General features: G+C 71.5%; 53 protein-coding genes, 1 tRNA gene and 1 pseudogene. 23 read left to right on the forward strand and 32 right to left on the reverse strand.

Translation table 11 applies throughout. The features are described from left to right. Together RBJ77_RS29515 and RBJ77_RS29520 are read right to left on the reverse strand one after the other, a co-directional pair. Positions 1-745, reverse strand: a pseudogene (locus tag RBJ77_RS29515) (hypothetical protein); the annotation flags it as partial. Positions 746-752: 7 nt separating this feature from the next. Then, complete coding sequence (locus RBJ77_RS29520; RefSeq protein WP_255983564.1) at positions 753-1,745, reverse strand: SMI1/KNR4 family protein; 993 nt, start codon at positions 1,743-1,745, stop codon at positions 753-755. Between the two features lie 262 nt (positions 1,746-2,007). Here RBJ77_RS29520 and RBJ77_RS29525 point away from each other — a divergent pair, with 262 nt between their 5' ends. After that, the gene (locus RBJ77_RS29525) at positions 2,008-2,556 is read left to right on the forward strand and encodes a YwqJ-related putative deaminase (RefSeq protein WP_372347791.1); all 549 of its coding nucleotides are present in this window, start codon (positions 2,008-2,010) and stop codon (positions 2,554-2,556) included. Continuing rightward, positions 2,553-3,068 (forward strand): SUKH-3 domain-containing protein, encoded by a 516-nt coding sequence (locus tag RBJ77_RS29530; RefSeq protein ID WP_372347792.1) that lies wholly within the window; start codon positions 2,553-2,555, stop codon positions 3,066-3,068. The genes RBJ77_RS29525 and RBJ77_RS29530 overlap by 4 nt, the downstream gene beginning before the upstream one ends. A 290-nt stretch (positions 3,069-3,358) precedes the next feature. Here the strand turns inward: RBJ77_RS29530 and RBJ77_RS29535 are convergent, their stop codons facing one another. Next, positions 3,359-4,669, reverse strand: coding sequence for a sensor histidine kinase (locus RBJ77_RS29535; RefSeq protein WP_372347793.1), 1,311 nt, complete (start codon positions 4,667-4,669; stop codon positions 3,359-3,361). 284 nt (positions 4,670-4,953) lie between these two features. Between RBJ77_RS29535 and RBJ77_RS29540 the strand changes: the two genes are divergently transcribed. The 6 genes from RBJ77_RS29540 (at position 4,954) to RBJ77_RS29565 (ending at position 9,697) form a co-directional block, all read left to right on the forward strand. After that, positions 4,954-5,025, forward strand: a tRNA-Gln gene (locus tag RBJ77_RS29540). Between the two features lie 121 nt (positions 5,026-5,146). Next, entirely contained in the window at positions 5,147-6,604 is a 1,458-nt protein-coding gene (gene glmU, locus RBJ77_RS29545; protein ID WP_372347853.1) for a bifunctional UDP-N-acetylglucosamine diphosphorylase/glucosamine-1-phosphate N-acetyltransferase GlmU, read from the forward strand. Between the two features lie 120 nt (positions 6,605-6,724). Beyond that, the gene (locus tag RBJ77_RS29550) at positions 6,725-7,702 is read left to right on the forward strand and encodes a ribose-phosphate diphosphokinase (protein WP_255977564.1); all 978 of its coding nucleotides are present in this window, start codon (positions 6,725-6,727) and stop codon (positions 7,700-7,702) included. Positions 7,703-7,901: 199 nt separating this feature from the next. Then, positions 7,902-8,492, forward strand: coding sequence for a 50S ribosomal protein L25/general stress protein Ctc (locus tag RBJ77_RS29555; protein ID WP_372347794.1), 591 nt, complete (start codon positions 7,902-7,904; stop codon positions 8,490-8,492). A 92-nt stretch (positions 8,493-8,584) separates the two neighbouring features. Continuing rightward, the gene (pth, locus tag RBJ77_RS29560; protein WP_372347795.1) at positions 8,585-9,178 is read left to right on the forward strand and encodes an aminoacyl-tRNA hydrolase; all 594 of its coding nucleotides are present in this window, start codon (positions 8,585-8,587) and stop codon (positions 9,176-9,178) included. A gap of 63 nt (positions 9,179-9,241) precedes the next feature. After that, the gene (locus tag RBJ77_RS29565; RefSeq protein ID WP_372347796.1) at positions 9,242-9,697 is read left to right on the forward strand and encodes a hypothetical protein; all 456 of its coding nucleotides are present in this window, start codon (positions 9,242-9,244) and stop codon (positions 9,695-9,697) included. A gap of 1 nt (position 9,698) precedes the next feature. Here the strand turns inward: RBJ77_RS29565 and ppc are convergent, their stop codons facing one another. Continuing rightward, positions 9,699-12,431: a phosphoenolpyruvate carboxylase gene (ppc, locus tag RBJ77_RS29570; protein ID WP_372347797.1), complete on the reverse strand. Its 2,733-nt coding sequence runs from the start codon at positions 12,429-12,431 to the stop codon at positions 9,699-9,701. A gap of 304 nt (positions 12,432-12,735) precedes the next feature. Here ppc and RBJ77_RS29575 point away from each other — a divergent pair, with 304 nt between their 5' ends. Beyond that, positions 12,736-13,728: an acyl-CoA desaturase gene (locus RBJ77_RS29575; protein WP_372347798.1), complete on the forward strand. Its 993-nt coding sequence runs from the start codon at positions 12,736-12,738 to the stop codon at positions 13,726-13,728. Positions 13,729-13,740: 12 nt separating this feature from the next. Then, positions 13,741-14,433 (forward strand): TetR/AcrR family transcriptional regulator, encoded by a 693-nt coding sequence (locus RBJ77_RS29580; RefSeq protein ID WP_255977552.1) that lies wholly within the window; start codon positions 13,741-13,743, stop codon positions 14,431-14,433. 7 nt (positions 14,434-14,440) lie between these two features. Here RBJ77_RS29580 and RBJ77_RS29585 read toward each other — a convergent pair whose 3' ends face one another. Both RBJ77_RS29585 and RBJ77_RS29590 read right to left on the reverse strand, forming a co-directional pair. Further along, entirely contained in the window at positions 14,441-14,815 is a 375-nt protein-coding gene (locus RBJ77_RS29585; RefSeq protein ID WP_372347799.1) for a VOC family protein, read from the reverse strand. After that, the gene (locus RBJ77_RS29590; RefSeq protein ID WP_372347800.1) at positions 14,812-15,609 is read right to left on the reverse strand and encodes a trans-aconitate 2-methyltransferase; all 798 of its coding nucleotides are present in this window, start codon (positions 15,607-15,609) and stop codon (positions 14,812-14,814) included. Before RBJ77_RS29590 ends, RBJ77_RS29585 begins: the two co-directional genes overlap by 4 nt. Before the next feature lie 88 nt (positions 15,610-15,697). Between RBJ77_RS29590 and RBJ77_RS29595 the strand changes: the two genes are divergently transcribed. Then, positions 15,698-16,195, forward strand: a complete 498-nt coding sequence (locus RBJ77_RS29595) for a MarR family winged helix-turn-helix transcriptional regulator (RefSeq protein WP_372347801.1) — start codon at positions 15,698-15,700, stop codon at positions 16,193-16,195. Between the two features lie 307 nt (positions 16,196-16,502). Here RBJ77_RS29595 and RBJ77_RS29600 read toward each other — a convergent pair whose 3' ends face one another. Next, positions 16,503-17,252, reverse strand: a complete 750-nt coding sequence (locus RBJ77_RS29600; RefSeq protein ID WP_372347802.1) for a LuxR C-terminal-related transcriptional regulator — start codon at positions 17,250-17,252, stop codon at positions 16,503-16,505. A 253-nt stretch (positions 17,253-17,505) separates the two neighbouring features. Here RBJ77_RS29600 and RBJ77_RS29605 point away from each other — a divergent pair, with 253 nt between their 5' ends. Then, positions 17,506-17,961, forward strand: coding sequence for a GNAT family N-acetyltransferase (locus tag RBJ77_RS29605; RefSeq protein ID WP_372347803.1), 456 nt, complete (start codon positions 17,506-17,508; stop codon positions 17,959-17,961). Between the two features lie 25 nt (positions 17,962-17,986). Here RBJ77_RS29605 and galK read toward each other — a convergent pair whose 3' ends face one another. From galK to galT, 3 genes are all read right to left on the reverse strand, one after another. Next, entirely contained in the window at positions 17,987-19,150 is a 1,164-nt protein-coding gene (gene galK / locus RBJ77_RS29610) for a galactokinase (RefSeq protein ID WP_372347804.1), read from the reverse strand. Between the two features lie 61 nt (positions 19,151-19,211). Further along, a complete protein-coding gene (gene galE / locus RBJ77_RS29615; RefSeq protein WP_372347805.1) occupies positions 19,212-20,171 on the reverse strand; it encodes a UDP-glucose 4-epimerase GalE in 960 nt (319 codons plus the stop codon). Next, a complete protein-coding gene (gene galT / locus RBJ77_RS29620) occupies positions 20,171-21,235 on the reverse strand; it encodes a galactose-1-phosphate uridylyltransferase (protein WP_372347806.1) in 1,065 nt (354 codons plus the stop codon). Before galT ends, galE begins: the two co-directional genes overlap by 1 nt. A 235-nt stretch (positions 21,236-21,470) precedes the next feature. Between galT and RBJ77_RS29625 the strand changes: the two genes are divergently transcribed. Together RBJ77_RS29625 and RBJ77_RS29630 are read left to right on the forward strand one after the other, a co-directional pair. Then, positions 21,471-23,153 (forward strand): sodium:solute symporter family protein, encoded by a 1,683-nt coding sequence (locus RBJ77_RS29625; protein ID WP_255977535.1) that lies wholly within the window; start codon positions 21,471-21,473, stop codon positions 23,151-23,153. An 18-nt stretch (positions 23,154-23,171) separates the two neighbouring features. Further along, entirely contained in the window at positions 23,172-23,444 is a 273-nt protein-coding gene (locus tag RBJ77_RS29630) for a hypothetical protein (RefSeq protein WP_372347807.1), read from the forward strand. 69 nt (positions 23,445-23,513) lie between these two features. Here the strand turns inward: RBJ77_RS29630 and RBJ77_RS29635 are convergent, their stop codons facing one another. Further along, entirely contained in the window at positions 23,514-23,846 is a 333-nt protein-coding gene (locus RBJ77_RS29635; RefSeq protein ID WP_372347808.1) for a hypothetical protein, read from the reverse strand. After that, the gene (locus RBJ77_RS29640; protein ID WP_372347809.1) at positions 23,846-24,259 is read right to left on the reverse strand and encodes an ATP-binding protein; all 414 of its coding nucleotides are present in this window, start codon (positions 24,257-24,259) and stop codon (positions 23,846-23,848) included. Before RBJ77_RS29640 ends, RBJ77_RS29635 begins: the two co-directional genes overlap by 1 nt. A 220-nt stretch (positions 24,260-24,479) precedes the next feature. On the opposite strand from RBJ77_RS29640, the gene RBJ77_RS29645 reads away from it, so the two are divergent. Together RBJ77_RS29645 and RBJ77_RS29650 are read left to right on the forward strand one after the other, a co-directional pair. Further along, complete coding sequence (locus tag RBJ77_RS29645; protein WP_372347810.1) at positions 24,480-25,331, forward strand: DUF5753 domain-containing protein; 852 nt, start codon at positions 24,480-24,482, stop codon at positions 25,329-25,331. Between the two features lie 8 nt (positions 25,332-25,339). Beyond that, positions 25,340-25,702, forward strand: a complete 363-nt coding sequence (locus RBJ77_RS29650) for a DUF397 domain-containing protein (RefSeq protein ID WP_372347811.1) — start codon at positions 25,340-25,342, stop codon at positions 25,700-25,702. On the opposite strand, the gene RBJ77_RS29655 is transcribed toward RBJ77_RS29650, so the two are convergent. The 13 genes from RBJ77_RS29655 to rsmI form a co-directional block, all read right to left on the reverse strand. Continuing rightward, a complete protein-coding gene (locus RBJ77_RS29655; protein WP_372347812.1) occupies positions 25,699-26,463 on the reverse strand; it encodes a maleylpyruvate isomerase family mycothiol-dependent enzyme in 765 nt (254 codons plus the stop codon). The genes RBJ77_RS29650 and RBJ77_RS29655 overlap by 4 nt on opposite strands. Before the next feature lie 221 nt (positions 26,464-26,684). Beyond that, positions 26,685-27,404, reverse strand: coding sequence for a LuxR C-terminal-related transcriptional regulator (locus tag RBJ77_RS29660; protein ID WP_372347813.1), 720 nt, complete (start codon positions 27,402-27,404; stop codon positions 26,685-26,687). Between the two features lie 265 nt (positions 27,405-27,669). Beyond that, positions 27,670-29,592: a PQQ-binding-like beta-propeller repeat protein gene (locus RBJ77_RS29665; protein ID WP_372347814.1), complete on the reverse strand. Its 1,923-nt coding sequence runs from the start codon at positions 29,590-29,592 to the stop codon at positions 27,670-27,672. A gap of 54 nt (positions 29,593-29,646) precedes the next feature. Next, the gene (locus RBJ77_RS29670; protein ID WP_372347815.1) at positions 29,647-31,476 is read right to left on the reverse strand and encodes a PQQ-binding-like beta-propeller repeat protein; all 1,830 of its coding nucleotides are present in this window, start codon (positions 31,474-31,476) and stop codon (positions 29,647-29,649) included. Between the two features lie 203 nt (positions 31,477-31,679). After that, entirely contained in the window at positions 31,680-33,488 is a 1,809-nt protein-coding gene (locus RBJ77_RS29675; protein ID WP_372347816.1) for an ABC-F family ATP-binding cassette domain-containing protein, read from the reverse strand. Between the two features lie 118 nt (positions 33,489-33,606). After that, entirely contained in the window at positions 33,607-34,515 is a 909-nt protein-coding gene (locus RBJ77_RS29680) for a DUF4328 domain-containing protein (RefSeq protein ID WP_372347817.1), read from the reverse strand. Positions 34,516-34,547: 32 nt separating this feature from the next. Continuing rightward, positions 34,548-34,856, reverse strand: coding sequence for a hypothetical protein (locus RBJ77_RS29685; RefSeq protein WP_372347818.1), 309 nt, complete (start codon positions 34,854-34,856; stop codon positions 34,548-34,550). Positions 34,857-34,985: 129 nt separating this feature from the next. Continuing rightward, entirely contained in the window at positions 34,986-35,888 is a 903-nt protein-coding gene (locus RBJ77_RS29690) for a 4-(cytidine 5'-diphospho)-2-C-methyl-D-erythritol kinase (RefSeq protein ID WP_372347819.1), read from the reverse strand. Further along, positions 35,885-36,769 carry a 16S rRNA (adenine(1518)-N(6)/adenine(1519)-N(6))-dimethyltransferase RsmA gene (gene rsmA / locus RBJ77_RS29695; RefSeq protein ID WP_372347820.1) on the reverse strand — a complete coding sequence of 295 codons (885 nt, stop codon included), beginning with the start codon at positions 36,767-36,769 and terminating at the stop codon, positions 35,885-35,887. The genes RBJ77_RS29690 and rsmA overlap by 4 nt, the downstream gene beginning before the upstream one ends. A 242-nt stretch (positions 36,770-37,011) precedes the next feature. After that, positions 37,012-38,361, reverse strand: coding sequence for a ubiquitin-like domain-containing protein (locus tag RBJ77_RS29700; RefSeq protein ID WP_372347821.1), 1,350 nt, complete (start codon positions 38,359-38,361; stop codon positions 37,012-37,014). 151 nt (positions 38,362-38,512) lie between these two features. Then, positions 38,513-39,391, reverse strand: a complete 879-nt coding sequence (locus RBJ77_RS29705) for a TatD family hydrolase (RefSeq protein ID WP_372347822.1) — start codon at positions 39,389-39,391, stop codon at positions 38,513-38,515. A 42-nt stretch (positions 39,392-39,433) separates the two neighbouring features. After that, complete coding sequence (locus RBJ77_RS29710; RefSeq protein WP_372347823.1) at positions 39,434-39,892, reverse strand: hypothetical protein; 459 nt, start codon at positions 39,890-39,892, stop codon at positions 39,434-39,436. A 197-nt stretch (positions 39,893-40,089) separates the two neighbouring features. Then, positions 40,090-40,974 (reverse strand): 16S rRNA (cytidine(1402)-2'-O)-methyltransferase, encoded by an 885-nt coding sequence (rsmI, locus tag RBJ77_RS29715; RefSeq protein ID WP_372347824.1) that lies wholly within the window; start codon positions 40,972-40,974, stop codon positions 40,090-40,092. 108 nt (positions 40,975-41,082) lie between these two features. On the opposite strand from rsmI, the gene RBJ77_RS29720 reads away from it, so the two are divergent. The 5 genes from RBJ77_RS29720 (at position 41,083) to RBJ77_RS29740 (ending at position 47,776) form a co-directional block, all read left to right on the forward strand. Further along, entirely contained in the window at positions 41,083-42,846 is a 1,764-nt protein-coding gene (locus tag RBJ77_RS29720) for a dolichyl-phosphate-mannose--protein mannosyltransferase (protein WP_372347825.1), read from the forward strand. A gap of 123 nt (positions 42,847-42,969) precedes the next feature. Then, on the forward strand, positions 42,970-44,604 hold the full coding sequence (locus RBJ77_RS29725; RefSeq protein ID WP_372347826.1) for a penicillin-binding transpeptidase domain-containing protein: 1,635 nt from the start codon (positions 42,970-42,972) through the stop codon (positions 44,602-44,604). A 111-nt stretch (positions 44,605-44,715) separates the two neighbouring features. Next, positions 44,716-46,389: a penicillin-binding transpeptidase domain-containing protein gene (locus RBJ77_RS29730; protein ID WP_372347827.1), complete on the forward strand. Its 1,674-nt coding sequence runs from the start codon at positions 44,716-44,718 to the stop codon at positions 46,387-46,389. A gap of 50 nt (positions 46,390-46,439) precedes the next feature. Beyond that, positions 46,440-46,928: a YbaK/EbsC family protein gene (locus tag RBJ77_RS29735; protein ID WP_372347828.1), complete on the forward strand. Its 489-nt coding sequence runs from the start codon at positions 46,440-46,442 to the stop codon at positions 46,926-46,928. After that, positions 46,925-47,776, forward strand: coding sequence for an EamA family transporter (locus RBJ77_RS29740; protein ID WP_372347829.1), 852 nt, complete (start codon positions 46,925-46,927; stop codon positions 47,774-47,776). The genes RBJ77_RS29735 and RBJ77_RS29740 overlap by 4 nt, the downstream gene beginning before the upstream one ends. Positions 47,777-47,810: 34 nt before the next feature. Here RBJ77_RS29740 and RBJ77_RS29745 read toward each other — a convergent pair whose 3' ends face one another. Continuing rightward, complete coding sequence (locus tag RBJ77_RS29745; RefSeq protein ID WP_372347830.1) at positions 47,811-48,587, reverse strand: SDR family NAD(P)-dependent oxidoreductase; 777 nt, start codon at positions 48,585-48,587, stop codon at positions 47,811-47,813. Positions 48,588-48,629: 42 nt separating this feature from the next. On the opposite strand from RBJ77_RS29745, the gene RBJ77_RS29750 reads away from it, so the two are divergent. Then, on the forward strand, positions 48,630-48,845 hold the full coding sequence (locus tag RBJ77_RS29750; RefSeq protein WP_372347831.1) for a hypothetical protein: 216 nt from the start codon (positions 48,630-48,632) through the stop codon (positions 48,843-48,845). On the opposite strand, the gene RBJ77_RS29755 is transcribed toward RBJ77_RS29750, so the two are convergent. From RBJ77_RS29755 to RBJ77_RS29770, 4 genes are read right to left on the reverse strand one after another with little or no spacing between them, the layout of a single operon-like run. Then, entirely contained in the window at positions 48,788-49,981 is a 1,194-nt protein-coding gene (locus RBJ77_RS29755; RefSeq protein WP_372347832.1) for a serine hydrolase domain-containing protein, read from the reverse strand. The genes RBJ77_RS29750 and RBJ77_RS29755 overlap by 58 nt on opposite strands. A 54-nt stretch (positions 49,982-50,035) precedes the next feature. Then, positions 50,036-50,788, reverse strand: coding sequence for an energy-coupling factor ABC transporter ATP-binding protein (locus RBJ77_RS29760; RefSeq protein WP_372347833.1), 753 nt, complete (start codon positions 50,786-50,788; stop codon positions 50,036-50,038). Then, positions 50,776-51,537, reverse strand: coding sequence for a cobalt ECF transporter T component CbiQ (gene cbiQ, locus RBJ77_RS29765; RefSeq protein WP_372347834.1), 762 nt, complete (start codon positions 51,535-51,537; stop codon positions 50,776-50,778). Before cbiQ ends, RBJ77_RS29760 begins: the two co-directional genes overlap by 13 nt. Position 51,538: 1 nt before the next feature. Further along, positions 51,539-52,600: an energy-coupling factor ABC transporter permease gene (locus RBJ77_RS29770; RefSeq protein ID WP_372347835.1), complete on the reverse strand. Its 1,062-nt coding sequence runs from the start codon at positions 52,598-52,600 to the stop codon at positions 51,539-51,541. A gap of 151 nt (positions 52,601-52,751) precedes the next feature. Between RBJ77_RS29770 and RBJ77_RS29775 the strand changes: the two genes are divergently transcribed. Beyond that, a complete protein-coding gene (locus tag RBJ77_RS29775) occupies positions 52,752-53,111 on the forward strand; it encodes an SsgA family sporulation/cell division regulator (protein WP_372347836.1) in 360 nt (119 codons plus the stop codon). Here the strand turns inward: RBJ77_RS29775 and RBJ77_RS29780 are convergent. Together RBJ77_RS29780 and RBJ77_RS29785 are read right to left on the reverse strand one after the other, a co-directional pair. Beyond that, on the reverse strand, positions 53,101-55,311 hold the full coding sequence (locus RBJ77_RS29780) for an MMPL family transporter (protein WP_372347837.1): 2,211 nt from the start codon (positions 55,309-55,311) through the stop codon (positions 53,101-53,103). The genes RBJ77_RS29775 and RBJ77_RS29780 overlap by 11 nt on opposite strands. Before the next feature lie 104 nt (positions 55,312-55,415). Beyond that, positions 55,416-56,003: a TetR/AcrR family transcriptional regulator gene (locus RBJ77_RS29785; protein ID WP_372347838.1), complete on the reverse strand. Its 588-nt coding sequence runs from the start codon at positions 56,001-56,003 to the stop codon at positions 55,416-55,418. Positions 56,004-56,256 lie beyond the last annotated feature (253 nt).

The following is a 56,256-nucleotide window of genomic DNA, read 5'->3' on the forward strand; positions in this document are numbered from 1 at the left end:
TGGGCGCACCGGCCGGACCGCCCTGCGGGTAGCCGTACGTGGGAGCCGGCGGGTCCTCGCCCAGGGCCGGGGAGACCGCCGTCGGCGGCAGCTGGCTGCCGCCCGCGATCAGGGCGGTCTTGGCCTCGGCCGTCACCCCGGGCGGCGGCGTGTCCTCGGCCAGCGGCGGCGAGAACACCGTCTCGGGCAGCGGGACGGAGCGGTCCTCCTCGTCCCCCGCGCCGTTCGTGTCCGTTCCGGCCCACGGGGTCGCGCCCACCGGGGCGGCGGGGCCGGGCGCGGGCGCCGGAGGCGGGGCGGGAGCCGGTTCCGGTTCGGCAGCGGCCGGCTCCGGGGCGGGCGACGACTGCGCCGAACGCCGGTCGGGGATGCCGAGCTTGTCCGCCGCCTCCTGCAGCCACTCCGGCGGGCTCAGCAGGAACGACGTCTGGTTCAGGTCGACCCGCTCGGGCGGCTGCGGCGCCGCGGGCCCTGCCGGCGCCTCCGGCAGCCCGTACTCCTCCTCGTACCGCCGGATCACCTCGCCCACGGGCAGCGAAGGCCACAGGGTCGCCTCGCCGCTGTCCCGCGCGATCACGAGGCGCTGCCGGCCGCCGTCGGACACCGGACCGTTCTCCCGGTCCTCCGCCCACACCACGAAGCCCAGCTCGAACTCGCGGACCCGCACCTCACGGTGCTGGTACGCGGGCACCTCGCCGTTGATCCATTCCTCGGCGCGCTCCTGCGCCTGCGCGAACGTCACCATCGCAGCGTCACTCCCCACCCGCGACCGGGACCGCGGTCGCGAAGCCGCCGTCCACCATCAGATTCGCCACCGTCTCCAACTCCGGCGGATTTCCGGCCAGTCGGGACAGGAACACGTCGAAGTCGTCACCGCACGGCAGCAGCAGCCGCTCCACCCGCTCGGCCACGGACAGGCCGGAGGTCTCGCCGCCGTCCCGCGCGTCGTCGTACGCGCAGAACCACACGGACCCGATGGCCGCACCCCGCACCTTCACGGCGAGGATGCCGCCCTGCACGAACCCGACGGCGAGGTAGTCCTTCGTCAGGTGATCGCGCAGACACTTGTTGACGTAGACCACGTCGTTGACGGCGGCCTCGTCCCGGACGGTGAAGAACGGCTGGTCGACCAGGAGCCCCAACTCGGCGTCCAGCGCGGCCCCGACGGGCGCGCAGCCGCCACCGGCCTTCAGGAACGAGCGGTACGCGCCGGGCAGCCGGTACCCCAAGTCCTCCTCGGCGGAGAGCACTTGCTGCTCGGTCACCGCCACCGCCGACTTCGGCAGCCCGAAGTGCGCGGGCCTGGTGTCCTGCAGCGGGCGGGTGCCGCGCTTGTGCTGGTCCACCGCCGCCGTCGCGAGCCCGCCGTGATGGCGCAGCAACGCCTTCACCTCCACGGGCACCAACTCCAGGCGCCGCGAACCGCGTACGTGGTGCCAGGTCCAGCCGTGCGGGGTCGCCACGGGCGGGATCGTGTCCCACAGCTCGTGCCCGGAGGCGGCGAGGGCGGCATTGGCCGACACGTAGTCCGTGAGCCGCAACTCGTCGACGCCGAAGCCCTCCGGCGGCTCCGCGATCTCGGCGGCGGCACGCGCGTACGCCGAGAAATCGGGATAGCCTTCGCCGTCCATCCGCACACCTCTGGGGTGCCGGGCGGCGCGTACCGGATCCGGGAAGTGCACTACCTGCCCGGCGTAGGCCGCGTTCGGCGGCGCGGCTTGCTGCCCGAGCCGACCTGTCGTCATGGCGGTTGCCCCCTGCGGCGCTGTTTGACGGTTCCTGATCCGTACTGAAACTTGATCTTGATCCGTATCGATCGCGGACAACGACAGCCTATGCGGTTGTACGACACCGGTCACCGGGCCTCCGGTTCCATGACCAGCAGTCACCCCGCCGTCACCGTGCCGTGACGATCGGGCGTGTCGGCGGGTACCGGCTTCCGCACCAGCCGCCCCATTTGGCACTCTGTGCAGGCAACCTGGGGGATTGCAGGAGGGGAAGCACCACATGAACAGCGGCACCGCACCGCCATCCGAAGCCACGGACACCCGGTCCGGCAACGACCCGCGCGTCGGCTGGAGCGCCACCGACGCCGAGGCCGTGCCCGTGCTGCGCGGACGCCGTGACGGCATCCTGCCGACCGTCGCCGCGGCCCTCTCGGTCCGCGGCACCACCCTCACGTCCACGGCGGCCCGGGGTGAACAGCCGCCCGCCCTGCACCCGTTGGTCCAGGACTTCCTGGATACGCTGACGAGTACGCAGCGGGACCGTTTCACCGGGCGCTGCGCCGAGGCCATCCTCATCTCGCGCCACCTCACGGCCTCCGACGCGGAGCGGACGGAGAAGTCCAAACGCGCGAGACGCAAACCGATGACGGCGAGCGAGGCCCGCAAGGCCCTCAAGCACGCCAAGCTCACGACCCGCCGCATCCGCGAGGACGGCGATCCGCTGCACGGCGGGTTCGCGCGCCCGTGCCGCGCCTGCACCGCGCTGACCGCGCACTTCGGCGTCCACGTCGTCGACCCCACCGCCGATGCCAGCGAGGCCGCCCAGTGACCCCCGACTCCCCTTCCGCTTCCCCTTCCGTTTCCACCACCCGCTTCACCGTCGCCGTCGACGCGACGCTGCGGGCCGCCGGCTGGCAGCCCGGGCGCTGGGACATCAAGCAGGCCGAGTTCTGGGCCGACGCGCTGCGCACCCACGTCTCACCGGCGGGCCACCGGCACTCCGTCTTTCCGGCGGCGGTCGAGGCGTGGGCCGAGTTCGGCGGCCTCCACCTCACGCCCACCGGTCCGGGCCGGCACGTCGCGCCGTCCCAGCCGCACCTCGATCCGCTGCACGGTCTGCACATGGCGCGCACCCTCGGCGACCTGGGGCGCGCGCTCGACACCGAGGTGTGTCCGCTGGGGGCGGAGTCCGGTTCCGAGGCGCTGCTGGCCATCGACACGGAGGGGCGGGTCTACGCGCTCGACCACAGCGGTGACTGGTATCTCGGGCCGGACATCGACCAGGCCCTGGACACCCTGATCACGGGCACCCGGCCGCCACGCCTGCAACCGGTGACCTGACGCCTTCTCCTCAATCGCCGGAGGGGCTCGATGGATCGCGTCTGCCACCTGACGCCGTCTCTCCACGCGCGACTCCGCCGTGGCCGCTCGCGCAGTTCCCCGCGCCCCTGACGGGGCCCGTACTCCACACAAGTCGCCCCGCCCCGCCTTGGGCAATCTGCCGCCTGGGGCGGCAGGGTGGGCAAGGCGGCACCACGGTGCGGCGCAACGGGAAACGAGGGGTCGGCCCCGGTTCGGCAAAAAGCCACGGCGCCGCGCAACAGAAACCCCGGCCACCGCCCCGGCACGGCTCACCCCGCGGGCAGCACCGCCGACACCCGGAAACCCCCCGCATCCGTGGGCCCGGACACGAACACTCCCCCGAGCCCGGCCACCCGCTCCTTCATCCCCACCAACCCGTTCCCCCCGGAGGGCAACCCCACCGACGAAGCCGCCGCAGGCACCGGCGGCGGCTCGTTCTCCACCTGCATCGCCACCTCGGCCCCCCGATGAGCGAGCCGCACGTACGTCTTCGCCCCGCCCGCATGCTTGTGCACGTTCGTCAGCGCCTCCTGCACCACCCGGTACGCCGTCTGCTCCACCACGGCGCCGTACACCCGCACCTCACCCTCCACCGTCATCTCCACCACCATCCCGGCGGCCCGCGACTGCCCCACCAGCTCCTCCAGCTCGGCGAGGCACGGCCCCCCGTCCCCCGACTCGGCCTCCGCCCGGGACGCCGCGGCGGCCGCCGCCGCCCCGACCGCGGCCAACGGCACCGCCGTACGCTCCGGCACCGCGTCCCCCGACCGCAGCACGCCCAGCATCTCGCGCAGCTCCGTGAGCGCCTGCCGCCCCATGTCCCCGACGAGCGCCGCGTTCTTCACGGCCTTCTCCGGGTCCTTGCGCGCCACCGCCTGCAACGCCGCCGCGTGCACCACCATCAACGACACCCGGTGCGCCACCACGTCGTGCATCTCGCGGGCGATCCGGGTCCGCTCCTCGCCGCGCGCCCACTCGGCCCGCTCCTCGGCCCGCTCCGCGAGCAGCGACAGCTCCCGCTCCAGCGAATCGTTCCGCTCCGTCAGTGACTCCATCAGCCGCCGGCGCGCGCCCACGTACATACCGAGCAGCAGCGGCGGAGCCGTGACCCCCAGCGCCGTGGTGATGGCGACGAAGGGGACGAACCAGCTGCCCACCTGGAAGACGTCGCCGCGCGCCACGTCCTGCTGGGCGCGCACCACCGCGACGATCAGCGCCCCGACGAACGACATCCCGGCGAGCGCCCCGATGATCCTTCGCGGCATCTCGGAGGCGGCCAGCGAGTACAGGCCGACGACCGTCAGCATCACGCCCATCTGGGCCGGCGTGATCGCCACCGACACCAGCACCACCGCGATCGGCCAGCGCCGCCGCAGCACGAGCGTGGACCCGGCGAGCACCCCGAACACGACCCCGACCGCGAACGGCAGTCCCGCGTTGCGCGCGAAGGGGATCCCCTCGACCGCGCATTCCGCGGCGGACACCCCCGCGAGCCCGATATCGAACAGCGCGCTGCGCCGCCGCTCCCACCACCACGGCCCCCCGGCCGTGGCTCGGTGAACTTCCCCCGTCGTGGTCATGCCTCCAGCCTACGGGCGGCCCCCGCCCGATTTCCGGCGAGTTTTGCTTACTGGCCTACACCACCCCCCGCAATCGAACGGAAGCGAAACGGGCCGGTATCCCTCGAACTGCCGAGCCCCAAGGGTTTCCACCCGGAATGCCACGTTCCGCGATCTCCCCGGCTATGACACACGCCACAGGCGAGCGCGCCCACCTGTACCGTCGCACGCAAGGCGCTTGGTACGGCATAGTGTTGGGTGCCCACTCGGCGACCTGGGACCACGTCCAGTCCCGTCGAGTTCCGTCCCCCGTGGTGTAATTGGCAGCACCGTGGCTTTTGGTGCCATTTGTCCGGGTTCGAGTCCTGGCGGGGGAGCTCAGCACTTTCAGGGTCCTGACCACACAGGTCGGGACCCGCCCTTATTTCCACCCCCAAACCCCCCGGTATCCTGCGGATGTCCACCCCACAAGACATCCCGAAGCCGAAGGGCACACCCGTGAGCGCCACTAGTCCGGCCGCCGTCGTCGTTCTCGCAGCGGGTGAGGGCACCCGTATGAAGTCGGCCACGCCCAAAGTCCTGCACGATCTCTGCGGCCGCTCGCTGGTCGGCCATGTGCTGGCCGCCGCACGGGAGTTGACCCCCGAGCAGCTCGTCGTGGTCGTGGGCCACGAGCGCGAGAAGGTCGCCGCGCACGTGAGCGCCGTCGACACCACCGCCCGCACCGCCGTCCAGGCCGAGCAGAACGGCACGGGGCACGCCGTGCGGATGGGCCTCGAAGGGCTCGACGGCAGCGTGGACGGCACGGTCGTCGTGGTCTGCGGCGACACCCCGCTGCTCACCGGCGCGACCCTGGAGCGCCTGGCCGCCACGCACGCCGCCGACGGCAACGCGGTCACCGTGCTGACCGCCGAGATGCCGGACGCGACGGGCTACGGCCGCATCGTGCGCGACACCGTCTCGGGCGCGGTCACCGCGATCGTCGAGCACAAGGACGCGACCGAGGCGCAGCGCGCGATCAGGGAGATCAACTCGGGCGTCTTCGCGTTCGACGGCCGCCTGCTGACCGACGCCCTGGGCAAGGTGCGCACGGACAACAGCCAGGGCGAGGAGTACCTGACCGACGTCCTCGGCATCCTGCGCGAGGCGGGGCACCGGGTCGGCGCCTCCGTGGCCGGGGACCACCGGGAGATCGCGGGCATCAACAACCGCGTGCAGCTGTCCGAGGCCCGCCGCATCCTCAACGACCGCCTCCTCGAGAAGGCGATGCTCGACGGCGTCACCGTCGTCGACCCGGCCAGCACCTTCGTCGACGTGACCGTCACCTTCGAGCGCGACGCCACCGTCCTGCCGGGCACCCAGCTGCACGGCACCACGCACATCGCCGAGGGCGCCGTGGTCGGCCCCAACACGCGCCTCACGAACACCAGGGTCGGCGCGGGTGCCCGCGTGGACAACACGGTGGCCGACAGCGCCGAGATCGGCCCCGAGGCGAGCGTGGGCCCCTTCGCCTACCTCCGCCCCGGCACCCGCCTCGGCGTGAAGTCCAAGATCGGCACGTACGTCGAGACCAAGAACGCGACGATCGGCGAGGGCACCAAGGTGCCGCACCTGTCGTACGTGGGCGACGCGACGATCGGCGACTTCACCAACATCGGCGCCGCCAGCGTCTTCGTGAACTACGACGGCCAGCACAAGCACCACTCGACGATCGGGTCGCACTGCCGCACCGGTGCGGACAACATGATTGTGGCGCCTGTCACGGTCGGGGACGGTGCGTACACCGCCGCGGGCTCCGTGATCACGAAGGACGTACCGGCCGGTTCACTGGCCGTCGCCCGGGGCCAGCAAAGGAATATCGAGGGTTGGGTGGCCCGGAAGCGTCCGGGGAGCGCGGCCGCGAAGGCGGCCGAGGCGAGCTCCCGGGACCCCGAGGACACGGTCGGCGAGGGCTGACCGGAAACAGGTGCGTCCGACACGGCGTACCGTGATAGGTGCTCACGATTCGCCTGGCTCGCTGCTAATGGGACGCGCGGGCAGCTGCGGCGGACGAACTCGTCTGAGGAGACTAGTGCTGTGACCGGGATCAAGACGCAGGGCGAGAAGAAGATGATGTTCTTCTCTGGCCGCGCCCACCCCGAGCTTGCCGAGGAGATCGCGCACCAGCTCGGTGTCGGGATCGTCCCGACCAAGGCTTTCGATTTCGCCAACGGCGAGATCTACGTCCGCTACCAGGAGTCCGCTCGCGGCGCCGACTGCTTCCTGATCCAGAGCCACACGGCTCCGATCAACAAGTGGATCATGGAGCAGCTGATCATGATCGACGCGCTGAAGCGCGCGTCGGCCCGCTCCATCACCGTCATCGTGCCGTTCTACGGTTACGCGCGGCAGGACAAGAAGCACCGTGGACGTGAACCGATCTCGGCGCGTCTGATCGCGGACCTGATGAAGACCGCGGGCGCCGACCGCATCCTCACCGTCGATCTGCACACGGACCAGATCCAGGGCTTCTTCGACGGCCCGGTGGACCACCTGTTCGCGCTGCCGATCCTGGCGGACTACGTGGGCGCGAAGGTCGACCGCGACAAGCTGACCGTCGTCTCCCCCGACGCCGGCCGCGTGCGCGTCGCCGACCGCTGGTGCGACCGCCTCGGCGCGCCGCTGGCGATCGTCCACAAGCGCCGCGACAAGGACGTCGCCAACCAGGTGACCGTCCACGAGGTCGTCGGTGACGTGAAGGGCCGCGTCTGCGTCCTGGTCGACGACATGATCGACACCGGTGGCACGATCTGCGCCGCCGCCGACGCCCTGTTCGCGCACGGCGCCGAGGACGTCATCGTGACGGCCACGCACGGCGTGCTGTCCGGCCCGGCCGCGGACCGCCTGAAGAACTCCAAGGTGAGCGAGTTCGTCTTCACGAACACGCTGCCGACGCCGAACGAGCTGGAGCTCGACAAGATCACGGTCCTGTCGATCGCCCCGACCATCGCCTCCGCGGTGCGCGAGGTCTTCGAGGACGGCTCGGTGACCAGCCTCTTCGAGGGCGAAGCGTGATCGTGCGCTGATCATGCGCTAGAAGATCCATTTGGGTGCGGCCTCCCGCGCCGGGTAAACTGCGAAAGTTGCTCGGCGAGGGAGGCCGTACTTCTTGTACGGCTGTCCGTTATCGACGCGCTCTTCGTAGCAGGCCGTTCGTGGCCGGGTGACCGCCCGTTGTGGGGATTCCCCCAGTTCTACGAGGAGTTGAGAGCACATGTCCGAGGTCAAGCTCGCCGCCGAGACCCGTTCCGAGTTCGGCAAGGGCGCCGCCCGCCGCATCCGCCGCGAGAACAAGGTTCCCGGCGTCGTCTACGGTCACGGTGGCGACCCGATCCACGTCACGCTGCCGGGCCACGAGCTGCAGCTCGCCCTGCGCACGCCGAACGTCCTGCTGTCCCTGGACATCGACGGCACGAACGAGCTGGCGATCCCGAAGGCCGTGCAGCGCGACCCGCTGAAGGGCTTCCTCGAGCACGTCGACCTGCTCCTCGTGAAGCGCGGCGAGAAGGTCACCGTCGAGCTCCCGATCGTCACCGAGGGCGAGCTCGCCGCCGGCGGCAACCTGCTCGAGCACGTCCTGAACACCCTGCCGGTCGAGGCCGAGGCCACGCACATCCCCGAGTCGGTCACCGTCTCGATCGCCGGCCTCGACGCCGGTGCGGCCGTCCACGCCAAGGACATCACCCTGCCGTCCGGCACCACGCTGGCCGTCGACGGCGACGCCGTCGTCCTGCAGGTCCTGGCCGCGCAGGCCGAGGAGGCCCCGGCCGACGCCGAGGGCGACGAGGCCGCCGCGGAGGCCTGAGCCTTCCGCAGTCGACCTGTGTACGGGGTGGTGGGCACGGCCCACCACCCCGTACCGCTCTCCACGACCACGACCAGGCCCAAGGAAGGCGCATGTCCGACGAGAACGCTCCCTGGCTGATCGCCGGGCTCGGCAACCCAGGCCCCGAGTACGCGATGAACCGGCACAACGTCGGCTTCATGGTGGCCGACCTGCTGGCGCGGCGGATGGGCGCCAAGTTCAAGCGGGCCACCAAGGGCCAGGCGCAGGTCGTCGAGGGCCGCATCGGTCCGCCCGGCCCTGCCAACCGCCGCGTGATCCTCGCCAAGCCGATGTCGTACATGAACGTCTCCGGCGGCCCGGTCACCGCGCTGTGCGACTTCTACAAGGTGCCGACGGCGCACATCGTGGCCGTCCACGACGAGCTGGACATCGACTACGGGGTGCTGCGCCTGAAGCTGGGCGGCGGCGACAACGGTCACAACGGCCTCAAGTCGATCACCAAGGCGCTGGGCGCCGACTACCACCGGGTGCGGTTCGGGATCGGCCGGCCGCCGGGCCGGATGCAGGTCGCGGACTTCGTCCTGAAGGACTTCTCCTCGGCGGAGCGCAAGGAACTGGACTATTTCGTGGACCGCGCGGCCGACGCCGTGGAGGCGCTCGTGACCGAGGGCCTGGAGCGCGCGCAGTCGTCGTACAACTCCTGACCTGTACGGATATACCGCCGGCCGGAGTTGACCGTACGCCGGGTCATGGCCAAGGATCCGGCCATGTTGCCAGTTGCCCGTCAGATCGCGGCGGCGGCGCTCGCCGCGCTGCTGCTGATCGCCGGTGTGTTCACGTCGTGGGGCGCGGCGCAGCACGTGATGTTCCCCAAGGGCCGTGAGCGCGGCACGATGACGGTGACGCGGTGCGCGGACGAGACCTGCACCGGCCCGTTCGCGCCGGCCTCCCCCACCGCCGTCCGCCATGCGCGCGTGACGATCGACCGCTCGATCGGGGAGAAGAAGGGCGCGAGCTTCCCCGTCGTCCTCAAGCCGAGCTCCACGTCCGCGGTGCGCGCCGGCACGGCCGGCTTCCTGCACGCCTGGGTGCCGCTGGGCGGCGCGCTGCTGCTCGCGTCGGTGGTGCTGGCCGGCGGGATACGCAACCGGCGCCTCACGTGGATCACGGGAGGCGCCGGATTCGTGCTGCTCACGGCGGCCTTCGCCGCCCTGAGCCTCTAGCTCAGCCGGTGTTGCGCAGACCCGCCGCGACACCGTTCACGGTCAGCAGCAGGGCCCGGGCGAGGGTCGGGTCCGGCTCCTCGTTCGCGGCGGCCGCCTCGCGCTGCCGCTTGAGCAGGGCGACCTGGAGGTACGAGATCGGGTCGAGGTAGGCGTCCCGGATCGCGAACGTCTGCTTCAGGACCGGCTGCGAGTCGAGGAGCTCGGCCCCGCCGGTGATCTTCAGGATCTCGGCGACGGTGAGCGCGTGCTCGGCCTCGATGTCGGCGAACACGTGCTGGAGCTCGTCCGGCACGAGCGTCTCGACGTAGTGCCGGGCGATGCGCAGGTCCGTCTTCGCGAGCGTCATCTCGACGTTGGAGATGAAGTTCTGGAAGAAGTGCCAGTGCTCGTGCATCTCGTCGAGGACCATGTCGAGGCCCGCCTCGCGCAGCGCCTTCAGACCGGAGCCGACGCCGAACCAGCCGGGCACGATCTGCCGGGACTGGGTCCAGCCGAACACCCACGGGATGGCCCGCAGCCCGTCGAGCGAGACGCCCGAGCCGGGGCGGCGGGAGGGCCGCGAGCCCAGGTGCAGGTCGGCGAGCTGGTCGACCGGGGTCGAGGCGAGGAAGTACGTCGGCAGGTCCGGGTCCTCGACCAGCTTGCGGTACGCGGCGTGCGCGGCGTCGGAGACGACGTCCATGGCGGCGTCCCAGCGGGCCAGCGCCTCGTCGGACTGGCGCGGTGCGGTGTGCAGCGCGGACGCCTGGAGGGTGGCCGCGACGGTCAGCTCCAGGTTCTCCCTGGCCAGCGACGGCACCAGGTACTTGTCGCTGATCACCTCGCCCTGCTCGGTCACCTTGATCTCGCCCTCCAGGGTTCCCCAGGGCTGGGCGAGGATCGCGTCGTGCGAGGGGCCGCCACCGCGGCCGACGGTGCCGCCGCGGCCGTGGAAGAGGCGCAGCCGCACGCCGTAGCGGTGGGCGACGTCGCGCAGCCGGCGCTGGGCGCGGTGGATCTCCCACTGCGAGGTGGTGATGCCGCCGAACTTCGAGGAGTCGGAGTAGCCGAGCATGACCTCCTGCACGTCCCCGTTGAGCGCGACCAGGCGCCGGTAGGACGGGTCGGAGAGCATGTCCTCCAGGATCGTGTCGGCCGCCTTGAGCTCGTCCGTGGTCTCCAGGAGCGGCACGATGCCGATCTTCGCCCAGCCGGCGTGCAGATCGATCAGCCCCGCCTCGCGGGCCAGCACCGCGGCCGCGAAGACGTCGTCGGCGCCCTGGCACATCGAGATGATGTACGACTCGATGACCTCGGGCCCGAACACGTCCAGGGCCTTCCTCACCGTGTGGAAGACGCCCAGGGTCTTCTCGCCGTCGGCGTCCAGCGGGGCCGGGGTCGGCGCCAGCGGCCGCCTCGACCGCAGCTCCTTGGCGAGCAGCTTGCCGCGGTAGTCGCGCGGCATGTCGGTGTAGCGCCAGGACTCCTCGCCGAGCCGGTCGAAGAGCTGGCCGAGCGCGTGGTGGTGGGCGTCCGCATGCTCACGTACGTCCATGGTGGCCAGCTGCAGACCGAACGCGGAGAGCGTACGGATCGTGCGGTTCATCCGGCCCTCGGCGAACAGCCCGCCGCGGTGCTCGCGCAGCGACGTCTGGATCAGCGTGAGGTCGTGCAGCAGCTCGGCGGTGCCGAGGTAGTCGCGGCCGTCCTCGTGCGGGGTGTTCCTGGCCAGGCGCGTCTTGGTGTTCTCCAGCTTCTGCCGGATCGCGGTCGCCTTCAGCCGGTAGGGCTCCTCCGCGTTCAGCCGCTTGTAGCGCGGGCTGATCTCCGGCAGCCGCTCCAGGTCGCACTGCAGCGAGGTCAGCAGCTCCTCGGTGGCCCCCGTGTAGCGGATCGAGTTCGACAGGAAGCCGCGCAGCTCGTCGATCATGTCGAGCGCGTCGTTGATGCCGTGCTCGTGCTGCAGGATCAGCACGTCCCAGGTGACCTGCGGGGTCACGTTCGGGTTGCCGTCCCGGTCGCCGCCGATCCAGGTGCCGAAGGTCAGCGGCCGCGTCGCCTCGGGGAGGGTGACGCCGACCCGCTCCAGCTCGGCGGTGAGGTCCTCCAGCACGTCGCCCACGGCACCGGCGTGCAGCTCGTCCAGGTAGTAGATCGCGTTGCGGGACTCGTCCGTCACCTCGGGACGCACCACGCGCAGCTCGTCCGTCTGCCACACCAGGTCGATGTTCTCGGCGAGGCGGGTGTCGTAGCGGCGGCGGTCGGTCTCCAGGACCGGCGTCTCCAGCAGCTCGGCGATGCGGCGCAGCTTGTTCAGGACGCTGCGGCGGGCGGCCTCGGTCGGGTGGGCCGTGAAGACGGGCCGCACGTTGAGGTTGCTCACCGTGGCGCGCAGGTGCTCCGGGTCCGCGTCCTTGAGCCGGTCCGCGGTGCGGGCGAGCAGACCGCCCTCGGCGGCGCGCTTGGCCCGCAGCTCGCGGCCGCGGTGCACCTGCTCCGTCACGTTGGCCAGGTGGAAGTACGTGGAGAAGGCGCGGACCAGCTTGGCCGCGGTCTCCAGTTCGGTGCCGCGCAGCAGCTCGGCGGCGGCCTCGCCGTCCTCACGGGTCAGGCGGCGGACCTTCTCGACCAGGTCGAGCAGTTCGGGACCCTCCTGGCGGACCAGGGTCTCGCCCAGCAGGTCACCGAGGCGGCGGATGTCGGCGCGCAGCTCGGGGCTGGTGCTCGTAGCGGTCTGATCGGCACTGCTCACAGGTGCGGCTCCTTGCAGTGGTGAAGCTCGTCTGGAGGGAAGAGTCCCCGGGATCCGGGTAGTAGTCCCGGGTGGAGATTCAGAGCGGACCGCGCTGTCCGACCGTTTCCAAGGATATGTGCCCGTGGTCGCGGCACGGCTCGGGGCCTCTTGCCGCCCGGCCGCGCGCTGCCATACTTACGACGCCGTAGGTTACGGAACCGTAGGCATGACGAAGGCACTCTGTCCGCGGATCTCAGTGGATCTCCTGACCCGTCTCAGGCCCTCTCAACCCTCTCAACCCTCGACTTACAGGGGACTTCCCATGGCCACACGCTCCGATGTGATCGACGACGCACCCGAGGAGGCGTCAGGACCGTCCGCCGCTCCGGTCCGGTCGGCGACGCTGGGCGGGGAGCAGAAACGCTCCCTTGAGCAGATCACGCTGCTCCTCTTCATCGCCGTGCCCTTCCTGGCGCTGCTCGCGGCGGTGCCGCTGGCCTGGGGCTGGGGCGTGAGCTGGCTGGACCTCGGCCTCCTCGTGTTCTTCTACTACCTCGGCTGCCACGGCATCACCATCGGCTTCCACCGCTACTTCACGCACGGCTCCTTCAAGGCGAAGCGCCCGCTGCGCATCGCGCTCGCGATCGCGGGCTCGATGGCGGTGGAGGGCCCCCTGGTCCGCTGGGTCGCCGATCACCGCAAGCACCACAAGTTCTCCGACGCGGAGGGCGACCCGCACTCGCCGTGGCGGTTCGGGGAGACCGTCCCGGCGCTGATGAAGGGCCTGTGGTGGGCGCACATCGGCTGGATGTTCGACGAGGAGCAGACGCCGCAGGAGAAGTACGCGCCCGACCTGATCAAGGACCCGGCGATCCGCGCGATCTCCCGCCAGTTCATCTTCTGGACGATGCTGTCGCTGGCCCTGCCCGCGCTGATCGGCGGTCTGGTCACGATGTCGTGGTGGGGCGCGTTCACCGCGTTCTTCTGGGGCTCGCTCGTGCGGGTGGCACTCCTGCACCACGTGACGTGGTCGATCAACTCGATCTGTCACGCGGTCGGCAAGCGCCCCTTCAAGTCCCGCGACCGCTCCGGCAACGTGTGGTGGCTGGCCGTCCTGTCCTGCGGCGAGTCCTGGCACAACCTGCACCACGCCGACCCGACGTCGGCCCGGCACGGTGTGATGCGCGGCCAGGTCGACTCCTCGGCCCGGCTGATCCGCTGGTTCGAGCTGGCCGGCTGGGCGTCCGACGTGCGCTGGCCGTCGAAGGACCGCATCGCCGCCCGCCGGAAGCCGCAGGCCGCCGACGCGGCATGACCCCGGCACGGCATGATGGGAGTCGTGGCGACCGACTCAAGCACCCCAGGCAACGCGAGCAGTGACAGGCCCGACAAGCCGAGGCGTGCGCGCCGTACGCGGATGACCGGGGCGGAGCGGCGCCAGCAGCTCCTGGAGATCGGCCGGGTCCTCTTCGCCACCAAGGGCTTCGAGGGCACGTCGGTGGAGGAGATCGCGGCGAAGGCCGGGGTCTCCAAGCCGGTGGTGTACGAGCACTTCGGTGGCAAGGAAGGGCTGTACGCGGTCGTCGTCGACCGCGAGATGCGCCAGCTGCTCGACATGGTGACCGGCTCGCTGACCGCGGGCCATCCGCGGGAGCTGTGCGAGCAGGCGGCCTTCGCGCTCCTCGACTACATCGAGGAGTACACGGACGGCTTCCGCATCCTGGTCCGCGACTCCCCCATCCCGCAGTCCACGGGTTCCTTCGCGTCGCTGATCTCCGACATCGCGACGCAGGTCGAGGACATCCTGGGCCGCGAGTTCAAGGCCCGCGGCTTCGACCCGAAGCTCGCCCCGCTGTACGCGCAGGCGCTGGTCGGGATGGTCGCGCTGACCGGCCAGTGGTGGCTGGACGCCCGCAAGCCGAAGAAGGCGGAGGTCGCGGCGCACCTGGTGAACCTGGCCTGGCACGGCCTGGACGGCCTGGAGCCGAAGCCGCGGCTCATAGGGCATCGCAAGAGCTAGGGCCTGGTCAGGGGCGCGCGTCGGCGGTCGGTTCGAGGAACTCCAGCCGGTTGCCGACGGGGTCCACGGAGGAGAACCGCCGGTGCCCCGGCAGCGCGTCGTCCCACACCACCTCGGCACCGAGCCGAGCGAGCCGGCCCGCGTACGCCTCGATGTCCCGCACCCGCAGCCCCGGGTGCGCCTTGCGCGCGGCCCGGAAGCCGGCCTCCACGCCCAGATGCAGCCGTACGTCACCGGCCTCGAACCAGCACCCGCCCCGCGCGGCGAGCTCCGGCGGCTTGGCGGTCTCGGTCATGCCGAGGACATCGGCGTAGAAGGCGCGCAGCAGGCCCTCGCTCCCCTCGGGGGCGGCGAGCTGGACGTGGTCAAGGGCCGTGATCACGCGGGCTTCACCGCGACCACGAAGATCCGCCGGAACGGCAGCACCGTGCCGTGCTCCGTCGCCGGGTACGCCTCCCTGAGCAGGTCCCGGTACTCGGTCACGAACGCGTCCCTGGCCGCCGGGTCGGCGTCGAGAGCGGCGAGCACGGGGCGCAGGCCGGTGCCCTTCACCCAGTCCAGGACGGGGTCCTGCCCCTCCAGCAGGTGGGTGTACGTGGTCTCCCAGGCGTCGACCGCGCAGCCGAGCCCGGCGAGCCGCTCCAGGTACGCGGTGGGCGTGAGCACCGCGTCGCCGTGCCGCAGTACCCCGGCGAGGCGGTCCTTCCAGCGGGCGGAGTCGGCGAGCTCCCGCATCAGGGCGTGGCTGGGGGCGTCGAAGTTGCCGGGGACCTGGAAGGCGAACGTGCCGCCCGGCGCGAGCGCGTCCACCCAGCGCGGGAAGGCGTCGACGTGCCCCGGCACCCACTGGAGCGTCGCGTTGGCCATGATCAGGTCGTGCGTCCGGGCCGGCGTCCAGTCCGCCGCGTCCGCGTACGCGAAGTCGAGCCGGTCCGTGGCGTGGACCTTGGCCTTCTCCAGCATCTCCGGCGAGTTGTCGTACCCGGTGATGCGCGCGGTGGGCCAGCGCTCGGTGAGCAGCGTCGTGACGTTGCCGGGGCCGCAGCCGAGGTCGGCGATGCGGGCCGGTTCGCGGGGCAGGGCGGGGACGCGGGCGAGCAGGTCGGCGAAGGGGCGGCCGCGGTGGCCGGCGTGCCGGAGGTACTGCTGCGGGTCCCAGGTGGGTGAGGTCGTCATGGTTCCAGGGTTCCCGGCAAAGTATCTCGATGTCAAGAGACTCGACTTCAAGAGACTTCATGTCGACACACCCCCTACACTGATCGTCATGGAGGACGAGGTCGACCGTCTGGTCGCAGCGTGGCGCCGGGAGCGCCCCGACCTCGACGTGGAGCCCCTCGAGGTGCTCAGTCGGGTCAGCAGACTCGCGCGCCATCTCGACCGCGCCCGCCGCATCGCGTTCTCCGAGCACCAGTTGGAGCCGTGGGAGTTCGACGTCCTGACGTCGTTGCGCCGGGCGGGTGCGCCGTACCAGCTCTCGCCCGGGCAGTTGCTGACGCAGACGCTGGTGACGTCGGGCACGATGACGAACCGGATCGACCGGCTCACCAAGAAGGGCCTCGTCGAGCGGCTTCCCGACCCCAGTGACCGGCGTGGTGTCCTGGTCCGCCTCACCGAGGAGGGGCGGGATCGGGCCGATCAGTCCCTGGCGGGGTTGCTGGCGCAGGAGCGGGCGATTCTGGCGGAGCTTTCCCGTACGGAGCGGGGTGAACTGGCGTCGCTCCTCCGCCAGTTGACGGCCCCCTTCGACAACATCCCCGGCTAGGCGCCGCAGCTTTCTCTGCCCGTCGCCGGGTGCGGCCCGGTGGGGGCTGGCCGCGCAGTTCCCCGCGCCCCTGAAGTACCGACTTCGGCTGCGGGTCCGGTGGGGGTTGCTCGCGCAGTTCCCCGCGCCCCTGGAAGGCGTGCGCTGGCGCGCAGCCCTCCCCCCGGCGCTGAGATGCCGCACCGCAGGTGCGCATCTCAGGGGCGCGGGGAACTGCGCGAGAAGCCCCACGCACCCGCACCCCGCGACGAAAGCCCCGCACGGCAGACGCCCCCGTAGACACCCACCCCGCCACACCCGGCAGGGCTCAGCTCGCGGCCTCCAGGTCGACCGGGCCGACCCCCGCCCGCCGCGCCAGCGCCACCGCCGCCAACGTCGAGTGCACGCCCAGCTTCCCCAGCACGTTCTGCATGTGCGTCCGCACCGTGTGCGGCGACAGGAACAACCGCTCGGCGACGGCCTTGCGCCCGAGCCCGGCCACCATGCAGCGCAACACCTCGCGCTCCCGCGGCGTCAGGGACTCCACGAGCCGCTCCGACTCCGTCCGGTGCTTGCGGGCCGCGGTCAACTCCCGCAGCACACCCGTCAGCAACGCCGGAGGCAGATGCGTCTCGTCCCGGAGCACGCCCCGTATGACGGTCAGCAGCCGCGACAGGGAGCAGTCCTTGGCGACCCATCCGGACGCCCCGGCCTGCAGCGCCATCGCGGCACGGCGCGGATCGTCCCGCTCGGCGAGCACCACCGTACGGACCGCGGGCTGTCCCGAACGGACGCCCGAGACCAGGGAGATGCCGTCCACCAGCCCGTTCTGCGCGGCCCCGTCCGGGACCACGGTGGGCGGACGCATGCCCTGCAGGGACGTCGCCCCCAGGTCCGCGTCGACGAGCAGCACATCGAATCTGCGCCCCTCGGCGGCCGCCCGGTCGAGGCAGCGCAGGGCGGCGGGGCCGCTGCCGGCCGCAGATACGTCGACGTCCGGCTCGGCGGCGAGCGCCGCTGCGAGGGACTCGGCGAAGATGCGATGGTCGTCGACGACCAGGACCCGAATACGAACCACGTGATAACCCCCACTGGTCGGGGGACGGACCAACGCAGGTACGGCGCCCGGAGTACAGGTCGCCGCAGCCGCACGGCCGCCGCCGTGCCCGAACTGCTACCCCCACTCCGGGCGTCGTACCCGGCTGTCTCGCCCCCTGATCAACACCGGCCCCCACCGGTGCTGTCCTCAGAGTAGGGCTGAAGGCCCTGAGGGGAAGGCAATTCGCAGAACTGATTGGCGGTTGACCGGCCCTCGACCGTCCGGCGCGTTTATGGTGAGGCCCATGTTTCGCATTGAGGCAGAAGTCGACAAAGAACGCCGCCTTCTGCTCCGCACGCTCCTGAGGAAGGCGAACGCCGAGGCCTCGCCCGAGCTGCGCGGGCTGCGCGGCACGCCGGACGAGCGCGAAACCCCGCTCCAGGTCTGGGCGTTGGCCGAGGACGGCAGTCTGGCCGGTGGTCTCGACGCGCACACCTGGGCGACCTGGCTGCACGTGAACCTGCTCTGGGTCGACGACCGGCACCGCGGCGCCGGCCTGGGCTCGCGGCTCCTCGCGGAGGCCGAGCGCATCGCCCGCGAGGATCGCGAATGCGTCAACTCCCGTGTGGAGACGTGGGACTTCCAGGCCCCGGGCTTCTACCGGCAGCACGGCTACGACGTGGTGGCCGTGGTGCCGGACTACCCGCCCGGGGTCAAGGAGTTCACGCTGACGAAGCGGCTGGGCTGAGCCGGCGCCCCGCCCCGCCCCTGCCTCAGGCCTCGCGCCGCGCCCCGGCCGACGGCACCGCCGGGAACACCCGCGGCGTCGTGTACCCGGCCTCCTCGAAGGCGGCGAGCACCGACTTCGTGACCGCGTCCGCGTCCGCCGTCTCCACCAGCACGATCGCCGAGCCGCCGAATCCGCCGCCCGTCATCCGGGCGCCGACCGCACCGGCGGCGCGGGCCGTGGCGACGACGAGGTCCAGCTCGGGGCAGGAGATGCGCAGGTCGTCGCGGAGCGAGACGTGGCCCGCGTCCAGGACCGGGCCGATGGCGCGCACGTCACCGGCGTCGAGGAGGCCGATGACCTGCTCGACGCGGTGGTCGTCGGAGACGATGTGCCGGACGTAGCGGACGACCTTCTCGTCCGCCCCCGCCTGCTCCAGCGTCCGCAGGGCGTCGTCCAGTCCGGCGTACGGGACGTCCCGCAGGTGCGAGACGCCGAGCAGCCGCGCGCCCTCCTCGCAGCCCGCGCGCCGCTCCGCGTACGCGCCGTCGCCCAGCTCGTGCTTGACGCGGGTGTCGACGACGAGGAGCTGGAGGCCCTGCGAGGCCAGGTCGAAAGGGACCTGCCGGATCGACAGGTCGCGGCAGTCCAGGTGCAGCGCGTGGCCCTCGGTCGCGCACGCCGACGCCATCTGGTCCATCACGCCGCACGGGACGCCCACGAAGACGTTCTCGGCGCGCTGCGCGAGGACCGCCAGCTCCGGCCCGGTCAGGCCGAGTTCGAAGAGCTCGTTGAGCGCGTACGCGGTCACGACCTCCAGGGCCGCGGACGACGAGAGGCCCGCGCCCGTCGGCACCGTCGAGGCGAGGTGGACGTCCGCGCCCGTGACGGCGTGGCCCGCGTCGCGCAGCGCCCAGACGACGCCCGCCGGGTAGGCGGCCCAGCCGCCCTGCCCGTACTTGCTCAGCGGGGTCAGCTCGTCGACGCGCAGTTCGGCGACGGGGGCGTCGATGTCGGCGGAGTGCAGGCGCAGCACGCCGTCGTCCCGCCGGGCCACCGCCGCGACCGCGGTGTGCGGCAGGGCGAGCGGCATGACGAAGCCCTCGTTGAAGTCGGTGTACTCGCCGATGAGGTTGACGCGGCCGGGTGCCGCCCACACTCCCGCGGGCTCGTAACCGTACAGATCGCTGAACTGAGCGGCGACGGACATGAGTTGAGGCCCTCTGATTCCTACTGGGTTCCTACTGGTTCCGGCTGGGTCCGACGTGTTCCTACTGCCGGCGTGCCTGGGCGAACGCCCAGGCGTCGGCGACGATGCCCGCGAGGTCCGCGCGGGACGGGTTCCAGCCGAGGCGCTCGTGCGCGGTGGCGGCGGAGGCGACGAGGACGGCCGGGTCGCCGCCGCGACGCGGGGCGACGATCTCGGGGATCGGGTGCCCGGTGACCTGGCGGACGGTCTCGATGACCTCGCGGACCGAGAACCCGTTGCCGTTGCCGAGGTTGCAGATCAGGTGCTCGCCGGGCTGCGCGGCCTCGACCGCGAGGAGGTGCGCCTCGGCGAGGTCGGCGACGTGGATGTAGTCGCGGACGCAGGTGCCGTCGGGCGTCGGGTAGTCGTCGCCGTAGACGGAGATCGCGTCGCGCCGGCCCTGGGCGACCTGGAGGACGAGCGGGATGAGGTGCGACTCGGGGTCGTGCCGCTCGCCGCAACTGCCGTACGCGCCCGCCACGTTGAAGTACCGCAGGGACACGGCGGCCAGCCCGTGCGCGGCCGCCTCACCGGTGATCATGTGGTCGACGGCGAGCTTCGAGGCGCCGTACGGGGAGGTGGGTGCGGTCGGGTCCGTCTCGGTGATCGGGGTGCTGACCGGCTCGCCGTACGTGGCCGCGGTGGAGGAGAAGACGAGCTTGCGGACGCCCGCGGAGCGCATGGCGCCGAGCAGCGCCATGGTCCCGCCGACGTTGTTGTCCCAGTACTTCTCGGGCTTCACGACGGACTCGCCGACCTGCGAGAACGCGGCGAAGTGCAGCACCGCGTCGTACGAGGCGTCGAGCCACTTGGCCGCGTCGCGGATGTCGCCCTCGACGAAGGTCGCGCCGGCGGGCACGCCCTCGCGGAAGCCGGTGGAGAGGTTGTCGAGGACGGTGACCTCGTGGCCCGCTTCCAGCAGGTGCTGCGCGACGACGCTGCCGACGTATCCGGCACCGCCCGTGACCAGGTACTTACCCATTACTTGCTCGCTACCTCTCGCAGTCGCTCGGCCGCGGTCTCCGGCGGCACGTCGTTGATGAACACGCTCATGCCGGATTCGGAACCCGCGAGGAACTTCAGCTTGCCGGAAGTGCGGCGGATGGTGAAAAGCTCGAGGTGGAGCGCGAAGTCGTCGCGGTTGACGCCCTCGAACTCGTCCAGCGAACCGAACGGCGCCTGGTGCCAGGCCGCGATGTACGGCGTCACCGGCTGGTCCTCACCGAAGATCCGGTCGAAGCGCCTCAAGAGTTCCAGATAAATCTTGGGGAACTCTGTGCGCGCTGCGTCGTCGAGCCCGAGCAGGTCGGGGACCTGGCGCTTCGGGTAGAGGTGGACCTCGTAGGGCCAGTGCGCGGCGTACGGCACGAAGGCGACCCAGTGCTCGCCCTCCAGGACGATCCGCGAGCCGTCCGCGAGTTCCTTCTCCAGCACGTCGGCGAAGAGGTTCCGGCCGCCGGTCTGCTCCTTGTGCTGGGCCAGCGAGCGCAGCATCAGGGCGGTGCGCGGGGTGGTGAAGGGGTAGCCGTAGATCTGGCCGTGCGGGTGGCCGAGGGTCACGCCGATCTCGGCGCCGCGGTTCTCGAAGCAGAAGACCTGCTCGACGGAGTCGAGGTGGGACAGCTCGGCGGTCCGGTCCGTCCACGCCTCCAGGACGAGTCCGGCCTGCTCCTCGCTGAGGTCGGCGAAGGACTTGTCGTGGTCGGAGGTGAAGCAGACCACCTCGCAGCGGCCGGAGTCACCGGCGAGCGAGGGGAACCGGTTCTCGAAGACGACGACGTCGTACGCGGAGTCGGGCACCTCGCTGAGCCGCTCGCCCTCGGACGGGCACAGCGGGCACTCGTCGGCCGGCGGGTGGTACGTGCGGCCCTGGCGGTGCGAGGCGATGGCCACGGAGTCACCGAGCAGCGGGTCGCGGCGGATCTCCGACGTGGTGACCGTGCGGTCGAGGGGGCGCCGGTCGACGGCTTCCCGGACGACGTCGTCGCGCGAGTCGTAGTAGATGAGCTCGCGCCCATCGGCAAGGCGGGTCGACGTCTTCTTCACGACCGATGCTCCTCATCGCACCAACCAAACAGAACCGAACACAACAAAGCATAAGCCAACAGTCGCGTCAAGAGAGCGAACGAGGGACGGACTGTGCGCTTTCTGTGCCACGTGATCACTTATTCGAGAGGCATCGATCACAATCCAACAAAGAACATCAAGGGAAGTGTTCACTTATTGAAGCCGGAGGCGTAGGTTCCGGACTGTTTCAGTTCGCGCAACGAAGCGAGATCTCATGCAGTCCCCCACAATCACGCTGGCGGCAGGGCTACGGCTGCCCACCAACGGCCTCGACTACGCGATCCTGGCGATCTACTTCGTCGTCGTCCTGGGCATCGGCTTCGCCGCCCGCCGCTCCGTGAAGACCAGCCTCGACTTCTTCCTGTCGGGCCGTTCGCTCCCTGCCTGGGTCACCGGCCTGGCCTTCGTCGCCGCCAACCTGGGCGCCACCGAGATCCTCGGCATGGCCGCGACCGGTGCGCAGTACGGCGTCGCGGTCGTCCACTGGTACTGGATCGGCGCCATCCCGGCCATGGTCTTCCTCGGCCTGGTGATGATGCCCTTCTACTACCGCTCGAAGGTGCGCTCGGTGCCGGAGTTCCTGCTCCAGCGCTTCGACAAGTCCGCCCACCTGCTCAGTTCGATCCTGTTCGCCTTCGCGGCGATATTGATCGCGGGCGTGAACCTCTACGCCCTGTCGATCGTCGTCGAGGCGCTGCTCGGCTGGCCCCAGTGGGTGGCCATCGTGGTCGCGGGCGCCTTCGTCCTCGCGTACATCACCATCGGCGGCCTGTCCTCCGCGATCTACAACGAGGTCCTGCAGTTCTTCGTGATCCTCGCGGCGCTCATCCCGATCTGCATCATCGGCCTCAAGCGCGTCGGCGGCTGGGGCGGCATGACGGACTCGCTGAAGTCCCAGCACGGGGACAACTTCATGTCGGCGTGGGGCGGCACCGGCATCGGTGACGCCAACCCGCTCGGCGCGAACTGGCTCACGATCATCCTCGGCCTCGGCTTCGTCCTCTCCTTCGGCTACTGGACGACGAACTTCGCGGAGGTCCAGCGCGCCCTGTCGGCCAAGAACCTCTCGGCCGCCCAGCGCACCCCGCTGATCGCCGCCTTCCCGAAGATCTTCATCGTGTTCCTGGTGATGATCCCGGGCATGGTCGCCGCGGTCCTCGTCCCGAAGATCGGCGGCGCCGGCTCGGACCTCACCTACAACGACGCGATCCCGTACCTGATGCAGGAACTGCTGCCCAACGGCGTCCTCGGCATCGCGGTGACCGGTCTGCTGGCCGCGTTCATGGCGGGCATGGCGGCGAACGTCTCGTCGTTCAACACCGTGTTCACGTACGACATCTGGGCCAAGTACGTGAAGACCGACAAGCCCGACGGCTACTACCTGAAGTTCGGTCGCCTCATCACGGCGATCGGTGTGGTGGCCTCGGTCGGCACGGCGTTCATCGCGTCGTCGTTCTCGAACATCATGGGGTACCTGCAGACCCTCTTCTCCTTCTTCAACGTCCCAATGTTCGTGGTCTTCATCATCGGCATGTTCTGGAAGCGCGCGTCCATGAAGTCGGGCGTGTGGGGCCTGCTGGCGGGTACCACCGCCGCGATGCTCAACTACTTCTGGATCTACAAGCAGGGTGTCATCGACATCCCCACCGACCAGGGCGCCAACTTCGTCTCGGCGATCGTCGGCTTCGTCGCCGGTGCGGTCGTCATGATCGTGGTCACGCTCTTCACCGCCCCCAAGCCGGAGGCGGAACTGGCCGGTCTGGTCTACGGCACGACGGCCCCCGGCCTGGAGGAGCCGCCCGCCGAGGGCGACAGCGCCTGGTACCGCAAGCCGGCCCTGCTCGGCTGGGGCGCGATCGTCCTCGCCGCGCTCTGCTACCTCCCCTACTCCCTCTGATCGGAGGCGCGATCTCTCATGTCTGATCTCCAGAACGAAGTCTCCGAACTGGAACGCAAGCCCGCGACGGCGGCTCGCCTCTTCGACATCCGGCGCATCATCGGCGGCCTGTTCGTCCTGTACGGCGTGATCGTCACGATCGCCGGCATCACGGCGTCCGACGCGGACCTGAAGAAGGCCGAGAACATCAACATCAACCTCTGGACGGGGTTGGGCATGCTGGCGCTCGGCCTCTTCTTCCTGGTGTGGCTGAAGCTCCGCCCGACGGCTCCGCCCACCCCGGACGAGTAGTCCCTACCGGGTTGACCGGGGCCGGGGCCCACCGTTCTGACGCGGTGGGCTCCGGCCCTTTCGCCGTCTTCAGGCCGTCCGCTCGGTGCCGAAGAGGTCGGCCGCGTCGGTCACGTGGACGGCGCGCTCGGCCCACACGGTGAGCTGCTCGGCGTCGGCGCAGGCGAGGACGCGGTCGCGCACGGCGCCGGGGACGGTCAGGCCGCGCCATTCGAGGATGCGGAGGGTCATCTCGGCCTGGGCCTGAGCGCGGCCCTCTTCACGGCCTTCCTCACGGCCTTCCTCGCGGCCTTCCTCGCGCACCTTCTCGGCCACGGGATGCCGGAAGAAGTAGCTCACCTGCGTCACCTCTGTTTCCTTGCGGAAGAAGTGGTGCATCGTCTCGTGCGGTGAGCTGACCATCAGGCGGCCGCCCCGAGTTCGCACCAGACGAGTTTGCCGTGGTCGCCGCTGCTCAGTACCGGGTGCCAGCCCCAGCCGTCGGCGCAGGCCCGTACGAGGTCGAGGCCTCGGCCCTGTTCGGCGTCCGGTGGGGTGAAGAGGGGTGGGGCGGGTGGTTTCGGGTCCGCGTCCCAGACGCCGATCCGGAGGACTCCGTCGGCCCAGCGGAGGCGGAGCGCGGCCGGGCCCTTGGTGTGGCGGACGGCGTTGGTGACCAGTTCCGTCGCCAACAGTTCGGCTACGTCGAGGAGTTGGGGTGGTCCATGGACGGTCAGGACGAGGCGGAGGGTTCGGCGGGAGACCGTCACGGCCCGGGGGTCGTTCGGGATGCACAGGGTGTATTCCCACGGCTCGGAGCACGAGGATGGCGACATGCGGGAACTCCGTTGGTCAGTACGGGAGTTGAGGCGCGGCGAGGTGGTTCGGGTGGTGGCAGTGTCGCCGCCGGCATGGCATGGCGGGGCGGTGCGCTTCCGGATCCCGGATTCGCTGCGTTGCGACGCGTCACTGACGGTATGCCTGAAAATTAAGGAGCTGCAAGCCGGTCGCGTAATCTGACACCCGAAAGAGGCACTCCAGAGGGCGAGTTGGCACATGGCGACGAGGCGCAACCCCACGGCGCGGCAGATCCGCCTGGGCGCAGAGCTGCGCAGACTCCGCGAGGCCGCGGGCCTCAAGGCGCGTGCGGCGGCCGCCCTCCTCGGGGCCGACTCCGTCCAGATGAGCCAGATCGAAGCCGGAGTCTCCGGGGTGAGCGAGGAGCGGGTGCGCCGACTCGCAGCCAACTACGCCTGCGCGGACGAGGCGTTGATCAACGCACTCGTGGTGATGGCGACCGACCGGACCCACGGCTGGTGGGAGGAGTTCAGGGGCGTCCTCCCAGCCCCGTTCCTGGACCTGTCCGAGCTCGACCACTACGCGACGTTCCGGCGCGACGTGGCCGTCATCCACGTACCCGGGCTGCTCCAGACGGAGGCGTACGCCCGCGCCCTGTTCGCGTACACGACGCCCGAGCTGCCCGAGAGCGAGCTGGAGCACTGGGTGGAGCACCGGATGCGGCGGCGGATCGTCATCGAGGACACCGACCCCATTCCGTACGACGCCGTGATCCACGAAACCGCGCTCCGCATCCGCGTCGGCGACCGCAAGGAATCCCGCGCCCAGCTCCAGCGCGTCCTCGACGCCTCGGAGGCGGACCACGTGACGGTGCGGGTCGTCCCCCTCGACCTGGACGGGTTCGCCGGAGCCGGGAGCTCGATGGTGCACCTGGGCGGAGCGGTGAACCGTCTGGACACCGTCATCAGGGACGCGCCCCACGGCACCGTGTTCATCGACGCGGAGGCCCAACTGGCCCACTTTCGAACGCTCTTCCGTAAGGTGGAGAAGGCATCGCTCGACCCGACCACGTCGCGGAACTTCATCCACCAGTTGACCAAGGAACTGTGAGGCCGGCCATGACCACCGTCCCGTGGCAGAAGTCGTCCTTCTCGGGCGGCGGCGAGGGCAACGACTGCGTCGAACTGGCACCCGCCCCCGGCAACGGCATCCGCCTGCGCGAAAGCGACACGCCCACGGTCGAACTGACCACCACCCAACCCCCGTTGGCCCACCTCATCCACACCCTCAAAGGCCACCCGGGAACCGGGACCGCCCCCACGCCCCGCCTCGACGTCACCTTCGCCCCGGACGGCGACCTGGTCCACCTGCGCGAGACCTCGGCCCCGGGCACCGTGGTCACGACGACCCGCCGGAAGTGGGACGCGTTCGTACGCGGCGTGCGGGCGGGCGAGTTCGACCACTTCGTGCGGCCCGCCTAGTCCTCCGGCTCCCACTCCGCGAGAAGGTCGAAGATCGCGCTGTCGCCCGCCAGTTCCAGGGTGTCCAGCGGGACGCGGCCGTGCAGGGCCAGGACCAGGTCGGGGGCCGGGGCCCGGACCGAGGCCGCGGGGAGGACGGCGGTGAGGGGCGGACGGGCGACGACGGCGCCCCTGGCCGAGAGGATCAGGCGCCAGGTGTGGCCGTCCGTGGTGTGGAAGTCGATCTGGGCCGGCTGGTGCGGCCAGGGGCTGGTCGTGGCGCAGCACGTGGAGAGGAACTCGTCGATGCCGTCGAGTGCGGCCTCGTACGGGAGCGGCTGCGGGATGCCCGCGGTGAGCTGGGCGTCGTAGGTGTGGACCGCCATCTCCTGGAGCTGGTGGCGGGCCACGGCGCCCGTCGTGCGCGGGGACTCCGACGCGCCCCACCAGGTCCAGCAGTCGCGGTCCGGCCCCACCGTGCGCAGCGCGTCCAGGAACCGCTGGAACGCGTCGGCCAGCCAGGCGAGGAGCGCCTCCCGCTCCCGAGGGGCGGGCGTGGGCTCGACCGTGGGGGGCACGTCGACCGGGCCCGCCGCGACCGTCACCGCCCAGAAGTGGCGCCGCGAGCCGAGGTGGTGGGCCAGGTCGCGCAGCGTCCAGTCGGGACAGGTCGGGACCTGTGCGTCGAGGTCGGGCGCGGCGGCGATCGCGGCACGGAAGGCCGTCGCCCGGTCGTCGATCAGGCGCAGCAGGTCGGCGAAGTCAGGGGTCGTCTTGTCCACCCCGGCTGTCTACCAGGCAGTTCGCCGGAGGGACAGCGCTTATCCGTGGCGGAGAACGCGAAAGTCCCGCACCGTGAACACGGGGCGGGACCTTCGATCTGGAGCGCCGGGCAGGCCTTGCACCTGCATTTCCCCGCAGGAAGCGGGGCGTCTTTCCTTGGACCACCAACGCACTGTTCGTCACCCGGAGTTGGGGTGACCAACGCAAGATCGACTATAGCTCAGGAATCCGGATTCGGCGACTCCGGCGTGGGCGCGGGGGTCGTGGAGGGGGCCACGGGGCCCGCGCGGTCCAGCAGGCCCGTGCGCGCGGCGAGGGCCGCCGCCTCCAGCCGCGAGCCGACGCCCAGCTTCATCAGGACCCGCTGGACGTGGGTGCGCGCCGTCGACGGGGCGATGCCCATGCCGGCCGCGATCAGCCGGGTGTCCTCGCCGTCCGCGACCCGGACCAGCACCTCGACCTCGCGCGGCGTCAGCATCTGCAGGAGGCGCTGGCCCTCGTCGTCGGGCTGGGCCGCCGGGTTGAGCAGCTCGCTGAACGCCCCCTGGAGGAGGGACGGCGCCACCGCCGCCTCCCCGGCGCGCGCCTTCATCAGGGCACGCTCGACCCCTTCGATGCGCTCGTCGTGGCGTACGTAACCGGAGGCGCCCGCGGCGAAGGCGGCCGCGATGCCGCGCGGCGACGGCACCGGTCCGAGGACGACGACCGCGACCTGCGGCCGTTCCCGCTTGATACGGATCACCGGGTCGAACGTGCCGGGTTCGGCCGGGGTCGCCGTGCCCAGGAGGCAGACCTCCGGGGCGCGCGAGATGACCAGTTCGGCGGCGCCCGCGGCGGGCGCGGCCGCGGCGAGCACGCGGTGCCCGCGCAGCTTCAGCGCCGAAGCGAGCGCCTCGGCGAGCAGTCGGTGGTCGTCGACCACCATGAGCCGCACACCCATTGAGCCAACCCCCCAGTTCGCCCCAGGAGCAGCATGGATCTCCCGGGCCCCCCACGGACAGGCGAGCCCCCCGACTCCCCGTCCTCCTTCATCCCCCGGAAGCTACACGCTTGTTCGACGTTGCGCGCCCCCTACCGGTGAGAAGCGGCCCTGAATGCTGAAAACCCGGCTTTTCAGGGGTGATTGGGGGTAGAGGAGCGCATATGTCGACGGCCCCGCGCCCCGGTGACCGGGGGCGGGGCCGTCGACAGGACGTGGGCCGCGGCTAGTTGGTCGTGAAGCCGAGGACCGTGTACTGCTTGTCGTCGTTCGAGTACGGCTCGCTGATCAGGTCCTTGCCCATGAACAGCCGGCCGCCGGAGTACAGCATCTCGGAGGACGTCGGCACCATCCGGCTGGTCGCGTCCCGGACCGCCTGGGTCGCGGGCGTCTCCAGCAGGACCGTCTGCTTCATGGACTTGGAGTCGACGGTGACGATCTGGGAGCCCTTGTCGTACGGGCCGTCCTTGTACGCCAGCACGTTGCTGCCGTCCATCCGCAGCGGGAAGATCTCGTAGTCGTCGCCGCTGTCGATGCGGTCACCGGTCAGCTTGCCGGTGGCCAGGGAGAACGACACGACCTCGTTGACCTGCGAGGTGCCGGAGCCGTCGTGCTGGAGGGACGGCAGGTAGAGCCGGTCGTTGCCGACCACGACGCCCTTGCAGCCGTGCACCTCGCCGACCTCGCAGTCGATGTCGTACTTCTCGGCGTCGACGGAGATCTTGGCGCGCAGCTTGCCGCTGTCGTCGAGCGAGAACGCGTCGGTGTACTTGACCTCTTCGCCGAGGGCGACACCGAAGGAGACCGGCTTGGTGGAGAACACCGAGAGCAGGTTGACCGTGCCGGCGCCGCCGGGGACCTTGTACGTCCACTTCGGCTTGCCCGACGTCGGGTCGAGGAGCTGGATCTCGAAGGTCTCCTCGTCGAAGTCGCCGCACTTGCGGACCGCGACGAGCTGCTCGCCGCCGCGGTAGCCGACGTCCTCGCAGGAACCGGCCTGCGGCTTCCACAGGACCTTGCCGGACTTGATGTCGAAGGCCGCGCCACCGTCGTAGCCGCCGCCGACCGCGAGCGTGGAGCCGCTGATGGACAGCTCCTTGAACGCGATCTTCTGGCCGCCCGCGTCGACGCTGTCCGACCACACCTTCTTACCGGTGTTCACGTCGAACACGGTGATCTCGGTGCACTGAAAGTGGTCGCCGTCCTTCTTGCGCTTGCCGTCCTCGGCGAGCACGGCGGCGAGACCGGCCTCGGTGACCTCGGGCGAGGCGCCGCAGGTCTGGCCGGACAGCGGCAGCGTCCACTTCTTGGTGCCGGAGTCCGGCTCGTAGCCGACGAGCTCGTTCAGGCCCGCCTTGACGTACATCGAGTCGGTCAGCCAGGAGCCCGCGGTGCTCCACACGGCGTCCTTTGCGACCTTCGGGGCCGGGAGCTGGAAGGCGATCTTCGCGCCGGTGCTCGACGGGACCTTCTCCTCGCCGCCGCTGCCACCGCCGCCGATGCCGCCCTCGCCGCCCTTGCCGCCCTTCTTGCCGCCGTCGGCGGAGTTCTTCGTGTCGTCCTTGCCGTCGTCGGAGGACGAACCGGCGTACAGGATGCCGCCGCCGACGATCAGGGCGATGACCACGACCGCGGCGGTGACGATCCACACGACCGGGTTGACGGGCTTCTTGCCGCCACCGCCGGCCGGCGGCATCGGCGTGGTGGGCGGCTGCGGGTAGCCGTACTGCTGCTGGCCGAACTGCGGCTGCCCGTAAGGCTGCTGGCCGTACTGCTGAGGCTGCGGCGGCTGTCCGTACGCCGGAGTGGGCGGCTGGTTCGGCTGCTGGCCCGGGTAGCCGTAGCCCGGCTGGCCCGCCGGCGGTCCGGCGGGCGGGGGCGGCGGCGTCTGGGGGGCCTGCGGTGCCTGCGGTGCCTGGGGTGCCTGCGGGTAGCCGTAGCCCGGGGCGCCGTCCGGCGGGGGCGGGGTCGGGGCGCCGAAGCCGCCCGGCGGGGGCGGGGTGGGCGCGCCGAAACCACCCGCGGGGGCGGCCGGGGGCGCGGCGGGCGGAGCGTCCTGCGGCTCCGGCTGCTTCTGGAACGGGTTCTGCGGCGGCTCGTTCGGAGGCTGCTGGGGCGGCTGCGGTGGCTGCTGGGGCGGCTGCGTCATGGCGTGGGTACCTCGGGGTGCCTTTACGTGGGGACGGTCGGGGAGTGCGTGACGTCAGTCGCCGTACGCCAGCATCAGTTTCTGCTGGCCCTTGGCGCTGCCGGACAGGTTGGTGGCGGAGAGGTAGAACCGCCCGTCGACGAAGTCGACGGCCTTCGAGTAGAAACCGCTCTCGATCTCGGAGGTGCCCGCCGGGTTCTGCAGCAGCGTCTTCGGCGTGTGCGAGCCGGTGACCGCGATCGACACGACGCGTCCGGGCTGGCCGCCGTACGACGCCTCCATGTACGCGACGAGCGCGCCGTCCTTGACGTTCACCGGCTCCATCGACTGGTCCTGCGGCGACTTGACGCGCCAGCGCTCCTTGCCGCTGGTCAGGCTGATCGCGACGACCTCGTTGGCCCCGCCGGTCTTGCCCTTGGTCGGCATGTAGAGGGTGCTCGCGTCGGCGACGACGCCCTGGCAGCCGCCCAGGTCACGGGTGAGGAACGAGAACGTCGAACCGCAGCCCGTGTCGAGGGACTTGATGGCCGAGCTGACCTCGGCCGCCACCGCCGAGCTGTTGTCCTTGTAGGAGGCGATGTTGTACGCCTTCTTGTCGTCGTTCTCCGCGTAGACGACCAGCGGGCTGACGGAGTAGACGTGCGAGATCTGCCAGTCCTTGGGGTACTTGCGGGTCCAGACGGCCTTGCCGGTCTCGGGGTCGAGCTGGCGCAGCTCCTCGTGGGCGTTGTTGCCGCCCGCGCCGCAGGACGCCACCGACAGCAGCTTCTTGCCGTCGCCGGTGTAGGCCTTGGGGAAGCAGTCGTTGCCGTACTGCTGGACGACGAACTTCTTCTTCTGGCCCGTCTTGGCGTCCAGGCCGACGCCGGACATCTGGCGGCCGACCATCAGGGTGTCGGAGCCGACGTAGGTCAGACCGATGCTGGAGCCGGTGCCGTCGAAGAAGTCGTCGTCCGACTCCTTCTCGGCGATCTTGGTCGTCCAGCCCTTCTCGCCGGTGGCGAGGTCGATCTCCTGGACCTGGTTGCAGTTGGCCTTCGTGCCGTTGCCGCTCATGTACGCCACGGCGATCTTGCCGTCGGCGGACGCTTCCTTCGTGACCGAGCAGATCTTCTGCGGCAGCTCGATCGCGGGCCAACTGATCTTGCCGTCCGCGACGTTGTACCCGAGGACTTCCTTGTACGCGGCCTTCACCGCGACCTTGTCCGTGATCCACATGCCGGGGGCGTCGGCGCCGGAACCGGGCACCTTGGGCGCCGTCTTGTACCAGAGGACCTTCGCCTCGCCGTCCTGCCGGCCCTCGTTCAGGTCCTCGTCACCGGCGTGCCCGTCGCCCTGGCCGTCGCCCGGGTTGACCGGCGCGGAGGCGGAGGAGGACGTCTTGGGGTCCTTGTTCTTGCCGGCCTCGGGGTCCTTCTCGTCGTCGTCACCGCCGACGACCGCGAAGACGACACCACCCGCGACCAGGAGCAGCGCGAGGGCCGATCCGGCGATCACCCACGTCTTGCCCTTGACGCCGCCGCCACCGCCGGACGGCGGGACGGGCGCGCCGGGCGGCTGCTGGGGCGGGTAGCCGTACTGCGGCTGCTGCCCGTAGGGACCGGGCTGCTGGCCGTACGGTCCCGGCTGCTGCGGCTGGCCGTACGGGCCGGGCTGCTGGGGCTGCTGGGGCTGCTGGCCGTAGGGTCCGGGCTGCTGGCCGTACGGGCCGGGCTGCGGAGGCTGCTGCTGCTGCTGCGGGTAGCCGTATCCGGGCTGCGGTGCGGCCGGGGGCTGCTGCGGCGGGGCGGCAGGCGGAGGCGGCGTCTGCGGGTTCGGCGACGCCTGCGGATCCTGTGGTGCTCCGAAGCCACCGGACGGCGGCTGGTTGGGCGGCTGAGTCATCAGCGCTTCCCCCCTCTTCACTGATGTACCGGCACGCCTGGGGTGATTTCCGGACGTTCTCAGGTCGGTCGAGGGCTTCCCTCAGGCTCCCCTCAGCCGCCCTTTCTATCACCCTGTGCACTCGCACACAGGGCCGGTCCGCCCCCTGTTCCCAAGGGAGGACCGGCCCGTGATGCGTCTGTTACGCGCCTTGCACGCGTCCTTCACGCGTCTTCGGCGAGCTCCAGCCAGCGCATTTCCAACTCCTCGCGCTCCCCCACGAGTTCACGCAACTGGGCGTCCAGGTCGGCCACCTTGGCGAAATCCGTCGCGTTGTCGGCGATCTGCGCGTGCAGCTTGGACTCCTTGTCGGAGATCTTGTCCATCTGGCGCTCGATCTTCTGCAGTTCCTTCTTGGCGGCGCGGGCGTCGGCGGCCGACGGGCCCGCCTTGGCGGGGGCCGCGGCGGCGGGCGCCGGGGCGGGCGCGGCGGCGTCGATCATCCGCTGCCTGCGCTCCAGGTACTCGTCGATGCCGCGCGGCAGCATCCGCAGCGTGCCGTCGCCGAGCAGCGCGAAGGTGTTGTCGGTGGTGCGCTCGATGAAGAACCGGTCGTGGGAGATGACGACCATGGAGCCGGGCCACCCGTCGAGCAGGTCCTCCAGCTGGGTCAGCGTCTCGATGTCGAGGTCGTTCGTCGGCTCGTCGAGGAACAGCACGTTCGGCTCGTCCATGAGCAGGCGCAGGATCTGGAGCCGGCGGCGCTCGCCACCGGACAGGTCGCCGACCGGAGTCCACTGCTTCTCCTTGGAGAAGCCGAACTGCTCGCACAGCTGGCCCGCGGTCATCTCCCGGCCCTTGCCGAGGTCGACCCGGTCCCTGATCTGCTGCACGGCCTCCAGCACCCGCAGGGTGCCCGGGAGTTCGGTGACGTCCTGCGAGAGGTAGGCGAGCCGGACCGTCTTGCCGACGACGATCTTCCCGGCGGCCGGCTGGACGTCGCCCTGGCTGCGGGCGGCGTCCGCGAGGGCGCGCAGCAGGGACGTCTTGCCCGCGCCGTTCACCCCGACCAGGCCGACGCGGTCGCCCGGGCCGAGCTGCCAGGTCAGGTGCTTCAGCAGCACCTTGGGTCCGGCCTGGACGGTCACGTCCTCCAGGTCGAATACGGTCTTGCCGAGCCGGGCGTTCGCGAACTTCATCAGCTCGCTGGTGTCGCGCGGCGGCGGCACGTCCGCGATCAGCTCGTTGGCCGCCTCGATGCGGTAGCGGGGCTTGGAGGTGCGGGCGGGGGCGCCGCGGCGCAGCCAGGCAAGCTCCTTGCGCATCAGGTTCTGCCGCTTGGCCTCCTCGGTCGCGGCGATCCGCTCCCGCTCGGCCCGGGCGAACACGTAGTCGGAGTAGCCGCCCTCGTACTCGAAGACGTCGCCCTTCTGCACGTCCCACATCCGCGTGCAGACCTGGTCGAGGAACCACCGGTCGTGCGTGACGCAGACGAGCGCGGAGCGGCGGGCCTGGAGGTGCCGGGCCAGCCAGGAGATGCCTTCCACGTCGAGGTGGTTGGTCGGCTCGTCGAGGATGATCAGGTCCTGCTCGGCGATGAGCAGCTTGGCGAGCGCGATGCGGCGCCGCTCACCGCCGGAGAGCGGTCCGATCACGGTGTCCAGGCCCTGCGCGAACCCCGGCAGGTCGAGCCCGCCGAACAGGCCGGTCAGCACGTCGCGGATCTTGGCGCTGCCCGCCCACTCGTGGTCGGCGAGGTCACCGATCACCTCGTGCCGGACGGTCGCCTCCGGGTCGAGCGAGTCGTGCTGGGTGAGGACGCCGAGGCGCAGGCCGCCGTTGTGCGTGACGCGGCCGGTGTCGGCCTCCTCCAGCTTGGCGAGCATGCGGATCAGGGTCGTCTTCCCGTCCCCGTTCCGCCCGACCACGCCGATGCGATCTCCCTCGGACACGCCGAGGGAGACTCCGTCGAGCAGGGCACGGGTGCCGTACACCTTGCTGACTGCCTCGACATTGACCAGGTTGACTGCCATTTCGCTCCTGCCACGGGACGGTGCTGCGCCCTCCGGGGGTGGGCCGACCTTCAAGCGTAGTCGGCGTGACAGGTGTGACGGTCCCCCGATCAGCCGCGGGCCGGCCGCCGACCGGTGGCTACCAGCCCTGTCCCGGGTACGGGGCCGGGCCGGGGGCGGGGCCCGCCGGTCCGAGGCCGAACCGGGCGTCCTGCACCGCGCTGATCGTCCGGACCGCGAGGATCGCGCAGATGCCCGCCCCGATCAGTGCCAGGTTCGAGCCCATGAGGACGAGCGAGGCGGTGCGGGCGCCCTCCAGGGAGGGGTCGCTCTCGTTCATCGAGCTGGAGTACATCGGCCAGCCGATGCCGGCCAGCACGCTGGACAGCACCCAGCACGCCCACCAGCCGTTGACCGCGCCGAGGCCGCCGGGGCGCTGGGCGCCCCGGCTCGCGGCGACGACGTCGTCGGTGATCGCCTTCGGTATCCACCAGTTGGCGAACGGGATGAACCAGGCGCCGACGGCCATGCCGGTCGAGTGCCGGTGCCGACCGAGACCCTCGACATTGGCCCGGGCCTTGTGGAACCAGACCAGGAACACCGGCGCCGCGGCGAGGAACCCGACGAACAGCAGCACGATCGTGGTGGCCCGGAAGTCGTCGATGGAGTCGGCCTCGGCGAGGTCGGTCGTCCAGATGCTGCCCAGGGCGTCGTACAGCCGGTAGTCCGCGACGACCCGGAGCAGTGCGAGCACGGCGACGAGCGCGAACAGGACGGTGACCGCCGTGCTCAGTCCGGCGAGCCGGGCCGGCGGGCGCAGCATCGCCGGATATCCGCCCCCGTAGGGCGCGAGCGGCGGCGCCGGGTACGTGCCGGCCGGGCCGGGCCCGGGCGGCGGCATCGCGCCGTACTGCGGCGGTGCGTACGGATTGGGCTGCGGCGGGGCCTGCGGTGGTGGCGCGTACGCCCCCTGGGCCGGTGGGCCGTCGCAGCGCGGGCAGCGGCCGTCCGCCCCCACGAACGCCGCACGGCAGCGTGTGCACTCCATGGCCAGATCCCCCGATTCCCCGTCCCGCCCCGTTACGGGATCAGGTTACGGCGATCCGCTCCGGACCGTCCCAGCCTGTGGACAACTCCTCCGGAGGTCCCGCGCCCCACCCGGACCCGGCCGCGCACCCGCACCGCTCCCCGGCACCGTCCGGCGGCCGCCCGCCCGATCGCGGCGACCTCACGGGGCCGGGCGATGCGCCCCTGCGGGCCGCCGATGGCGGGCGGCGGCAGCGGGTGGCCGCGCGACGCGAGCGCCGCGTGCAGGCCGAACAGGGCAACGGTGCCCAGGGGGAGCGCGGCACGGCGCAGTCTGCGGCGCCGGCGTCCGGTTGTCTTCATGGACGCCAGCGTGGCCCGCCGGTGATCACGGCGACAGCGCGCGGATACTCACCCCGCGTACTCAACCCACCGCTGAGTACGCGCCCCTCGGTGCGTCAGACGTGCGCCGGACAGACGTCGGTCAGTGCGTCAGGCGGTGCGTCGGAGCAGCGTCGCGCCCGGCGCCGGGGACCCGGCCACCCGCACCGCCCGGCACGTCCCGGACGCGGCGAGGGCGTCGGCCACCTCGCGGGCGGCCCGCTCGTCGGCGGCGAGGAACGCGGTCGTCGGGCCGGAGCCGGAGACGAGGGCGGCCAGGGCGCCCGCCGCGGTGCCCGCGTCGAGGGTCGCCTTGAGGGACGGGAAGAGCGAGAGGGCGGCGGGCTGCAGGTCGTTCGTGACGGTCGCCGCGAGGGCGTGGACGTCACCGGTGCGCAGCGCGTCGAGGAGCGCGGGCGAGGCGACCGGCTCGGGCGCCTCGGGGGTCAGCCGGTCGAACTCGCCGTACACGGCGGGCGTGGACAGGCCGCCGTCGGCGACCGCGAACACCCACCAGAACGCCCCGCCCACGTCGAGGAGGCGCAGCCGCTCGCCGCGGCCGGTGCCGAGCGCGGCGCCGCCGACCAGGCTGAACGGCACGTCGCTGCCCAACTCGGCGCAGATGTCGAGGAGTTCCTCGCGGGAGGCGCCGGTGCCCCACAGCGCGTCGCAGGCCACGAGGGCGCCCGCGGCGTCCGCGGAGCCGCCCGCCATGCCGCCCGCGACGGGGATGTCCTTGGCGATGTGGATGCGGACCTTCGGGTCGCCGAGGCCGTGCCGCTCGGCGAGCGCGATCGCGGCGCGGGCCGCGAGGTTCGTGCGGTCGAGCGGGACCTGGTCGGAGCCGGGGCCCGTGCACGTGAGGCTCAGGGTGTCCGCGGGGGCCACGGTCACCTCGTCGTACAGGCCGACGGCGAGGAACACGTTGGCCAGGTCGTGGAAGCCGTCGGGGCGGGCGGCGCCGACCGCGAGCTGGACGTTGACCTTGGCGGGGACGCGGACGGTCACGCTCACGCGGCGGCCCCCTCGTGCGCGCCCTTGTGCTCGGCGATGCGCGCGAACTCCTCGACGGTCAGCGCCTCGCCGCGGGCCTGCGGGGAGACGCCCGCCGCGACGAGCGCCGCCTCCGCGGCCTGCGCCGAGCCCGCCCAGCCGGACAGGGCGGCGCGCAGCGTCTTGCGGCGCTGGGCGAACGCGGCGTCGACCACCGCGAACACCTCCTCCTTGGAGGCGGTCGTGGCGACCGGCTCGCTGCGCCGGACCAGGGAGACGAGGCCGCTGTCCACGTTCGGGGCGGGCCAGAACACGTTGCGGCCGATGGAGCCGGCTCGCTTGACCTGCGCGTACCAGTTGGCCTTGACGGACGGGACGCCGTAGACGCGTGAGCCGGGGCCCGCGGCGAGCCGGTCCGCGACCTCGGCCTGCACCATCACGAGGGTGCGCTCGATGGTCGGGAAGGTGTCGAGCATGTGGAGCAGGACGGGCACCGCGACGTTGTACGGGAGGTTCGCGACCAGCGCCGTGGGGGCCGGGCCCGGCAGCTCCTCGACCTGCATCGCGTCGATGTTGACCAGGTCGAAGGCGTCCTTCTTCGCCGGGATGCGGGCCTCGACCGTGGCGGGCAGCGCGGCGGCGAGCACGTCGTCGATCTCGACGGCCGTCACGTGCCGGGCCGCTTCGAGCAGCGCGAGGGTGAGCGAGCCGAGGCCGGGGCCGACCTCGACGACCACGTCGTCCTCGGTGACTTCCGCGGTGCGGACGATGCGGCGGACCGTGTTGGCGTCGATGACGAAGTTCTGCCCGCGCTGCTTGGTGGGCCGTACGCCGAGGGCTGCCGCGAGTTCGCGGATGTCGGCCGCGCCGAGAAGGGGGCCTTGGGGGTCTGTGGTGCTCACCGTTCAAGGGTAGCCGCGCCGGGGCGCCGCCGGTTCGGCCGTCATCTGCGGCCCGGTGGGGCTGGTCGCGCAGTTCGCCGCGCCCCTGAAAGCCTGCGGCTTCGCCGCGCTTTCCCCTGGGAAGGCCTGCGGCCTTCCTGATGGAGGTAGCGCACGAAGTGCGCACCTCCAGGGGCGCGGGGAACTGCGCGACCAGCCCCACCGGACCTGCACCCGCCCACGCAACAGGTCACGGCAGACGCTCAGCCGTGCAGCCGCGGCCCGCAGTGCGGCCACGGGCTCGCCCCACGGCTCACGTACAGCTTCTTCGCGCGGTACGTCTGTTCGGCGGCCGGGGCGTCCTGGGGGCGGCCCGATCCGCCGAGGCTCTGCCAGGTGCGGGTGTCGAACTGGTAGAGGCCGCCGTACGTGCCGGTCGCGTCCGTCGCGCCCGGGCGGCCGCCCGACTCGCAGGCGGCGAGCCCGGACCAGTTCAGGGAGTCGGCGCCCGCCACGGACGTCGGCATGGGCTTCGTGCCGACCTTGACCTGCTGGGTGCGCGGCTCGCGGACGACCTCGGTCCTCACGCGGCGCGGCTTCTGCTTGACGCCGTTGACGGTGCGCAGCGCGTACGTGACCCGCCGCATGCCGGGCTCCCCGGCCTGCGTGACGACCTCCGTGCCCTGGAAGAGCGTCGGGTCCTGGGTGCGCTCGGTGGCGTACGCGATCGCCTCCTCGCGCACCTCCTTCGTCCCGGTCACCCGCATCACGGTGACGGTCTGCCCGTCGCGCGGGAAGCTGCCCGGCGGCACCGACGTGGTGTCCTGGCCGCCCAGCGAGATCCCGGCCTCGTCGACGGCCTCGCGCACGGTCGCCGCGTTGGTGCGGATGGTGTGGCGCCGCCCGTCGGCCAGGACGGTGACGCTGCGCTCGGTGCGCACGTCGAGGTCGAGGCCGTGGCGTGCGATGCGCTGGGAGCGGGACGTGGAGACGTACGCGCCCTCGGCCCGCACCCCGAGCTGGCGCAGCGCCCCGTCGACGGTGCGGGCGGTGGTCCACACCTTGCGGCGCTGCCCGTCGAGGGTGAGCTGGACGGGGCGGCCGTAGCGGACGGCGACCTCGTCGCCGCTGGCCAGGGCGGCGCCGCGGCCCGGCGCCACGATGTCGTGCTCGCCGACGTCGACGCCCTCGTCGGCGAGGAGCTCGGTGACGTCGTCGGCGAAGGTGTGCAGGGTGCGCTCCTTGCCGTCGACGGTGAGCTGGATCGCCTTGTCGTTGGCGACGAACGCGGAGGTGCCGCCGGCGAGGAAGGCGACGACCAGGGCCTGCGGGAGCAGCCTGCGCAGCGTCTCGGGCCGCTGGTCGGCCTTCTTGCGGCGGGCGGCACGGCGGGCGGCGGCCCGGCCGCCCTGCGCCTCGGGGCGGGCGGCCTGGCGCGGCAGGCGCGGCTCGGTGTCGGCCGCGGCGACCTGCTCGTACTCGTAGGCGGGCCGGTAGGTGTCGGCCGTCGGCTCGTGGGGGGCCTGCGGGTGCGGCGCGTACGGCGCGTCGCCGCCGTACGGCCGGTACGTCCCGTACGTGTCCTCGTACGTCTCGTACGGCGAATTGCTCACGACGACGCTCCAGGCGCTCCAGGGGTCCGGTCCCCCGGCGGGGGCGGATCGGGCGAGCAGAACCTAGCGGAGCGTTCGTCACTCTCCAAAGCAGCGCGACTACGCAGTGTCGCGCCACTGCCCCTGGATGAGCACCTTCGGTCGTTATCGGTCAGTAACCAAAAGCGCGGGCCGTGTTGGCGGAGACCGACGTCGCGAGGGCTTCCTCGGTGACGCCCTTCACCGCGGCCATGGCCCGCAACGTGACCGGAATGAGATACGGAGCGTTAGGCCGACCGCGGTACGGCGCCGGGGTCAGGAAGGGCGCGTCGGTCTCGACGAGGACCAGGTCCAGCGGGGCCACCGCGAGCGCGTCGCGCAGCGGCTGCGCGTTCTTGAACGTCATGTTGCCGGCGAACGACATGAAGTAGCCGTTCTCCGCGCAGACTTGGGCCATGTCCGCGTCGCCGGAGTAGCAGTGGAAGACGGTGCGCTCGGGGGCGCCCTCCTCCTTCAGGACGCGTAGCACATCGGCGTGGGCGTCGCGGTCGTGGATGACCAGCGCCTTGCCGTGGCGCTTGGCGATCTCGATGTGCGCGCGGAAGGACCGCTCCTGGGCGGCCTTGCCCTCGGGGCCCGTGCGGAAGTAGTCGAGCCCGGTCTCGCCGACGCCCTTGACCTGCGGCAGTGCGGCGAGCCTGTCGATCTCGGCGAGCGCCTCGTCGAGCCCGGCGTCGCCGAGCGGCTCGCGGGCGCCCTGCCGGGACCAGCCGTCGGGGTCGCCGTGCACGATGCGCGGCGCTTCGTTGGGGTGCAGGGCCACGGTCGCGTGCACGGCCGCGTGGGCCTCGGCCGTCTCGGCCGCCCAGCGCGAACCGGCCAGGTCGCAGCCGACCTGCACCACGGTCGTCACGCCCACCGACGCCGCCTTGGCGAGGGCCTCCTCCACGGTGCCCGCCTGCATGTCCAGGTGGGTGTGGGAGTCGGCGACCTCCACCGCGAGGGGTGCGGGCAGCGGGGGCGGGGTGACGTCCTTGGCGTGGGGGCTCATGCCCCGATCCTACGAAGCCGGGCCGGCCGGCTCCGCAGCCGACTACGGAGCCGTGGAGTCGTCGCCCTTCCGCTGGTGGTGGCTGAAGGGGTGCAGGAGGTCGGAGAGGTGCCAGTGGTGGTGTTCGCGGTGCTCCGCGGCCGCCGGCTCGGGGACCTCGACGGGTCCGGCGGGCGGAGCGGTGTGGTGGCGCTGCATCACGTCGAGGACCGAGGAGACCCGGCCGGCCTTCATGATCCGTACGACATGGCCGCCACAGTTCAGACAGGTGGGACGGGTCAGCGGCGACGGCACGCGCTCGCCGTTCGCCACGTACATCACGAACTCCGCACCGTCACCGTCGACGTGGTGCTCAATCTCGTACGACTGCTCCCAGCCGTGCCCGCACCGCATGCAGGCGAACGAATACGATTCGTGCGCGATGGATATCGCCGCGCTGCGGTTCGGAATCTGTGGCGCCGGGGCGCCGGTGGCCGTCCTGGGGGCCGCGAACTCGCTCATGCCAGCTCCTCTTGTCCGCTGGACAAGCGCTGCCCGGAGGCAGCGTGGGGACGGGTGCGTCCCTTCAACCAGTGGACGCCTCCGCCGGGCCGAGCGCAAAAGACCTGTCGACTGTTGGAGTCGATTTGGCTTTTCCCTGCCGAAATGGGCCTGGCACCCGGTCTTCGCTTTGCTTTTCAGGTTAGTCCTTTACGCCCTTATGGGGTGACCCGATCCGCATTCTTTGCCGCGACCACGGCATCGAAGACCTCGCGCTTGGGTAGCCCGACCTCGACGGCCACGGCGGCGATCGCCTCCTTGCGGCGCTCCCCCGCTTCCTCCCGCACCTGCACCCTCCGTACCAGCTCAGCGGGGGTGACGTCCGCGGCGGACTTCTCCGGGGCGCCCTCGACGACGACGGTGATCTCACCGCGCACGCCGTCGGCGGCCCACTCGGCGAGCTCCTTGAGGGAGCCGCGCTTCACTTCCTCGTACGTCTTGGTCAGCTCGCGGCACACGGCGGCCCTGCGCTCCGCGCCGAACGCCTCGGACATCGCGGCGAGGGTGTCGTCGAGGCGGTGCGGGGCCTCGAAGTAGACGAGAGTGCGCCGCTCCTGCGCGACCTCCTTCAGGCGGCTGAGACGCTCGCCCGCCTTGCGCGGCAGGAAACCCTCGAAGCAGAACCGGTCGACCGGCAGCCCGGACAGCGCGAGCGCGGTCAGCACGGCGGACGGCCCCGGCACCGCGGTGACCCGGACGTCCCGCTCGACGGCGGCCGCGACCAGCCGGTATCCGGGGTCGGACACCGACGGCATCCCCGCGTCGGTCACCAGCAGCACCCGCGCGCCGCCCAGCAGCGCCTCGACCAGCTCCGGGGTGCGCGCCGTCTCGTTGCCCTCGAAGTACGACACGACGCGCCCGCCGACCTGCACCCCGAGCGCCTGCGCGAGCCGCTTCATGCGCCGGGTGTCCTCGGCGGCGACGACATCGGCGACGGCCAGCTCCTGGGCGAGCCGGGGCGGCGCGTCGGAGACGGCCCCGATCGGGGTGCCCGCCAGGACGAGGGTGCCGGTGGACTCGGTGGATTCTGCGGTTCCTGTCACAGTTCCATCCTCGCAGGGCCGGGCCCCACCGGGTCGCGACCCCGTCCCGACCGACCCGGTGGGGCCCACACACGGGACTCGCACAGCGCGGTTCCCTACGATGGCGCGGTGACCAGTACCGCGTCGTCGTCCCAGCCGACCCCGACCAGCGCTCCCCACGAGCAGCCGCCCGCAGGTGAGCGCCAGCCGTCGTCCTGGCTCCGTGGCCTGCGTCGGTTCGGGTACCGGGAGCAGCTCAGAGAGGGCGAGGTCCGCGCGCGGCTCGTGCCGCCGTATCCCGCGCCGTCCTCGCGGCTGTGGGCGTCCTTCGGTCTCGGCCGCTTCACGGCCGGCCGGGCGGACCGGATCATCGGCTGGGCCGCGCCGCTCCTCGTGACGCTCGTCGCGGGACTCCTGCGGTTCTGGAACCTCGGCAGCCCCAAGGCCGTGATATTCGACGAGACGTATTACGCCAAGGACGCGTGGGCGCTCATCCACCGCGGTTTCGAGGTGAATTGGGCCAAGAACGCCAATGACCTGATCCTGCAGAAGAACGGCGACGTGCCCATTCCGCACGACGCCTCGTACGTCGTGCATCCGCCGGTGGGCAAGTACGTCATCGGCGTCGGCGAGTGGATGTTCGGGTTCAATCCGTTCGGCTGGCGGTTCATGACGGCGGTCCTCGGGACGCTGTGCGTGCTGATGGTCTGCCGGATCGGGCGGCGGCTGTTCCGCTCGACGTTCCTGGGCTGTCTCGCCGGTGTGCTGCTGATGGTGGACGGCCTGGCGTTCGTGATGAGCCGGACCGCGCTGCTCGACTCGGTGCTGGTCTTCTTCGTCGTCGCCGCGTTCGGCGCACTGATCGTGGACCGGGACCGGGCGCGCGAGAAGCTGGCCGCGGCGCTCCCGGTGGACGAGCACGGCCTGGTCCGCCCGGATCCGCACGTCGCGGAGACGCTGCGCCTCGGCTGGCGTCCCTGGCGACTGCTCGCCGGGATCTGCCTGGGCCTGGCGGCGGGCACGAAGTGGAACGGGTTCATCTATCTGGCCGCCTTCGCGCTGATGTCGGTGCTGTGGGACGTCGGTTCGCGGCGGGTGGCCGGGGCGCGGCGGCCGTACCGCACGGTCCTCAAGCGGGACGTCCTCCCGGCGTTCGTCTCCACGGTGCCGGTGGCCGTCGCCACGTACGTCCTGTCGTGGCTCGGCTGGATCCTCTCCGCGGACGACGGCACCGGCGGCTACTTCCGCAACTGGGCGGTGACCGCGGGCAAGGGCGGCAGCTTCACCTGGCTGCCGGACTGGGTGCGCAGCCTGTGGCACTACGAGCACGAGGTCTGGGAGTTCAACACCCACCTCACCTCGGCGCACACCTACCAGTCGAACCCGTGGAGCTGGATGGTCGACGGCCGCCCGGTCTCGTACTTCTACGAGTCCCCGTCGGCCGGGTCGCAGGGCTGCCCCGCGGACGCCGCCGACAAGTGCGCCCGCGAGGTCCTCGCCCTCGGCACCCCGCTGCTGTGGTGGGCGGCCTGCTTCGCGATCGCCTTCGTGCTGTGGCGCTGGTTCTTCAAGCGGGACTGGCGCGCGGGCGCCATCGTGTGCGCCGTCGCGGCGGGCTACCTGCCCTGGTTCAACTACCAGGAGCGGACGATCTTCTACTTCTACGCCGTCGTCTTCGCGCCGTTCCTGTGCCTCGCGCTCGCGATGATGCTCGGCGCGATCGTCGGGAAACCGGGGTCGACGGAGCGCCGGCGGGTGATCGGCGCGGCGGGCGCGGGCGTCCTGGTGCTGCTCATCGTGTGGAACTTCATCTATTTCTGGCCCATCTACACGGGCCACGCCATTCCGATCGACTCCTGGCGTTCACGGATGTGGCTGGACAGCTGGGTGTGAGCCTCTTTCGGCCGTATTTGTGATCTCTCTTCGGACACTTTCAGACACCATCTGTAAAAGACCCCGCACTCCGGGCATCCGCCGTGTCTAGAGTCCCTCCGTCAACCTGGGGAGGGGGCGCGCATGCGCAAGGGGGTCAAGGTCGCCATCGTCGGCGGGGTGTTCACCGTGATGGTGGGCGGCGCGGGCTACGGGGCCTACAACATCGTCACCGCGGTCACCGGGGACGGTGGCGGCTCCTCGCTGGCGGGGTCGTCCGGCAAGCGGACCGGGCCGCCGTCGGCCGACGAGATCAAGGAGACGTCGGAGAAGTTCCTGGCCGCGTGGGCGAAGAACGACGCGGCGGGGGCGTCGACCTACACGAACTACGCCGAGAACGCGCTGTCCGCGATCGAGGGCTGGCACGACGACGCGCACGTCACGCGGACCGTCCTGACGGCGGGCGAGCCGGCCGGCGCCAAGGTGCCCTTCAAGGTCCGGGCCACGGTCGCGTACGACGGCAAGAAGAAAACGATGTCGTACGACTCGTCGCTGACCGTCGTGCGCGGCGAGACCACGGGCCGGGCCCTGGTCAAGTGGTCGCCGTCGGTGCTGCACCCGGGCATGGCCGACGGCGACAAGCTCGTCACGGGCGAGTCGAAGACCCCGGCGATCGAGGCCGTGGACCGCAACGGGGCCGTGCTGACCGCGGAGAAGTACCCGTCGCTCGGGCCGGTCCTCGACCAGCTGCGCGCCAAGTACGGCGACAAGGCCGGGGGGTCACCCGGCGTGGAGACCTACATCGAGCGGGAGACCGCCGACGGGACGACGACCGCGAAGACGCTGCTGACGCTCGCCAAGGGCAAGGCGGGCAGGCTGCCCACCACGCTCAGCGCGGGCGTCCAGGCGGCGGCCGAGCAGCAGGTGGCCAAGTACCCGGAGTCGTCCGTGGTGGCGGTCAAGCCGTCCACCGGTGAGGTGCTCGCCGTCGCCAACCAGAAGAAGGGCGAGTTCAACGACGCCTTCTCGGGCGGCACCGCGCCCGGTTCCGTGATGAAGATCGTGACCGCGGCCGCGCTGATCGACAACGGCGTCACGTCGGCCTCCGGCGCCGCGCCCTGCCCGGACTCGGCGGTCTCGATGAGCCAGACCTTCCGCAACCTCAAGAACATGACGCCGGACGAGGGCGCGACGCTCTCCCAGAGCTTCGCCCGCTCCTGCAACACCGCCTTCATCAAGCTCTCGGACGACCTGAAGCCGCAGCGGTTCCAGGACGAGGCGACGAACCGGTTCGGGCTCGGCAAGGACTGGCAGACCGGGATCGTCTCCCGGGACGGCTCCGTGGAGATCGACGGGTCGTCGAACGACGCCGCCTCGATGATCGGCCAGGGCCTGGTCAAGGTGAACCCGCTGAACATGGCGTCGGTGACGGCGACCGCGATCACCGGCACCTTCCACCAGCCGGTCCTGGTCGCGCAGAGCCTGGACGACCGTCAACTGGCCACCGCGCAGGGCCTGAAGCCCGGCACCGCGCAGCAGATCCGGCAGATGATGCGGATCACGGCGACCAGCGGCACGGCGACGACCGCGATGGCGTCGGTCCCCGGCTACGACAAGGGCGCGAAGACCGGGTCGGCGGAGGTCGACGGGCAGGGCAACGCGAACTCCTGGTTCACCGGGTTCCGGGGCGACGTCGCGGCGGCCGCCACGGTGCCGCGCGGCGGCCACGGCGGGGACGCGGCCGGGCCGATCGTCGCCGGGGTGCTCCGGGCCGGGTGACAACGGCCGTACCACGTACCCGGCACCCCGTCTGCCTCGTTCTGTCCTACGGCGGGTGGGCCCAGGGCCACCCCGTACCCTGGGCCACCCGTATCGACTCCGGAGGACACGTTGGGCAGCAGAGGCAAGCGTCGCGTCCCGGCGCGCCGCAACACGAACGCCCTGGTGATCGGAGGCGTTTCCGTCGTCGCCGTCATCGGGGCCGGAGTCGGGGCGTACGCCCTGATGGACAGCGGAACGTCGTCCTCCGCGGCGGCCGACGCCAAGCCGAAGGTGAGGACGGGCCCGCCGTCCGCCGCCGAGGTGCGCACGGCGGCCGACCGGTTCCTGACCGCCTGGCAGTCCGGTGACGCCGCGAAGGCCGCCGCGTACACGGACGACGCGGCCGCCGCCCGGAAGGCGCTCGCCGGACTCTCGAAGGACGCCCACCTCACGGACGTGAAGCTCACGCCCGGCAGGCGGTCGGGCGCCGAGGTCCCCTTCCACGTCACGTCCACGGTCACGTACGAGAAGACGAAGAAGCCGTTCGCCTACGACTCGTCGGTCACGGCCGTGCGCCGCAAGGCCGACGGCAAGGTGCTCATCGGCTGGCAGCCCTCCGTCGTGCACCCGGAGTTGAGGGACGGCGACCGGCTGGTCACCGGCGAGGCCGGCGATCCGCCGGTCAAGGCCGTGGACCGCAACGGCGGCGAGCTGTCCGCGAAGACGTATCCGTCGCTCGGCGCGGTCGTCGACGGCCTGCGCGAGAAGTACGGCAAGAAGGCGGGCGGCACGGCCGGCGTGGAGCTGCGGATCGTGCGCAAGGCGGCCTCGGGCGAGGACGAGAAGAACGCCGTCCCCGACAAGACGCTGCTCACCCTCTCCGAGGGCACTCCGGGCACCGTGAAGACGACGCTCAGCCCCACGCTGCAGGCCGAGGCCGAGAAGCAGGTCGCCTCGCGCAAGCGGGCCGCGGTCGTCGTGGTCCGGCCCTCGACCGGGGAGATCCTGGCGGTCGCCAACTCCTCGCCCGGGTTCAACACGGCCTTCCAGGGCTCCCTCGCGCCCGGCTCCACGATGAAGGTCATCACGTCGTCGCTGCTCCTCGAGAAGGACCTCGCGGGCGTCGACAAGCAGCACCCGTGCCCGAAGTACTTCACGTACGGGCACTGGAAGTTCCAGAACGACGACAAGTTCGAGATCAAGAAGGGCACGTTCAAGGCGAGCTTCGCGGCGTCCTGCAACACCGCCTTCATCAGCCAGGCCCCGAAGCTGGAGAACGACTCGCTGACCAAGCAGGCCCAGCAGGTCTTCGGGCTCGGGCTCGACAACTGGTCGATCGGGGTGCCGAGTTTCGACGGCGCGGTGCCGGTGCAGTCGGAGGCGCAGATGGCGGCCTCGCTGATCGGGCAGGGCGGCGTGCGGATGAACCCGCTGAACATGGCGTCGGTCGCCGCGACCGTGAAGTCGGGCAGCTTCCACCAGCCCTACCTCGTCCCGCCGGACTTCGACCACCGCACCCTCGCGAAGGCGTCGCGCTCGATGTCCGCGGGGACGGCGGCGCAGCTGCGCGAGCTGATGCACTACACGGCGGTCGCGGGCACGGCGGTCAAGCCGATGTCGGGGCTCGGTTCCGACATGGGGGCGAAGACCGGTTCCGCGGAGGTCGACGGGCAGAAGGAGCCCAACGGCTGGTTCACGGCGTACCGCGGTGATCTCGCGGCGGCGGCCGTGGTGCAGCAGGGCGGGCACGGCGGCGACTCGGCGGGCCCGGTCGTCCGGCAGATGCTGCTGGCCGGGGGCTGACGCCGATACGGGGTCGCGTGGGCGGTACAGCGACCATTAGCGTGCCGTCCATGACCTCATCAGACAGCGCAGCTCCTCCCCGTTTCGCCGAGGCCGTGACCGCCATGGGCCTGGCCGAACTCCTGCCGCGCGTACGCCGTTTCCCCGACTCGACCCGCACCGCGCAGGAGGCGGCCGACGCGATCGGCTGCGAGCTGAGCCAGATCTGCAAGTCGCTGATCTTCGCGGCGGACGGGGTACCGGTGCTCGTCCTGATGGACGGTTCCTCGCGCGTCGACGTGGAGCTCGTGCGGCGGGAGCTGGGCGCGGCGAAGGTGACCCGGGCGAAGGCGGACGTGGTCCGGGACTTCACCGGGTACGCGATCGGCGGCGTCCCGCCGTTCGGGCACCGCACCAAGACCCGGGTCCTGGCGGACCGTTCGCTGCTCGCGCACGACGTGGTGTGGGCGGCGGCGGGCACCCCGTACGCCGTCTTCCCGATGGAGCCCAAGGAGCTGGTCACGCACGCGGGCGCCGCGCTCGTGGACGTGCGCGAGTGACACCGCTGGTCACCACGGCCGTCCTGCTCGCCGCCGTCACCCACGCGTCGTGGAACGCGCTGGCCCACCACATCACGGACAAGCTGGTCGGCTTCACGCTGATCGGCGGCGGGGCGACGCTGATCGGTCTGCTCATGGCGCCGTTCGTGCCGGTGCCGGACGGGGCGGCCTGGCCGTACCTGATCGTCTCGGCCCTGATCCACATCGTGTACTACGTGCTGCTCATGGCGTCGTTCAAGCTGGGCGACTTCGGCCAGGCGTACCCGATCGCGCGCGGCACCGCGCCGCTCGTGGTGACGGTGCTCGCCGCCGCGTTCGTGGGCGAGGTGCCCGACGGCTGGCAGGCGGCGGGCGTCGCGGTCTCCTGCGCGGGCCTGACGGGCCTCGCCGTGTGGGGGCTGCGGGGTTCGGGGCGGCGGCCCGACTGGACGGCGCTCGGCGCGGCGCTGGCGACGGGCCTGTCCATCGCGGCGTACACCGTCGTCGACGGCGTCGGCGTCCGCGCGTCGGGCTCCTCCCTCGGCTACATCGTCTGGCTGATGATCCTGGAGGGCATCGCCGTGCCCGCCTACGCGTGGTGGCGCTGGCGCGGTGAACTCGGCGCGCGGCTGCGGCCGTTCGCGGCGATCGGACTGCTCGGCGCGGCGCTGTCCATGGCGGCGTACGGGCTCGTCCTGTGGGCGCAGACCCGGGCGGAGCTGGCCCCGATCTCCGCGCTCAGGGAGTCGTCGATCATCGTGGGCGCGGCGATCGGGGCGGTGTTCTTCAAGGAGCGGTTCGGGCTGCCGCGGATCGTCGCGGCCGGGGTGATGGTGGCCGGCATCGGACTGATGCTGCACGCGGGCTGACGAGGGCGGGGCCGGCCCTCAGCTCGGCGGGCCCTCAGCTCGGCGGGTTGGACTTGAAGCCGACGTTGACGGCGGTCACACCGCCGTCCACCGGCAGCACGGTGCCGGTCACCCACGCCGCGTCCCGCGACGCGAGGAACGCCACCGCCGCGGCGATGTCCTCCGGCTCGCCGACCCGGCCGAGCGGGTACAGCCGCGCCACGGTGTCCGGGTTCCGGCCCTGGTCGGCCCAGACGCCGGTGCGGACCGTGCCGGGGGCGACGAGGTTGACCCGGACGCCGCGCGGGCCCGCGTGCCCGGCGAGCGTGCGGGTCAGCGAGATCAGGCCGGCCTTCGCGGCGCTGTAGGCGTGGTTGCCGAAGTCCTGGATCCCGTTGACGGAACCGATGTTGACGACGGCGCCCCGCCCGGACGCCGCGAGGTGCGGCAGGGCGGCGCGGCTGCACCGGTAGGCGCCGGTGAGCGTGAGGTCGAGGTCGCGGGCCCAGACCTCGTCCTCCTCGTCCTCGAAGAGCGGGGCGTCGGGGTGGCAGGCGTAGGCGTTGTTGACGAGGACGTCGAGGCGGCCGAAGGTGTCGACGGCGTGTGCCACCGCGGCCTCGACGGACGCCCGGTCGCCGACGTCACAGCCGAACTCCCGGGCCTCGCCGCCCCGTTCACGGATCTCCGCGGCGACCTTCTCGGCGGCCGCGAGGTCGATGTCGGTCACCAGGACCCGGCCGCCCTCCTCGGCCAGCCGGCGGGCGACGGCGGCGCCGATGCCGCGGCCCGCGGCGGTGACCAGTACTCCGTGTCCTTCGAAGCGTGTCATGCCCGGGACGCTACCCGGGGCATCCCCGACGGACCCCTCAGGGTGCGCTGCGGCTTCGTCGGCCAGGTCGTCCTGACCCTGCGCCTGTACGCGCTGCGCAGGCTGCCGCTGTGGGCGCCGTGCCCGGTCTTCGCGACGGCGCTGATGCCGTTCGCGACGAAGGACCTGATCCCGCTGGGCGCCGTGTTCCTGCTGCTCGCCTACGCCCCGCTGGTGGGCTCGTCGAGCGCCGACCGCACCGCCGCGACCAGGGCCTGAGCGCGCGGGTCGGCGGTGACGCCCTTCTGCATGCCGTTCGTGACGTAGCCGAACGCGATGCCGGACTCCGGGTCGGCGAACCCGAGCGCGCCTCCGCGCCCCGGGTGGCCGAAGGAGCCGGGGCCGAGCAGCGGGGAGGCGACGCCGTGCAGCATGTACCCGAGGCCGAAGCGGGACGGGACGACGAGGACGCGGTCGGGTCCCGAGGAGGCTTCGGTTCGGGCGAGCCGGGCGGTCTCCGGCGTGAACAGCCGGGTGCCGCCGTCGACTTCGCCGATGAGCGAGGCGTAGAAGCGGGCGAGGCCGTCCGCCGTGCCGATGCCGTTGGAGCCGGGGAGCTCGGCGGCGCGGTAGGCCGGGTCGTTCTCGTCCGGGGACGGGGTGATCGATCCGAAGGCCCGGCTGGTCAGGGAGGCGGGGTCGGTGTACGCCTCGGTGATGGCGCGCTTGGGGCGGGCGCGCAGGCCGCCGGGGGCGGCCGGGGGTTCGACGGGGCCGACGCGGCCGGCCCGGTGGGCCTGCTCGTCCGGCAGTCCGATCCACAGGTCGGCTGCGAGGGGCCCGGCGATCTCGTCGGCGACCCAGCCGCCGATCGACCGGCCGGTGGTCCGGCGCACGAGTTCACCGGTGAGCCAGCTGTGCGTCTGGGCGTGGTAGCCGTGGTCGGTGCCCGGGGTCCAGGCGGGGGCCTGGGCGGCGACGGCCGCGGCACCGAGGTCCGGGTCGGCGGCCTCGGCGGGGGTCAGCGGCCGGTCGAGGGCGGGCACGCCGGCCCGGTGGGCGAGCACGTCACGGACGCGGGCGTCCTCCTTGCCGTGCGCCTTGAACTCGGGCCAGTACGCGCTCACCGGCGCGTCGAGGTCGAGTGTGCCGCGCTGGTGCAGGAGCAGCAGGACCGCCGCGGCGACGCCCTTGGTGGCGGACCGCAGGAGCTGGGCGGTGCCGGGCGTCCACGGCGTGCCGTCCCGGCCGCCGTCGACGTCCCGCGTCCCGGCGTGCAGATCGACGACCCGGTGCCCGTCCCGGTAGACGACGACCGCGGCACCGCGCTCGCCCCGCTCCGTGAAATTGCGGGCGAAGGCGGCGCGTACGCCTGCGAATCGGGGGTCGGTCGTGCCGTTCACTGCGGTGTCCACGGTGGGTGCAACAGGCACGGATGCCGGTTGATTCCGGGCGGCGGGGCGCTCGCGCTACCGGGCGACCGACGCGGGGTCGAAGCCGAAGGGCAGTTCCAGGCGGTGCGCGCGCATCAGGTCCTCGTCGGTGAGGAGGTCGCCGGTGGGGCCGTCCGCCGCGATGACGCCCTCGCTGAGGATCAGCGAGCGCGGGCACAGTTCGAGGGCGTACGGCAGGTCGTGGGTGACCATCAGGACCGTGACGTCCAGGGAGCGCAGGATGTCGGCCAGTTCGCGGCGGGAGGCCGGGTCGAGGTTGGAGGACGGCTCGTCCAGGACCAGGATCTCCGGTTCCATCGCGAGGACGGTGGCCACCGCCACCCGGCGGCGCTGGCCGAACGACAGGTGGTGCGGGGGCCGGTCAGCGAACTCCTCCATGCCGACCAGGGCGAGGGCCTTGCGGACCCGGTCCTCCAGTTCGGCGCCCTTCATTCCGGCCGCCGCCGGGCCGAACGCGACGTCCTCGCGCACGGTCGGCATGAACAGCTGGTCGTCCGGGTCCTGGAAGACGATGCCGACCTTGCGGCGGATCTCCGCCATGTTCCGCTTGTCCACCGGGAGTCCGGCGACGGTGACCGTGCCGGCGCCGCCCGTCAGGATGCCGTTGAGGTGGAGGACGAGGGTGGTCTTGCCCGCGCCGTTCGGGCCGAGCAGCGCGACCCGCTCGCCCCTGCCGATGGTGAGGTCCACGCCGAAGAGGGCCTGGTGCCCGTCCGGGTAGGCGAAGGCGAGGCCGGAGACCTCCAGAGAAGCAGTCACAGCGTCCATCCCAACAGACATACGACGAGCGCCGTGCCCGGCAGGGCCAGCGCGGAGGACCACTGTGCCCGGGACGCGCTCACCTCGTCGATCACCGGCATCGATCCCGCGTAGCCCCGGCTGACCATGGCCAGGTGCACGCGTTCCCCCCGCTCGTAGGAGCGGATGAAGAGGGCTCCCGCCGACTTGGCGAGGACGCCCCAGTGGCGCACTCCGGACGCCTCGAAGCCGCGCGACTCCCGGGCGATCCTCATGCGGCGCATCTCGTCGGTGATCACGTCGCCGTAGCGGATCATGAAGGAGGCGATCTGGACGAGCAGGGGCGGCAGCTTGAGGCGCTGGAGGCCGAGCAGCAGGGCGCGCAGTTCGGTCGTGGAGGCCAGCAGCACCGACGCGGCGACGCCGAGGGTGCCCTTGGCCAGCACGTTCCACGCGCCCCACAGTCCGCTCTCGCTCAGCGACATGCCGAGCACCTGGACCCGCTCGCCCTCCGCGACGAACGGCATCAGGACGGCGAAGGCGACGAACGGGATCTCGATCAGGAGCCGCTTGAGCAGGAAGCCGGCCGGCACCCGGGCCGCGTACGCGACCCCCGCGAGCAGCACCGCGTACAGCCCGAAGGCCCACATCGCCTCGCGCGGGGTGGAGACCACGACGACCACGAAGCAGAAGACGGCGGCGAGCTTGGTGTGCGGGGGCAGCGCGTGCACGGGCGAGTGCCCGGCACGGTAGAGGCGGTGGGCGTGACCTGCGCCCATGTCAGACGCTCTCCTGGGTGCGGACCTCGGTGGACGTCGGCTCGCTGGTGCGCCGCCTGCGCAGCGCCCAGAAGACGGCCGAGCCGGCGACGACGGTCACGCCGACGCCGATGACTCCGGCGAGGCCGCCGGAGAGCCGGGCGTCGGTGACGTCCTTGACGCCGTAGTCGGCGAGCGGGGAGTCCGCGGAGGCGTGCTCCTCGGTCTTGCTGTCGATGCCCTTGTCGTGCGCGACCTTCTCCAGGCCGTCCGGGTTCGCGGACGCGTAGAAGGAGACGAAGCCGGCCAGGACGAGGGAGGTGACCAGGCCGATCACCCAGATCTTCCGGTGCGAGCGGGCCGCGGCGGGGGCCGCCGCCGGGGTGTTCGGGGCCGCGTCGACGAGTTCCCCGCCGACCCGCAGCTTGAGCTTCTGCTGCAGGCCCCGGGCGCCGTGGACGAGGTCGGGCCGGACGGCCACGACGGCGCCCACGGTGAGCGCGGTGATCACGGCCTCGCCGATGCCGATCAGGACGTGCACGCCGACCATGGCGGTGGCGACCTTGCCGATCGAGACGTCGGTCGTCCCTCCGATGGCGTAAAGGAGGGTGAAGACGATCGCGGCCGCCGGGACCGAGAGCAGGGACGCCACGAAGGACGCCACGGTGATCGAGCGGCGGCCGCGCGGCAGCACCTTCACGAGGCCGCGGAAGACGAGGTAGGCGACGACGGTGGTGGTGATCGCCATGTCGGTGATGTTCACGCCGAGCGCGGTCAGGCCGCCGTCGGCGAAGAGCACGCCCTGCATGAGGAGCACCACGGACACACAGAGGACCCCTGTGCAGGGGCCGACGAGTATCGCGGCCAGCGCGCCGCCGAGCAGATGGCCGCTGGTGCCCGCGGCCACCGGGAAGTTGAGCATCTGGACGGCGAAGATGAACGCCGCGACCAGACCGGCCAGCGGCGCCGTGCGCTCGTCCAGCTCGCGGCGCGCGCCGCGCAGGCTGACGGCGACGGCACCCGCGGCGACGACACCTGCGGCCGCCGAGACGGGGGCGTTGATGAATCCGTCGGGGACATGCATGGCGGGCTCTCCGGCGCTCGGGCTGCTGGTGACTGGCAACCGGGCTGGTTGACCGTTCGATGATAGTGCCCTGTTGCGAACAGCTCGCAAGAGCGTCTCGGAACCAATTAGCCCTGGCCCGTACAGTCGGACATATGGGACATTTGAAGGCATGAGCGCCGTCGAGCAGTACGTCGAGCAGTACGCCCGCGCCCGCGTCGTGACCGACTCCCCCGAGGCACCCCGGGCCGTTCCGGTGATGCTGCGCTACGACGGCCGGATCCACGTCACGCTCCCCGACTCCGGCGAGTGGGTCTTCCCGCGCGATCTGCTCGAACGCGGTCTGCGCGGCCCCGTCTCCGCCGGCGACGTCCGGATCTGGCCCTGCGGCCGGGTCCAGGTGGTCATCGAGTTCCACGAGCACGCGAACGGGGCGACGGTCGTGCAGTTCGACGCGAAAGCGCTGATCCGCTTCCTGCGCCGGACGTACACGACCGTCGCCCCGGTGGCCCCTCAGGGCATCACGCGCTGACGAGCTCGCGGTCCTCCTCGGGCCGCTCGCCGGCGGCGGCGCCCTTGGCGAGGCCCTCGCCCTCGACGTCCACGTTGGGCAGCGCCCGGTCCAGCCACTTCGGCAGCCACCAGGCCTTCTTGCCGAGCAGCGCGAGCACCGCGGGCACGATCGTCATGCGGACCACGAACGCGTCGAAGAAGACGGCGATCGCGAGGCCGAAGCCGATCATCTTCACCATCTGCTCGGAGCTTCCGATGAAGCCCGCGAACACCGCGATCATGATGATCGCCGCGGCCGTGACCACCCGCGCCCCGTGCCGGAACCCGGTGACGATCGCCTGCGCGGGCCGCTCGCCGTGCACGTACGCCTCGCGCATCCGCGTCACGAGGAACACCTCGTAGTCCATCGCGAGACCGAAGACCACGCCCACCATGAAGATCGGCATCATCGACATGATCGGGGTCGTCTGGTCGACGCCGAAGACCGAGCCGAGCCAGCCCCACTGGAAGACGGCGACGACGGCGCCGAGCGCGGCGAGCACCGAGAGCAGGAAGCCGAGGGCGGCCTTCAGCGGCACCAGGACCGACCGGAACACGACCATCAGGAGCAGGAAGGCCAGGCCGACGACGAGCGCCAGGTACGGCACGAGCGCGTCGTTGAGCTTCTGCGAGACGTCGATGTTCATAGCCGTGGAGCCGGTGACGCTCAGCTCAGCGCCGGTGTCGGCCTTGATGTCCTTGCCCTCGTCACGGATGGCGTGGACGACGTCCTCGGTCTCGACGGAGGACGGCTTGTACTTCGAGACGACGCTGACGATGGCGGTGTCGCCGGCCTTGTTGAACGTGGCCGGGGTGACCGCGGCGACGCCGTCCGTGTCCTTGATCGCGGTGACGACCCGGTCGACGGCGGCCTTCGGGTCGTCCGCGCCCTTGGCGTCGACGACCGTCATGAGCGGCCCGTTGAAGCCGGGGCCGAAGCCGTCGGAGAGCAGGTCGTACGCCTTGCGCTGGGTGGTGTCGGTCGGCTGGACGCCGTCGTCGGGCAGGCCCAGTTCGAGCGAGGCGACCGGGACCGCCATGGCGCCGAGGCCGACGATGCCGGCGATCAGGACGGCGACCGGGCGGCGCAGCACGAAGCGGGCCCAGCGGGTGCCCATGTTGGGCCTGGCGTCGGCCGGCTTGTCCGCCGACAGGTTCTTGCGGGCCTTGCGGCCGTGGACGCGCTTGCCCGCGTAGCCGAGCAGCGCCGGGATGAGCGTGAGGGCGATGAGCACGGCGATGGCGACGGTGCCGGCCGCGGCGATGCCCATCTTGGTCAGCATCGGGATGTTCACGACGGCGAGGCCGACGAGGGCGATGACGACGGTCAGACCCGCGAACACGACCGCGGAGCCCGCCGTGCCGACGGCCCGCCCGGCCGCCTCCTCGCGCTCCCGGCCCTCGGCCAGCTCGGCGCGGTAGCGGGAGACGATGAACAGCGCGTAGTCGATGCCGACCGCGAGGCCGATCATCATCGCGAGGGTCGAGGTGGTGGTGCCGAGGTCGAGCGCGTTGGCGAGCGCCGTGATCGACGAGACGCCGATGCCCACGCCGATGATCGCGGTGAGCAGCGGCAGCCCCGCCGCGAGCAGCGAGCCGAAGGTGATGACGAGGACGACGGCCGCGACGGCGATGCCGATGACCTCGGTGGCGCCCGTCTCCGGCATGGCCTGCAGCGCGTCACCGCCGACCTCGACCGTCAGCCCGGTCTCCTTGGCCTGGTCGATGACCTTCTGCAGCGCGTCCCGGTCGTCGTCGGTCAGCTCCATCGAGGAGACCTTGTACGAGGCCGAGGTGTAGCCGATCGTGCCGTCCTTGCTGATCGTCTTGGCGACGAACGGGTCGGCGACGGACGCGACCTGCTTCGAGCTCGACTTGATCGCGGAGACGGTGTCCTGGATGTCCGCCTTGTTGGCGGCGTCGGAGAGCTTCTCGCCGGCCGGTGCCTTGAAGACGACGCGGGCGGTGGCGCCGTCGGCCGCGGAGCCGGGGAAGCGCTGGTCCAGCAGGTCGAAGGCCTTCTGGGCCTCGGTGCCGGGGATCGAGAAGGAGCTGGAGGCGGCGGTCGGCGCGGTGGCCGCGCCCACGCCCGCGAGCGTGAGCAGCGCCACCCAGATCAGGGCGACGAAGTGCCGTCGGCGAAACGCTAGTTTGCCGAGCTTGTAGAGGAACGTGGCCACGAGGGCGTACTCCCGGTCAGGTCGTGGGGCGAATCTGGGCAGGGGGTGTCGGCCCGACGACGTGAGCGGTGCGCGTCAGGTGAGCAGGGTGCTGCGGAAGGGAGTTACGCGCTGAGGGCGGGGAGGACCACAGCGTCGATGTACGAAGAGAGGTAGGCCCGCGTGGGGGGCAGCTCGTCGATGAGCGTGCGGGTGGCGAACGCGCCGATCAGCATGTGCATCACATAGTCGAGCGCCGGGTTGTCGGCCCGGATCTCGCCTCTGTCCACGGCTCGCTGCAGCATCCGGTCGAGACCGGACAGTTCGGGAGCGACGATCCACTCCTTGAAGGCCGCGAGCAGATCGGGGTTGGCGTGCACGGCCACCATCAGGCCGCGCATCAGCGCGCTGTTCTGCTCCATGTGACAGTCGTCCTCGCGGAGGGACATCGCATGGAGGTCACCGCGCAGGGTGCCGGTGTCGATCTCGTCGAACTGCGGCTTCTGGTTCCGCAGCGCCTTCACCACCAGCTCGGCCTTGCCGCCCCACTGGCGGTAGAGCGTCGCCTTGCTGGCCCGGGTGCGGGTGGCCACGGCGTCCATCGTCAGGGCGTCGTAACCGACCTCGCGGAGCAGGTCGAGCACGGCGCCGTACAGCTCGGCCTCGCGCTCGGGCGTGATCCGGCTGCGTCGCGCTGCCGCTTCGGCGACCATGACCTCACCTGACCTCTCCGTGTCCTTACGCCCCTGAACATACCCTCCCCGCTAGCGAAACGAAACCGTTTCGTACGTGTACTGCGCCACACTTGTGCCCGAAAGGGGCGCGGGGAACTGCGCGCTCAGCCACGACAAAAGCCGCGGACGCGTCCGCTCAGCGACCGAGCAGACGCGTCCGCGCCTCGCCGGGGGTTGCTCGCGCAGTTCCCCGCGCCCCTTTCGGGGCCCAGGTTGCCGGAGGCCATCGCGC

Source organism: Streptomyces sp. KL116D, from assembly GCF_030766975.1.
Lineage (GTDB): Bacteria > Actinomycetota > Actinomycetes > Streptomycetales > Streptomycetaceae > Streptomyces > Streptomyces longispororuber_A.

Excerpts from the sequence above, each read along its gene's own strand:
- RBJ77_RS29685 (WP_372347818.1), bottom strand. The coding sequence starts at position 34,856 with ATGAAGACAACCGGACGCCGGCGCCGCAGACTGCGCCGTGCCGCGCTC.
- RBJ77_RS29645 (WP_372347810.1), top strand. The coding sequence starts at position 24,480 with ATGGCGACGAGGCGCAACCCCACGGCGCGGCAGATCCGCCTGGGCGCA.
- RBJ77_RS29640 (WP_372347809.1), bottom strand. The coding sequence starts at position 24,259 with ATGTCGCCATCCTCGTGCTCCGAGCCGTGGGAATACACCCTGTGCATC.
- RBJ77_RS29650 (WP_372347811.1), top strand. The coding sequence starts at position 25,340 with ATGACCACCGTCCCGTGGCAGAAGTCGTCCTTCTCGGGCGGCGGCGAG.
- RBJ77_RS29680 (WP_372347817.1), bottom strand. The coding sequence starts at position 34,515 with ATGGAGTGCACACGCTGCCGTGCGGCGTTCGTGGGGGCGGACGGCCGC.
- galE (WP_372347805.1), bottom strand. The coding sequence starts at position 20,171 with ATGGGTAAGTACCTGGTCACGGGCGGTGCCGGATACGTCGGCAGCGTC.
- RBJ77_RS29565 (WP_372347796.1), top strand. The coding sequence starts at position 9,242 with ATGTTGCCAGTTGCCCGTCAGATCGCGGCGGCGGCGCTCGCCGCGCTG.
- RBJ77_RS29760 (WP_372347833.1), bottom strand. The coding sequence starts at position 50,788 with ATGGACGCTGTGACTGCTTCTCTGGAGGTCTCCGGCCTCGCCTTCGCC.
- RBJ77_RS29670 (WP_372347815.1), bottom strand. The coding sequence starts at position 31,476 with ATGACTCAGCCGCCCAACCAGCCGCCGTCCGGTGGCTTCGGAGCACCA.
- RBJ77_RS29630 (WP_372347807.1), top strand. The coding sequence starts at position 23,172 with ATGTCTGATCTCCAGAACGAAGTCTCCGAACTGGAACGCAAGCCCGCG.
- galK (WP_372347804.1), bottom strand. The coding sequence starts at position 19,150 with ATGTCCGTCGCCGCTCAGTTCAGCGATCTGTACGGTTACGAGCCCGCG.
- RBJ77_RS29520 (WP_255983564.1), bottom strand. The coding sequence starts at position 1,745 with ATGACGACAGGTCGGCTCGGGCAGCAAGCCGCGCCGCCGAACGCGGCC.
- RBJ77_RS29575 (WP_372347798.1), top strand. The coding sequence starts at position 12,736 with ATGGCCACACGCTCCGATGTGATCGACGACGCACCCGAGGAGGCGTCA.
- RBJ77_RS29705 (WP_372347822.1), bottom strand. The coding sequence starts at position 39,391 with ATGAGCCCCCACGCCAAGGACGTCACCCCGCCCCCGCTGCCCGCACCC.
- RBJ77_RS29675 (WP_372347816.1), bottom strand. The coding sequence starts at position 33,488 with ATGGCAGTCAACCTGGTCAATGTCGAGGCAGTCAGCAAGGTGTACGGC.
- RBJ77_RS29745 (WP_372347830.1), bottom strand. The coding sequence starts at position 48,587 with ATGACACGCTTCGAAGGACACGGAGTACTGGTCACCGCCGCGGGCCGC.
- RBJ77_RS29555 (WP_372347794.1), top strand. The coding sequence starts at position 7,902 with ATGTCCGAGGTCAAGCTCGCCGCCGAGACCCGTTCCGAGTTCGGCAAG.
- RBJ77_RS29735 (WP_372347828.1), top strand. The coding sequence starts at position 46,440 with ATGACCTCATCAGACAGCGCAGCTCCTCCCCGTTTCGCCGAGGCCGTG.
- RBJ77_RS29660 (WP_372347813.1), bottom strand. The coding sequence starts at position 27,404 with ATGGGTGTGCGGCTCATGGTGGTCGACGACCACCGACTGCTCGCCGAG.
- RBJ77_RS29590 (WP_372347800.1), bottom strand. The coding sequence starts at position 15,609 with ATGACGACCTCACCCACCTGGGACCCGCAGCAGTACCTCCGGCACGCC.
- RBJ77_RS29595 (WP_372347801.1), top strand. The coding sequence starts at position 15,698 with ATGGAGGACGAGGTCGACCGTCTGGTCGCAGCGTGGCGCCGGGAGCGC.
- RBJ77_RS29785 (WP_372347838.1), bottom strand. The coding sequence starts at position 56,003 with ATGGTCGCCGAAGCGGCAGCGCGACGCAGCCGGATCACGCCCGAGCGC.
- RBJ77_RS29710 (WP_372347823.1), bottom strand. The coding sequence starts at position 39,892 with ATGAGCGAGTTCGCGGCCCCCAGGACGGCCACCGGCGCCCCGGCGCCA.
- pth (WP_372347795.1), top strand. The coding sequence starts at position 8,585 with ATGTCCGACGAGAACGCTCCCTGGCTGATCGCCGGGCTCGGCAACCCA.
- RBJ77_RS29770 (WP_372347835.1), bottom strand. The coding sequence starts at position 52,600 with ATGCATGTCCCCGACGGATTCATCAACGCCCCCGTCTCGGCGGCCGCA.
- cbiQ (WP_372347834.1), bottom strand. The coding sequence starts at position 51,537 with ATGGGCGCAGGTCACGCCCACCGCCTCTACCGTGCCGGGCACTCGCCC.
- RBJ77_RS29725 (WP_372347826.1), top strand. The coding sequence starts at position 42,970 with ATGCGCAAGGGGGTCAAGGTCGCCATCGTCGGCGGGGTGTTCACCGTG.
- RBJ77_RS29775 (WP_372347836.1), top strand. The coding sequence starts at position 52,752 with ATGAGCGCCGTCGAGCAGTACGTCGAGCAGTACGCCCGCGCCCGCGTC.
- RBJ77_RS29535 (WP_372347793.1), bottom strand. The coding sequence starts at position 4,669 with ATGACCACGACGGGGGAAGTTCACCGAGCCACGGCCGGGGGGCCGTGG.
- RBJ77_RS29525 (WP_372347791.1), top strand. The coding sequence starts at position 2,008 with ATGAACAGCGGCACCGCACCGCCATCCGAAGCCACGGACACCCGGTCC.
- RBJ77_RS29605 (WP_372347803.1), top strand. The coding sequence starts at position 17,506 with ATGGTGAGGCCCATGTTTCGCATTGAGGCAGAAGTCGACAAAGAACGC.
- RBJ77_RS29635 (WP_372347808.1), bottom strand. The coding sequence starts at position 23,846 with ATGGTCAGCTCACCGCACGAGACGATGCACCACTTCTTCCGCAAGGAA.
- RBJ77_RS29580 (WP_255977552.1), top strand. The coding sequence starts at position 13,741 with ATGATGGGAGTCGTGGCGACCGACTCAAGCACCCCAGGCAACGCGAGC.
- RBJ77_RS29625 (WP_255977535.1), top strand. The coding sequence starts at position 21,471 with ATGCAGTCCCCCACAATCACGCTGGCGGCAGGGCTACGGCTGCCCACC.
- RBJ77_RS29665 (WP_372347814.1), bottom strand. The coding sequence starts at position 29,592 with ATGACGCAGCCGCCCCAGCAGCCACCGCAGCCGCCCCAGCAGCCTCCG.